General features: G+C 65.2%; 56 protein-coding genes (1 of these 56 running past the window's edge). 34 read left to right on the forward strand and 22 right to left on the reverse strand.

The genetic code is table 11. The features are described 5' to 3' along the window. A partial coding sequence (locus VGV07_RS19295; RefSeq protein ID WP_326870471.1) for an ABC transporter substrate-binding protein occupies positions 1-303 on the reverse strand: 303 nt, incomplete at its 3' end. A gap of 284 nt (positions 304-587) precedes the next feature. On the opposite strand from VGV07_RS19295, the gene VGV07_RS19300 reads away from it, so the two are divergent. The 11 genes from VGV07_RS19300 (at position 588) to VGV07_RS19350 (ending at position 13,761) form a co-directional block, all read left to right on the forward strand. Continuing rightward, positions 588-977 carry a RidA family protein gene (locus VGV07_RS19300; RefSeq protein WP_326870355.1) on the forward strand — a complete coding sequence of 130 codons (390 nt, stop codon included), beginning with the start codon at positions 588-590 and terminating at the stop codon, positions 975-977. 123 nt (positions 978-1,100) lie between these two features. Then, positions 1,101-1,895 (forward strand): creatininase family protein, encoded by a 795-nt coding sequence (locus VGV07_RS19305; RefSeq protein ID WP_326870356.1) that lies wholly within the window; start codon positions 1,101-1,103, stop codon positions 1,893-1,895. Positions 1,896-2,121: 226 nt separating this feature from the next. After that, positions 2,122-3,675: an aromatic amino acid lyase gene (locus tag VGV07_RS19310; RefSeq protein ID WP_326870357.1), complete on the forward strand. Its 1,554-nt coding sequence runs from the start codon at positions 2,122-2,124 to the stop codon at positions 3,673-3,675. 93 nt (positions 3,676-3,768) lie between these two features. Next, on the forward strand, positions 3,769-4,677 hold the full coding sequence (gene osmF / locus VGV07_RS19315) for a glycine betaine ABC transporter substrate-binding protein OsmF (protein WP_326870358.1): 909 nt from the start codon (positions 3,769-3,771) through the stop codon (positions 4,675-4,677). A 237-nt stretch (positions 4,678-4,914) separates the two neighbouring features. After that, positions 4,915-6,102: an ABC transporter permease gene (locus tag VGV07_RS19320; RefSeq protein WP_326870359.1), complete on the forward strand. Its 1,188-nt coding sequence runs from the start codon at positions 4,915-4,917 to the stop codon at positions 6,100-6,102. Then, the gene (locus VGV07_RS19325) at positions 6,095-7,033 is read left to right on the forward strand and encodes an ABC transporter ATP-binding protein (RefSeq protein WP_326870360.1); all 939 of its coding nucleotides are present in this window, start codon (positions 6,095-6,097) and stop codon (positions 7,031-7,033) included. The genes VGV07_RS19320 and VGV07_RS19325 overlap by 8 nt, the downstream gene beginning before the upstream one ends. Continuing rightward, the gene (locus VGV07_RS19330) at positions 7,030-7,779 is read left to right on the forward strand and encodes an ABC transporter permease (RefSeq protein ID WP_326870361.1); all 750 of its coding nucleotides are present in this window, start codon (positions 7,030-7,032) and stop codon (positions 7,777-7,779) included. The genes VGV07_RS19325 and VGV07_RS19330 overlap by 4 nt, the downstream gene beginning before the upstream one ends. 117 nt (positions 7,780-7,896) lie before the next feature. Further along, a complete protein-coding gene (locus VGV07_RS19335; RefSeq protein WP_326870362.1) occupies positions 7,897-9,240 on the forward strand; it encodes a dihydroorotase in 1,344 nt (447 codons plus the stop codon). A 157-nt stretch (positions 9,241-9,397) separates the two neighbouring features. After that, entirely contained in the window at positions 9,398-10,636 is a 1,239-nt protein-coding gene (locus tag VGV07_RS19340) for a Zn-dependent hydrolase (RefSeq protein WP_326870363.1), read from the forward strand. A gap of 156 nt (positions 10,637-10,792) precedes the next feature. Further along, the gene (locus tag VGV07_RS19345; protein ID WP_326870364.1) at positions 10,793-11,920 is read left to right on the forward strand and encodes a DUF917 domain-containing protein; all 1,128 of its coding nucleotides are present in this window, start codon (positions 10,793-10,795) and stop codon (positions 11,918-11,920) included. 176 nt (positions 11,921-12,096) lie between these two features. Continuing rightward, the gene (locus VGV07_RS19350; RefSeq protein ID WP_326870365.1) at positions 12,097-13,761 is read left to right on the forward strand and encodes a urocanate hydratase; all 1,665 of its coding nucleotides are present in this window, start codon (positions 12,097-12,099) and stop codon (positions 13,759-13,761) included. Positions 13,762-13,978: 217 nt separating this feature from the next. On the opposite strand, the gene VGV07_RS19355 is transcribed toward VGV07_RS19350, so the two are convergent. The 6 genes from VGV07_RS19355 to VGV07_RS19380 form a co-directional block, all read right to left on the reverse strand. Continuing rightward, entirely contained in the window at positions 13,979-15,823 is a 1,845-nt protein-coding gene (locus VGV07_RS19355; RefSeq protein ID WP_326870366.1) for an extracellular solute-binding protein, read from the reverse strand. A gap of 217 nt (positions 15,824-16,040) precedes the next feature. Further along, a complete protein-coding gene (locus VGV07_RS19360) occupies positions 16,041-17,666 on the reverse strand; it encodes an ABC transporter ATP-binding protein (protein WP_326870367.1) in 1,626 nt (541 codons plus the stop codon). Continuing rightward, positions 17,663-18,841 (reverse strand): ABC transporter permease, encoded by a 1,179-nt coding sequence (locus tag VGV07_RS19365; protein WP_326870368.1) that lies wholly within the window; start codon positions 18,839-18,841, stop codon positions 17,663-17,665. Before VGV07_RS19365 ends, VGV07_RS19360 begins: the two co-directional genes overlap by 4 nt. Beyond that, entirely contained in the window at positions 18,841-19,953 is a 1,113-nt protein-coding gene (locus VGV07_RS19370) for a microcin C ABC transporter permease YejB (protein WP_326870369.1), read from the reverse strand. The genes VGV07_RS19365 and VGV07_RS19370 overlap by 1 nt, the downstream gene beginning before the upstream one ends. A gap of 85 nt (positions 19,954-20,038) precedes the next feature. Further along, a complete protein-coding gene (locus VGV07_RS19375; RefSeq protein ID WP_326870370.1) occupies positions 20,039-20,893 on the reverse strand; it encodes a sugar phosphate isomerase/epimerase in 855 nt (284 codons plus the stop codon). Then, positions 20,893-21,750, reverse strand: a complete 858-nt coding sequence (locus tag VGV07_RS19380) for an NAD(P)-dependent oxidoreductase (RefSeq protein WP_326870371.1) — start codon at positions 21,748-21,750, stop codon at positions 20,893-20,895. Before VGV07_RS19380 ends, VGV07_RS19375 begins: the two co-directional genes overlap by 1 nt. A 215-nt stretch (positions 21,751-21,965) precedes the next feature. Between VGV07_RS19380 and VGV07_RS19385 the strand changes: the two genes are divergently transcribed. From VGV07_RS19385 to VGV07_RS19405, 5 genes are all read left to right on the forward strand, one after another. Further along, positions 21,966-22,406 (forward strand): hypothetical protein, encoded by a 441-nt coding sequence (locus VGV07_RS19385; protein ID WP_326870372.1) that lies wholly within the window; start codon positions 21,966-21,968, stop codon positions 22,404-22,406. A 97-nt stretch (positions 22,407-22,503) separates the two neighbouring features. Next, positions 22,504-22,857 (forward strand): hypothetical protein, encoded by a 354-nt coding sequence (locus tag VGV07_RS19390; protein WP_326870373.1) that lies wholly within the window; start codon positions 22,504-22,506, stop codon positions 22,855-22,857. A 182-nt stretch (positions 22,858-23,039) separates the two neighbouring features. Continuing rightward, positions 23,040-23,381, forward strand: coding sequence for an SH3 domain-containing protein (locus tag VGV07_RS19395; RefSeq protein ID WP_069912392.1), 342 nt, complete (start codon positions 23,040-23,042; stop codon positions 23,379-23,381). 166 nt (positions 23,382-23,547) lie between these two features. Then, complete coding sequence (locus tag VGV07_RS19400; RefSeq protein ID WP_326870374.1) at positions 23,548-24,543, forward strand: asparaginase; 996 nt, start codon at positions 23,548-23,550, stop codon at positions 24,541-24,543. Between the two features lie 56 nt (positions 24,544-24,599). Beyond that, positions 24,600-25,388: a hypothetical protein gene (locus VGV07_RS19405; protein WP_326870375.1), complete on the forward strand. Its 789-nt coding sequence runs from the start codon at positions 24,600-24,602 to the stop codon at positions 25,386-25,388. Here the strand turns inward: VGV07_RS19405 and VGV07_RS19410 are convergent. After that, complete coding sequence (locus VGV07_RS19410) at positions 25,385-26,716, reverse strand: TIGR03808 family TAT-translocated repetitive protein (protein WP_326870376.1); 1,332 nt, start codon at positions 26,714-26,716, stop codon at positions 25,385-25,387. The two genes, VGV07_RS19405 and VGV07_RS19410, sit on opposite strands and share 4 nt — an antisense overlap. A gap of 320 nt (positions 26,717-27,036) precedes the next feature. Between VGV07_RS19410 and VGV07_RS19415 the strand changes: the two genes are divergently transcribed. Continuing rightward, positions 27,037-28,554, forward strand: a complete 1,518-nt coding sequence (locus VGV07_RS19415) for a helicase HerA-like domain-containing protein (protein WP_326870377.1) — start codon at positions 27,037-27,039, stop codon at positions 28,552-28,554. Next, entirely contained in the window at positions 28,544-29,110 is a 567-nt protein-coding gene (locus tag VGV07_RS19420; protein WP_326870378.1) for a hypothetical protein, read from the forward strand. The genes VGV07_RS19415 and VGV07_RS19420 overlap by 11 nt, the downstream gene beginning before the upstream one ends. A gap of 95 nt (positions 29,111-29,205) precedes the next feature. Here the strand turns inward: VGV07_RS19420 and VGV07_RS19425 are convergent, their stop codons facing one another. Continuing rightward, positions 29,206-29,586, reverse strand: a complete 381-nt coding sequence (locus tag VGV07_RS19425) for a winged helix-turn-helix transcriptional regulator (protein ID WP_326870379.1) — start codon at positions 29,584-29,586, stop codon at positions 29,206-29,208. Positions 29,587-29,668: 82 nt separating this feature from the next. Between VGV07_RS19425 and VGV07_RS19430 the strand changes: the two genes are divergently transcribed. Next, on the forward strand, positions 29,669-30,655 hold the full coding sequence (locus VGV07_RS19430) for an NADPH:quinone reductase (protein WP_326870380.1): 987 nt from the start codon (positions 29,669-29,671) through the stop codon (positions 30,653-30,655). Positions 30,656-30,715: 60 nt separating this feature from the next. On the opposite strand, the gene VGV07_RS19435 is transcribed toward VGV07_RS19430, so the two are convergent. The 4 genes from VGV07_RS19435 to msrB form a co-directional block, all read right to left on the reverse strand. After that, entirely contained in the window at positions 30,716-31,222 is a 507-nt protein-coding gene (locus tag VGV07_RS19435) for a hypothetical protein (protein WP_326870381.1), read from the reverse strand. Positions 31,223-31,381: 159 nt separating this feature from the next. Next, positions 31,382-31,990, reverse strand: coding sequence for a superoxide dismutase (locus VGV07_RS19440; RefSeq protein ID WP_326870382.1), 609 nt, complete (start codon positions 31,988-31,990; stop codon positions 31,382-31,384). A gap of 103 nt (positions 31,991-32,093) precedes the next feature. Beyond that, a complete protein-coding gene (locus tag VGV07_RS19445; RefSeq protein WP_326870383.1) occupies positions 32,094-34,166 on the reverse strand; it encodes a S9 family peptidase in 2,073 nt (690 codons plus the stop codon). Between the two features lie 230 nt (positions 34,167-34,396). Further along, the gene (gene msrB, locus VGV07_RS19450) at positions 34,397-34,798 is read right to left on the reverse strand and encodes a peptide-methionine (R)-S-oxide reductase MsrB (protein WP_326870384.1); all 402 of its coding nucleotides are present in this window, start codon (positions 34,796-34,798) and stop codon (positions 34,397-34,399) included. 191 nt (positions 34,799-34,989) lie between these two features. Between msrB and mbhE the strand changes: the two genes are divergently transcribed. The 8 genes from mbhE to VGV07_RS19490 all read left to right on the forward strand — a co-directional run bounded on the left by mbhE (position 34,990) and on the right by VGV07_RS19490 (position 41,383). Continuing rightward, positions 34,990-37,347 (forward strand): hydrogen gas-evolving membrane-bound hydrogenase subunit E, encoded by a 2,358-nt coding sequence (mbhE, locus tag VGV07_RS19455; protein WP_326870385.1) that lies wholly within the window; start codon positions 34,990-34,992, stop codon positions 37,345-37,347. Continuing rightward, entirely contained in the window at positions 37,344-37,766 is a 423-nt protein-coding gene (locus tag VGV07_RS19460; RefSeq protein ID WP_326870386.1) for an MnhB domain-containing protein, read from the forward strand. The genes mbhE and VGV07_RS19460 overlap by 4 nt, the downstream gene beginning before the upstream one ends. Beyond that, positions 37,766-38,143: a Na+/H+ antiporter subunit C gene (locus tag VGV07_RS19465; RefSeq protein ID WP_326870387.1), complete on the forward strand. Its 378-nt coding sequence runs from the start codon at positions 37,766-37,768 to the stop codon at positions 38,141-38,143. The genes VGV07_RS19460 and VGV07_RS19465 overlap by 1 nt, the downstream gene beginning before the upstream one ends. Beyond that, entirely contained in the window at positions 38,143-39,720 is a 1,578-nt protein-coding gene (locus tag VGV07_RS19470; protein WP_326870388.1) for a proton-conducting transporter membrane subunit, read from the forward strand. Before VGV07_RS19465 ends, VGV07_RS19470 begins: the two co-directional genes overlap by 1 nt. Next, the gene (locus VGV07_RS19475) at positions 39,717-40,196 is read left to right on the forward strand and encodes a Na+/H+ antiporter subunit E (RefSeq protein ID WP_326870389.1); all 480 of its coding nucleotides are present in this window, start codon (positions 39,717-39,719) and stop codon (positions 40,194-40,196) included. The genes VGV07_RS19470 and VGV07_RS19475 overlap by 4 nt, the downstream gene beginning before the upstream one ends. Then, positions 40,193-40,483, forward strand: coding sequence for a cation:proton antiporter (locus VGV07_RS19480; protein WP_326870390.1), 291 nt, complete (start codon positions 40,193-40,195; stop codon positions 40,481-40,483). Before VGV07_RS19475 ends, VGV07_RS19480 begins: the two co-directional genes overlap by 4 nt. Then, positions 40,480-40,806: a monovalent cation/H(+) antiporter subunit G gene (gene mnhG, locus VGV07_RS19485; protein ID WP_326870391.1), complete on the forward strand. Its 327-nt coding sequence runs from the start codon at positions 40,480-40,482 to the stop codon at positions 40,804-40,806. The genes VGV07_RS19480 and mnhG overlap by 4 nt, the downstream gene beginning before the upstream one ends. Before the next feature lie 154 nt (positions 40,807-40,960). Next, positions 40,961-41,383, forward strand: coding sequence for a MucR family transcriptional regulator (locus VGV07_RS19490; protein ID WP_326870392.1), 423 nt, complete (start codon positions 40,961-40,963; stop codon positions 41,381-41,383). Between the two features lie 100 nt (positions 41,384-41,483). On the opposite strand, the gene VGV07_RS19495 is transcribed toward VGV07_RS19490, so the two are convergent. Both VGV07_RS19495 and VGV07_RS19500 read right to left on the reverse strand, forming a co-directional pair. Then, positions 41,484-41,978: a hypothetical protein gene (locus VGV07_RS19495; protein ID WP_326870393.1), complete on the reverse strand. Its 495-nt coding sequence runs from the start codon at positions 41,976-41,978 to the stop codon at positions 41,484-41,486. 95 nt (positions 41,979-42,073) lie between these two features. Then, positions 42,074-42,730 carry a glutathione S-transferase family protein gene (locus VGV07_RS19500; RefSeq protein ID WP_326870394.1) on the reverse strand — a complete coding sequence of 219 codons (657 nt, stop codon included), beginning with the start codon at positions 42,728-42,730 and terminating at the stop codon, positions 42,074-42,076. Positions 42,731-43,009: 279 nt separating this feature from the next. Between VGV07_RS19500 and VGV07_RS19505 the strand changes: the two genes are divergently transcribed. Beyond that, positions 43,010-43,528 (forward strand): GNAT family N-acetyltransferase, encoded by a 519-nt coding sequence (locus VGV07_RS19505; RefSeq protein WP_326870395.1) that lies wholly within the window; start codon positions 43,010-43,012, stop codon positions 43,526-43,528. 166 nt (positions 43,529-43,694) lie between these two features. Here VGV07_RS19505 and VGV07_RS19510 read toward each other — a convergent pair whose 3' ends face one another. Together VGV07_RS19510 and VGV07_RS19515 are read right to left on the reverse strand one after the other, a co-directional pair. Then, positions 43,695-44,114: a SufE family protein gene (locus VGV07_RS19510; protein ID WP_326870396.1), complete on the reverse strand. Its 420-nt coding sequence runs from the start codon at positions 44,112-44,114 to the stop codon at positions 43,695-43,697. Positions 44,115-44,290: 176 nt separating this feature from the next. After that, the gene (locus VGV07_RS19515; protein WP_326870397.1) at positions 44,291-44,569 is read right to left on the reverse strand and encodes a hypothetical protein; all 279 of its coding nucleotides are present in this window, start codon (positions 44,567-44,569) and stop codon (positions 44,291-44,293) included. Between the two features lie 418 nt (positions 44,570-44,987). Here VGV07_RS19515 and VGV07_RS19520 point away from each other — a divergent pair, with 418 nt between their 5' ends. From VGV07_RS19520 to VGV07_RS19535, 4 genes are read left to right on the forward strand one after another with little or no spacing between them, the layout of a single operon-like run. Continuing rightward, a complete protein-coding gene (locus tag VGV07_RS19520; protein WP_326870398.1) occupies positions 44,988-46,784 on the forward strand; it encodes a PAS domain-containing sensor histidine kinase in 1,797 nt (598 codons plus the stop codon). After that, positions 46,781-48,160 (forward strand): peptidoglycan-binding domain-containing protein, encoded by a 1,380-nt coding sequence (locus VGV07_RS19525; protein WP_326870399.1) that lies wholly within the window; start codon positions 46,781-46,783, stop codon positions 48,158-48,160. The genes VGV07_RS19520 and VGV07_RS19525 overlap by 4 nt, the downstream gene beginning before the upstream one ends. A 44-nt stretch (positions 48,161-48,204) precedes the next feature. Then, complete coding sequence (locus VGV07_RS19530) at positions 48,205-48,786, forward strand: shikimate kinase (RefSeq protein ID WP_326870400.1); 582 nt, start codon at positions 48,205-48,207, stop codon at positions 48,784-48,786. A 32-nt stretch (positions 48,787-48,818) separates the two neighbouring features. Continuing rightward, positions 48,819-49,151: a DUF1491 family protein gene (locus VGV07_RS19535; protein ID WP_326870401.1), complete on the forward strand. Its 333-nt coding sequence runs from the start codon at positions 48,819-48,821 to the stop codon at positions 49,149-49,151. 151 nt (positions 49,152-49,302) lie between these two features. On the opposite strand, the gene VGV07_RS19540 is transcribed toward VGV07_RS19535, so the two are convergent. Then, positions 49,303-50,445: a DUF2336 domain-containing protein gene (locus VGV07_RS19540; protein ID WP_326870402.1), complete on the reverse strand. Its 1,143-nt coding sequence runs from the start codon at positions 50,443-50,445 to the stop codon at positions 49,303-49,305. Positions 50,446-50,805: 360 nt separating this feature from the next. Here VGV07_RS19540 and VGV07_RS19545 point away from each other — a divergent pair, with 360 nt between their 5' ends. After that, positions 50,806-51,603, forward strand: a complete 798-nt coding sequence (locus tag VGV07_RS19545) for a hypothetical protein (protein ID WP_326870403.1) — start codon at positions 50,806-50,808, stop codon at positions 51,601-51,603. Between the two features lies 1 nt (position 51,604). Here the strand turns inward: VGV07_RS19545 and VGV07_RS19550 are convergent, their stop codons facing one another. The 3 genes from VGV07_RS19550 to VGV07_RS19560 are packed head-to-tail and all read right to left on the reverse strand — an operon-like array spanning position 51,605 to position 54,897. Further along, positions 51,605-52,156, reverse strand: coding sequence for a hypothetical protein (locus VGV07_RS19550; RefSeq protein ID WP_326870404.1), 552 nt, complete (start codon positions 52,154-52,156; stop codon positions 51,605-51,607). Continuing rightward, positions 52,153-52,731: a DUF1214 domain-containing protein gene (locus VGV07_RS19555; RefSeq protein ID WP_326870405.1), complete on the reverse strand. Its 579-nt coding sequence runs from the start codon at positions 52,729-52,731 to the stop codon at positions 52,153-52,155. The genes VGV07_RS19550 and VGV07_RS19555 overlap by 4 nt, the downstream gene beginning before the upstream one ends. A gap of 3 nt (positions 52,732-52,734) precedes the next feature. Next, positions 52,735-54,897, reverse strand: coding sequence for a PBP1A family penicillin-binding protein (locus tag VGV07_RS19560; RefSeq protein ID WP_326870406.1), 2,163 nt, complete (start codon positions 54,895-54,897; stop codon positions 52,735-52,737). 166 nt (positions 54,898-55,063) lie between these two features. Between VGV07_RS19560 and VGV07_RS19565 the strand changes: the two genes are divergently transcribed. Beyond that, the gene (locus tag VGV07_RS19565; protein ID WP_326870407.1) at positions 55,064-55,519 is read left to right on the forward strand and encodes a YcgN family cysteine cluster protein; all 456 of its coding nucleotides are present in this window, start codon (positions 55,064-55,066) and stop codon (positions 55,517-55,519) included. On the opposite strand, the gene VGV07_RS19570 is transcribed toward VGV07_RS19565, so the two are convergent. Further along, a protein-coding gene (locus tag VGV07_RS19570) for a GNAT family N-acetyltransferase (RefSeq protein ID WP_326870408.1) crosses the window boundary here: on the reverse strand, positions 55,516-55,664 show its 3' portion. It continues 352 nt past the right edge of the window; 149 of the gene's 501 nt are visible here — the last part of the coding sequence; its start codon lies off the right edge, out of view; the stop codon is at positions 55,516-55,518. The two genes, VGV07_RS19565 and VGV07_RS19570, sit on opposite strands and share 4 nt — an antisense overlap.

A 55,664-nucleotide genomic window follows, 5' to 3' on the forward strand; every position in this document is an offset into this window, starting at 1 on the left:
CGCATCCGGATGGGCCAGCAGCACCTGCGGGTCCTTCTGGAAGATCGAGGCGATGGTGATGGTCGGAATGCCTTCCTTGACCGCGTCGATCGCGGTGGTCGGGCCACCCATGTAGAAGTTGATCTGCCCGCCGATCAGCAGCGAGCGGTTGGCGCCCTGCGGACCGCCCTGGCGGATGGTGACGTCGAGATTGTACTTGGCATAGGTGCCATCGGCGACGGCCTGGTAGTAGCCGCCGTGCTCCGCCTGGGCGAGCCAGTTGGTGCCGAAGCTCACCTTGTCCTGCGCCATGGCGCCGCCCATGCCCAATGCTAGCGTTACCACGCCAGCCGAAATGAGCTTGGTGAAATCGATCATCGTTAGTCTCCCTGTTGAGGTATCCGTCGGGGCTTGTCCCCCGCCCCGCCGTTAGGCAAACTTCGGTGCCCGCGGGCACACAGAGCATTCATTCCGCGCCGGATTGCAAAAGAAAAGCCCAAAAATTGCGCCATCCAGTGAAGTGCCGCTGGAATAGGCAATGCGGTTCAGAATGGGGCTTACATTCGCAGACGTTTGACGCTTAGCTGAGCATACACATCGGGGGACCTGTGCATAAGCCGCTTTCGCCTTCATCCATTCATCCCGCGTTCTCGCAGTACAGCCTCGGTATCGAGGTCAGCTCGCGCTCACGCTACGTGTTCTGTTCCGGCCAGGTCGGCATCAAGGCCGACGGAACCATTCCTCCCGATTGTGCCGGACAGACCCGCATCTGCTTCGACAACATCGCTGCCGTGCTGGCCGAGGCCGGCATGGGATTTGGCGACGTGGTGAAGCTCAACGCCTTCGTTACCGGCCGCGAGCACCTCGCCGAGTACATGAAAGTGCGCAACGAGCTGTTCCCGGAGCCGTTTCCGGCCTCGACCCTGATGGTCGTCAGCGGCTTCGCCCGGCCCGAATTCGTCGTCGAGATCGAAGCGATCGCCGCGATCCCCAGCTGACCCTCGAGCATTTTCGTCGTTTCTCTGAAACGGCAACAATGCTCCAAGGTTTTGATTTGTCGCACTCTTCGAACCGGAAAAAGTCTGCAACTTTTCCTGAAAGTGCTCTGCGAAAGACCCGTGATGACCTACCGCAAGATCTGGTGGAACGACTTCTCCGCCTTCGAATTCCATGGCCTCGATCCGAACAAGACCATCGCCGTGTTCCCTACCGCCGCCATCGAGCAGCACGGGCCGCATCTGCCGGTCGGCACCGACACCATCATCAACCAGGGTCACCTGGACCTCCTGGTCGAACGCGTGCCTGATGATCTCGATATTCGCATCCTGCCGGTACAGGCGATCGGCAAGTCCAACGAGCATATCTGGCAGACCGGCACCCTGAGCCATACCGCCACCAACCTGATCGATGCCTGGACCCAGATCGGGCTCGAGATCGCCCGGGCAGGGGTCAAGAAGGTGGTGTTCGTCAACTCGCATGGCGGGAACGTCTCGATCCTCGACATCGTGGCACGCGAACTCAGGGTCCGTGCCGGTATGCTGGCGGTGAAAACCGGCTGGAGCCAGTACTGGCCCAAGGACATCTACTCCGACATCGAGAGCCGCCACGGCATCCACGGCGGCGACAGCGAGACCTCGGTGGTGATGCATTTGCGGCCCGAGCTGGTGAACCGCGACAGGCTGCAGGATTACCCGTCAGTCGCAGCGCGCGATGAGCAGGCCTATAAGTACATGCGGCCCACGGGTGCTACGAGCTACGCCTGGATCGCCAGCGACATCAACCCGCTCGGCACCGCCGGCGACGCGCATCTCGCAACGGCCGACAAGGGGCGGATCACCGTGGAAACCGCGGTCGGCAGCTTCATCGAGCTGCTGCGCGAGGTGGAACGCTATCCGCTGCCGGGGACGCGCGGGTAGTATCGCCAACTGGCGCCGGTTCAAGCCGACCCCCACGCCTGTCCCTTCCCCCTAAGAATGGGGAGGGAGACGATAGTCTCGATATCAGTGTGAGGGTCTCCCTCCCCATGTTTAGGGGGAGGGGACAGGGGTGGGGGTCGGCCGGCACCGGTTCCTCCAACTCGCAACGACCTCGCACCAGCGTCGCCCCATTGCGCACCCGCCCCGCACCCGCTAATCCCAGCGGATGCAGCAGTTTCACTCTCCCAACGGCACGCTCAGCCTCGACGGCAAGCCGATGAGTTTTTCGAGCCTGGCGCGGGTCGGGGCGCGGGCGGTTTCGCTCGAGGCCGATGCGGCCGCCATGGCGCGGGTCGATGCGTCACGCCAGGTGGTCGAGGACAAGATTGCGCGCGGCGAGTCGGTATACGGCGCCAATACCGGGGTCGGCGCGATGAAGGATGTCGAGTGGTCGCCCGAGGACCTCGAGACGTTCAATCTCGGGCTGGTGCGGGCGCATCATTTCGGCACCGGCGCGCCGTTTCCCAGTTCGGTTGTGCGAAGCGCCATAGCGATCCGGGTCAACACTGCCCTGACCGGACGGGTCGGCTGTTCGCGCGGTCTGGTCGATGCCTACCTGGCGCTGCTCGACAAGGACGTCGTGCCCGTGGTGCGGCGTACCGGTTCGATCGGCACTGCCGATATCGGGCTGATGGGCCAGATCGGCGCCGTGCTGACCGGCGTCGGCGAGGCGGTGTATCAGAACCGGCGCATGTCGGCCGAAGCGGCGCTGGCTGAGGCTGGACTCCAGCCCTGCCGCATGGCGCCGCGCGACAGTCTCGCGTCGATCAGCGTCAACGCCGTCGGCTTCGCCGCTGCGGCAGAAGCGGTGCGTTCGGCCGCCTCGGCGATGCGCATGCTGCTCGCCACCAGCCTCACCACCGCTGGCGCGCTTGGCGCCTCGCGCGACCCCTGGAAGGCCGTGGCGCATGTGGGGACCGAGCGCGAGGCCGAGATCGGCGCCTGGCTTTACCACAACGCCATGGGCTGGGATTGGCCTAACGCCACCCATGTGCAGGACCCGCTGTCGCTGCGCATGATGGCGCAGGTGTTCGGCTCAGGCTTCGATACGCTGCTGGTCGCCGGTCGCACGGTCCTCGCCGCCACCGGCCGCACCGACGACAACCCGGTGGTTGTGGACGAGCAGGTGCTGACCTCGGGCGGCTCGCTGCCGCTCGACGTGACCATCTACCTGCAGACCGCGCAGCTGGCGCTGGCGCACGCGGCGCGCAACTCGTTCAACCGCTGCGTGCTGCTGAGTAACGGCGCGCGCCGCGACCTGCCGATCAACCTGGTGCCGCGCGGCGCCATCGCCACCGGCTTCGGCCCGATCATCAAGCTCGCTGGCGAACTCTTCGCCCGGGCCTTGTCGATGTCGGTGCCGGTCTCGGCGCAGTCGCTGGTGGTGGCGGCAGGGCTCGAAGACGAGGTGTCGTTCCTGCCGCTGGTGGTCGAGCGCTTCGAGCGGCAGGTGCGAGCGCTCAGGCGCCTCGCGGCGCTCGAGGGTCTGCTCTCGGCGCAGGCGATGGATATCCACGGAGACCGCCCGAGCGGTGTGCCGGCGATGATCTACGAGAAGGTCAGGAAGCACGCGGCCTTCTATCAGGTGGATCGGCCGCTCTCGGCCGAAGTCGAGATCATCGAAAGCGATCTCGGCTCCGAACAGAGCATGGCGGAACTGATTTCCCACGCGCCCATTCCCCAACTGGACGAGTTTTTCGCACTGGGCCCGGTCGCGTAGCACGCCGGAGTATGACTTTTCCTTGGCGCCCGTATAGGTTTGGCCCCAATTCTGGCCCAGGGACTGCACGGCCGGAACAATAAGGAGACCATCATGCTTTCGAAGAAACTGCTCGGCGCCGCTGTCGCGCTGGCCTTCACGGTAACTGCTGCCAACGCCCAGGTCGTCGTGTCGTCGAAGATCGATACCGAAGGTGGCTTGCTCGGCAACATTATCAGCCAGGTGCTGCAGGCTAATGGCGTCGCCGTGACCGAGAAGATCCAGCTCGGCGGCACGCCCGTCGTACGCCAGGCGATCACCGCCGGCGAGATCGACATCTACCCAGAATATACCGGCAACGCCGCGTTCTTCTTCGAGAAGGCCGACGACCCGCTGTGGAACGACGCCGCCAAAGCCTACGCCGAGGCCAAGAAGCTCGACTACGACGCCAACAAGATCGTCTGGCTGTCGCCCGCGCCCGCCAACAACACTTGGGCCGTGGCCGTCCGCAAGGACGTTGCCGATGCCAACAAGCTGACTACCTTCAGTGAGCTCGGCGCCTATATCGCCGGTGACGGCAACATCAAGCTCGCGGCTTCGGCCGAGTTCGTTTCCTCGCCGGCCGCCTTGCCGAAGTTCCAGGAAGTCTACGGCTTCACCCTGAAGCCCGACCAGTTGGTGACCCTCTCGGGCGGTGACACCGCGGCGACCATCGCAGCCGCCGCGCAACAGACCAACGGCGTCAACGCCGCGATGGTCTACGGCACCGACGGCGGCATTGCTCCCTCGGGCCTGGTGGTGATGACCGACGACAAGGGCGTGCAGCCGGTTTACGAGCCGGCCCCGATCATCCGCGAGGCGGTGCTGCAGGCCAACCCGCAGATCGAAGAGCTGCTGAAGCCGGTGTTCGCCAAGCTCGACCTGGCGACCCTGCAGACGCTCAACGGCCGCATTCAGGTCGGTGGCGAAGCTGCCAAGGACGTCGCCATCGACTGGCTGAAGACCAACGGCTTCCTGAAGTAAGCTGCCGCACGGTCAATGCATTTTGGGGGTGGGCAGGACGACTGCCCACCCCTAGTGTTTTGTGATGGCTTGGCTTCGCATCGTGGCACACCTTAAGGCCCCCTCACCCGGCGCTGACGCGCCGACCTCTCCCCCAAAGGGTGAGGTGGTGCTGGGGCGTGGTCGTGCCACGGCTCACCTCTCCCTTTGGGGGAGAGGTCGGATTGAGCCAGCAATCCGGGTGAGGGGGCCTTTGCCATGAGCACGGCTCTGTCGATTCCGGCCGCGAAGTCCTTTGCCGTCGACAAGCTCGGCGTCCTCATCGCTGCCCTCGCCGCAATCGCCGCTTTCCTCCCCTTCGCCGCCTTCCGCGCCAACCGCATCGTGCTGGGCGAAGCCAGGGGCCTCTTCGCCGCGCTCCCCGGTTGGGAAGCTGCGGCCCTGGCGCTCGTGCTGGCCGCGGGCATCGGCATCGCGCTGCTCCGGACGCCGACCCTATGGCGGCTGGCCACCAGCCTCGTCGTCCTGGCGCTGCTGTTCGTCGCCATCGGCCATGCCGGAACCTTCCTGACGCCGCCGGGCGACAAGATCGCCCGCGTTTCGCCTGGGGCCGGCTTCTGGCTCTTGATCTTCGCCTTCGCGCTGCTCGCCGCCGATGCTGTCGCGCGACTGAAACTGAAGCCCTGGACCCGCATCGGCGTGCTGGCGGCGGTAGCGCTGTTCTTTGTCGTGTTGCTCGGTTCGGGCACGCTCAACGATCTCTCGATCCTCCGCGAATATGCCAACCGTGGCGACACCTTCTGGCGGGAAGCCGAGACGCATCTGGCCCTGGCGCTGGGCTCGCTGGCCCTCGCGACGGTCGCCGGCATCCCCATCGGCATCCTCTGCCAGCGCAGCGATGCCTGGCGGGCGCCGGTGCTGAATGTGCTGAACGCCATCCAGACCATCCCGTCGATCGCGCTGTTCGGCCTGTTGATCGCGCCTCTCGCCTGGGTCGCGGCGAACATCCCTGGCGCTTCGGCACTCGGCATTTCGGGCATCGGCGCTGCGCCGGCCATGGTGGCGCTGTTCGCCTATTCGCTGCTGCCGGTGGTGGCCAATACCGTGGTTGGTATCGACGGTGTACCGCCGGCTGCCAATGATGCGGCCAAGGGCATGGGCATGACCGACTGGCAGCGGTTGACCACCGTCGAGTTCCCGCTGGCCTTCCCGGTGATCCTCACCGGCATCCGCATCGTGCTCGTCCAGAATATCGGCCTCGCCACCATCGCTGCGCTGATCGGCGGCGGTGGCTTCGGCGTCTTCGTCTTCCAGGGCGTCGGCCAGACCGCCATGGATCTGGTGCTGCTCGGCGCCGTGCCCACCGTGGCGCTCGCCTTCGCCGCTGCGGTCGTGCTCGATGCAATTGTCGAAATGGTCTCACCCAAGGATACTCGCCGTGATTGAGATCGAAGCCCTCACGAAGGACTATCTCGAGCTGACCGTGGTCGACCGCGTGAGCCTAACCGTCGCCGACGGCGAGATTGCGGTGATCGTCGGCACTTCCGGGTCCGGCAAGACCACGCTCCTGAGGATGATCAACCGGCTGATCGAGCCCACTTCAGGCACGGTGAAGATCGATGGCCAGGACACCCGCGCGGTACCGGCCTTCGAGCTCAGGCGCCGCATCGGTTACGCCATCCAGGGGCACGGGCTGTTCCCGCACCGCACGGTCGGGCAGAACATCGCCACCGTCCCGACGCTGCTGGGCTGGGATAAAGCAAAGATCGCGGCGCGGGTCGATGAACTGCTGGAGCTGTTCCAGCTGCCGGCGGCCGAGTTCCGCGACCGCATGCCGAGCGAGCTGTCGGGTGGCCAGCAGCAGCGCGTCGGCGTGGCGCGGGCGCTGGCGGCCGAACCGAAACTGCTGCTGATGGACGAGCCCTTCGGCGCGCTCGACCCGATCATCCGCGCCAAGGCGCAATCCGACCTCCTCGCCATCCAGAAGCGCTTCGGCACCACCATTGTCCTCGTGACGCACGACATGGAGGAGGCGATCCATCTCGGCACCAGAATCGCCGTGATGGACAAGGGCAAGCTCCTGCAATATGCGCCGCCCGACGAGATCATCGCCCGGCCCGCGACGCCCTTCGTCGCCGAGCTGATCGGCACCGGCGAACGGCCGTTCCGCCTGCTGTCGCTGGGCAAGGTGCGCGATCTCGTCGAGCCCGGCCCGGCGCAGGGCGAGCCGATCTCCGCCGATGCATCGCTGCGCGACGCCTATGCCGAGTGCTTGTGGACCGGCCGCGAGATGCTGCCGGTGGTCGACGCCGATGGCACCAGCATCGGCCGCATCCGCCGCGACGACATCGCTCATCGGGCCGAGCGACCGCAATGAAGCCCGGGCTGATCATCCGGCTGGTGGTTCTGGCGCTGCTGGTGGCGTTTATCATCACGCCAACGAGCTTTGCTTGGGTGTTCCAGCCGCTGACCAGGAACAGCCAGCCGGCGATCTACACCCAGAACTCGCTGCTCAACCTGACCGTAAGCCACTTGTCCATCGTCGCCATCGCCACCATCGCTTCGACGCTGCTGGCCGTGGGGCTGGCCATCCTCGTCACCCGGCCGTTCGGCGCCGAGTTCCTGCCGCTCAGCCGTTCGCTCGCCAATATCGGGCAGACCTTTCCGCCGGTGGCAGTGCTGGCGCTGGCGGTGCCGGTGCTGGGCTTCGGTACCGCGCCGACCTTGGTGGCGCTGTTCCTCTATGGGCTGCTGCCGATCTTCGAGAACGCGCTGACCGGGCTGACCACCTTGCCGCCGGCGGTGACGGAGGCGGCCCGCGGCGTCGGCATGACCGACCGGCAGCGCCTGCTCGGAGTGGAATTGCCGCTGGCGACGCCCGTGATTCTTGCCGGCATCCGGCTCTCGGTCGTGATCTCGGTGGCGACCGCCACCATCGGCTCGACTGTCGCAGCCTCGACGCTGGGCGAGGTGATCATCGCGGGGTTGTTGAGCAACAACATCGCCTTCATCGCCCAGGGCGGCCTGGTGGTCGGCGTGATGGCGGTTCTGATCTATGATGCGCTTTCGGCGCTCGAGCGGACACTGATGCAGAGGACGGGACAACGGAGGTTGAGATCGTGAGCAAAGAACTCTCCCCAACCACGATGTCATCCCTGCGAAAGCAGGGACCCAACTCACAGCCTGCGCCACCGGATAAATGCGTCCCGGCTTTCGGCATACTCTCAAGCGAGCACTAACATGTCCGATTTCGATCTCGTCCTCGCCGGCACGGTGGTGCTGCCATCCATGGTGATCGAGGATGGCTATGTGGCGGTGCGCGACGGCAAGGTGGTGCATGTCGGCGAGGGCACACCGCCGCATGCGCATGAGCGGCATTTGCTCGGCAAGGCGCTGATCCTTCCCGGCGCCATCGACGCGCAGACGCATTCGCTGAGCCAGCGCAACCAGGAGGATTTCATCTGGTCGACCCGCTCGGCGGCGGCGGGAGGCGTCACCACCATCGTCGACATGCCCTATGATGAGGGAAATCTCGTCTGTTCGGCCGAGGCGGTGCGGATCAAGGTGGCGCATGCCACCCCGCAGGCCCGGGTGGATTTCGCGCTCTATGGCACGATCAACCCGGAGGACGGCGCGAGCCGCATCGCCGAGCAGGCGGCGGCCGGCGTCGCGGCGTTCAAGTTCTCGACCTTCGGCACCGACCCGGTGCGGTTCCCCCGCATCTCGCCACCGCTGCTCGCCGAAGCCTTCGCCGAAGTGGCGAAGACCGGCCTGACCGCCGGCGTCCACAACGAGGACGACGAGAGCGTCCGAGCCGCCATGGCCAGGGTGAGGGCCTCGGGGATCACCGACTGGCGGGCGCACGGCATGAGCCGGCCGCCGCTGACCGAGCTTTTGGCGACGCTGCAGATCTACGAAACCGGCGCCCAGACCGGCTGCGACGCGCACGTGGTGCATTGCTCGCTGAGCCGCGGTTACGACATCGCCGCCGACTATCGGGCACACGGCTTTGGCGCCACCATCGAGTGCTGCATTCACTACCTGACCCTCGACGAGGAGAACGACGTCCGCCGCCTGGGCGGCAAGGCCAAGATCAACCCACCGATCCGGCCGCGCGCCGAAGTCGAAGCGCTGTGGCGGCAGGTGGCGGCGGGCAATGTGACGCTGGTCTCGACCGACCATGTGAGCTGGTCCGAGGACCGGAAGACCAATTCGGACATGCTGGCCAACTCGTCCGGCGTGCCCGGGCTCGAGGTCATGGTGCCGCTGTTCGTCAAAGGCGCGTTGGAGCGCGGGGTGCCGCTGACCTGGGCAGCAAAACTGATGGCGGCGAACCCGGCAAAGCATTTCCGGCTGGGCCAGAAGGGCGCGCTGGAGGCGGGGAAAGACGCCGACATCACCGTGCTGGTGGAGCGTCCGGTTGTGTATGACGCCGCCCGTTCCGGACACAATGTGGTGGGGTGGTCGCCCTACAACGGCATCGAACTGCCGTGGACGGTAGCCGGCACCTGGCTGCGTGGACGGCAGGTGTTCGATGGAACGACTGTGGCCGAGCCTGGGGCAGGGCGGTGGGTGCGGCCGTGACGATCGCGCGCGTGGCCCCACCCTCATCCGGGCTTCGCCCACCTTCTCCCATCAAGGGAGAAGGCCTGACTGAGATGCTAGTGGAGGACCCTTCTCCCCTCGTGGGAGAAGGTGCCCGAAGGGCGGATGAGGGGGTGCCCCACGCACCGATTTGCCAATGACCCGCAACCTCCCCACCCAGGAAGCCCGTATCGCCGAGGATATCGCCACCCTCGCCGAGATCACCGAACCCGGTCGGCCCTACACCCGTCGCGCCTTCACCCCGATGTTCCTGCGCGGTCGCGAGTGGCTGGTCCGCCGCTTCGAGGCGGCCGGACTCGAGACGCGCATCGACGCCTCCGGCAACCTGATCGGCCGACGCCGCGGAAGCAGCGGCAAAGGCACCATCATGCTCGGCTCGCACTCCGACACGGTGCCAGATGGTGGCCGCTTCGACGGCATCGCCGGGGTCTCGGCAGCGCTTGAAGTGGCGCGGGCATTGTACGATCAGGGCGTGGTGCTGCAGCACGACCTCGAGATCGTCGATTTCCTTGCCGAGGAAGTATCGATCTTCGGCGTCTCCTGCGTCGGTAGCCGTGGCATGGCCGGGGTCAGGCCGGACAACTGGCTCGACCGCGAGGTCGATCGGTTCACCTTGCGTGAGGGCATCGCCGAGGTTGGCGGCAATCCGCAGAAAATCGAGAAGCGCGAAGACATCGCGGCTTTTCTCGAACTGCATATCGAGCAGGGGCCGGTGCTGGAGGATGGCCATCTCGATATCGGCGTGGTGGCGGCAATCGCGGGGATCACCCGGATCGAACTGGTGGTGAACGGCCGCGCCGACCATGCCGGCACCACCCCGATGGGGTCGCGCCAGGATGCGCTGACCACCGCGGCACGGCTGGTGCTCGGGATCGAGGAACTGGGCACGCTGCTCAGCCGAGGCAAGTTCCATTTTGCCGCCACGGTGGGCGAGTTCTCGATCGAACCGGGAGCGGCGAATGTCGTGCCATCGCGGGCCCGGCTGCTGATCGATGCGCGGGCGGAGCGGCGCGAGGACATGGAGCGGTTCATCGTCGAGCTTACCGGGCTCGTCAACGCCACATCAGTGGCGACCGGGGTGGCGATAGAGCCGCCATTGACCATTTCCGACAATTTGCCAACGCCTTGCGATCCGTTCGTGCTTGATACGCTGGACGCGGCAGCCGTGGCCGTGGGCGCGCGCCATCGCCGCATGGCATCGGGCGCCGGGCATGACACGGCCTGGATGGCGCGGGTGACGAGGGCGGCGATGATCTTCATCCCCTGCCTCGGTGGCCGCAGCCATACGCCGGAAGAACATGCCGAAACGGCCGACGTGGCGCTGGGCGCCGCCGTGCTGCTGGAGGCGGTGAAGCGGTTGGACAGGGAATTGTAGTCAAGGCCCCCTCACCCGGCCCTGCGGGCCGACCTCTCCCCCGAGGGAGAGGTGGTGTGGTGGCGGGATGGTGCCACCGATCACCTCTCCCTTTGGGGGAGAGGTCGCCGCGAAGCGGCGGGTGAGGGGGCCTTTTGGGCGTGATGGAGTAGCAAGTTGGGTCGCGTACTGACCGAGAAGGATGTGGAAGCCGCGGTAAAGGGTGGCTCAGTCTATGCAGCCGGCGGTGGCGGCTGGGCCGATCATGGCCGCATGCTGGGCTATGCCGCGGTGAGCGTCGGCAAGCCCGAGCTCGTCGATATCGAGGAGCTGGACCCGCGCGACTGGGTGGCGACCGCCGCCGCGATCGGCGCACCGGCTTCGACGACGCCGTGGGAGATGCGCGGCGTCGACTACGTCAAGGCGGTGAAGCTGCTCGAGAAGGCGCTGGGCGACAAGGTGCGTGGCCTGATGATCGGACAAAACGGCAAGAGCTCGACCCTCAATGCCTGGCTGCCGAGCGCCATCCTCGGCACCAAGGTGGTGGACGCCGTGGGCGATATCCGCGCCCACCCGACCGGAGACATGGGCTCGATCGGTATGGCCGGCAGCCCCAGAAAGATGATCCAGACCGCCGTGGGCGGCAATCGCGCCGAGAACCGCTACATCGAGCTGGTGGTGAAGGGCGCGACGGCCAAGATCTCGCCGATCCTGCGTACCGCGGCCGACATGTCCGGCGGCTTCATCGCCTCGTGCCGCAATCCGCTGCGCGCCAAATATGTGCAGCGCAACGCCGCGCTCGGCGGCATCTCGCTGGCCCTGAGCCTCGGCGAAGCGATCATCGCGGCCGAGAAGCAAGGCGGCTCGGCGGTTATCGATGCCATCGTCAAGGCGACCGGCGGCACCATCCTCGTGAAGGGCGCGGTGACGAAGAAAGACCTGGTTTACACCAGGGAGGCCTTCGATATCGGTCGTTTCGTGCTTGGCGAGGGCGACAAGGCCGTCACCATCCACACCATGAACGAATATATGGCCATCGACGATGCCGGCGGCAATCGGCTGGCGACTTTCCCCGACGTGATCGCGACGCTCGATGCGGCCGGCCAGCCGCTGAGCGCCGGGCAATTGCGCGAAGGCATGTTCATCTTCGTCTTGCACGTGCCCAAGAAGGTAATCCCGCTTTCCTCCTCGGTGATCGACCCGGCGGTCTATCCGCCGGTCGAGAAGGCGATGGGGATCGAGCTGGCCAAATATGCGCTCGATGGCGTGAAGCGGAAGAAAAAGGCTCGGAAGGGCTGGGCTTAATCACTTTCTGAGCGCGTTGCCCCACCCTCATCCGGGCGTTGCCCACCTTCTCCCATCAAGGGAGAAGGCCCGACTGAGGTGCTGGTGGCGGACCCTTCTCCCCTTGTGGGAGAAGGTGCCCGAAGGGCGGATGAGGGGTGGCCCCCCAAGCGGTAGCCGCGGTAAGCTCGCCCACCATGCCAAAACCCAATCCCCGCCACCCGAATTTCCCTATCCCCTCTGGTCCGCTCCTGCGCGCTAAAGGCTGGCGGCAGGAGGCGCTGTTGCGGCTGCTCGAGAACGTGCTGGCCGTCGGCGAAGATCCCGAAAAGCTGATCGTCTACGCGGCGCTCGGCAAGGCGGCGCGCAACTGGGCGGCGCATCGGCAGATCGTCGAAACGCTGAGCACCATGGATGAGGATCAGACACTGATCATCCAGTCGGGCAAACCCATCGGGCTGCTGAAGACCCATGCGCAGGCGCCGCTGGTGATCATGGCCAACTGCAATATCGTTGGGCAGTGGGCCAGGGCCGAAGTGTTCTACGAGCTCGAGAAGAAGGGGCTGATCGCCTGGGGCGGGCTCACTGCCGGAGCCTGGCAATATATCGGCAGCCAGGGCGTGATCCAGGGCACCTACGAGATCTTCATGCGCATCGCCGAAAAGCGCTTCGGTGGCTCGCTCGCCGGGCGCTTCATCCTCACCGCCGGAATGGGTGGGATGGGCGCGGCGCAACCGCTCGCCGGGCGGATGGCGGGCGCCGCGATCCTCGATGTCGACGTCGATCCGGTCCGCGCCCAGCGACGCAAGGAGATCGGCTATCTCGAGGAGATCGCACCGGATCTCGACACCGCGCTCGAGATGATCGGGGGGGCGGTGCGCGACAAGCGGGCGCTGTCAGTCGGCCTCGTCGCCAATGCCGCTGAAATCTACCCCGAAATCCTCCGGCGCGGCATCGTCCCCGATATCGTTACCGACCAGACCAGTGCCCATGATCTCGTCTATGGCTACGTGCCCAAGGGGATGAGCCTCGAAGAGGTGAAGCGGCTGCGAGTGGATGGGCAGGGGCAGTTGATGGCGGCGAGCCGTGCCTCGATCGCCGATCATGTGCGGGCCATGCTGGGGTTCCAGGCGGCCGGCTCGGAAGTGTTCGACAATGGCAACCTGATCCGCACCCAGGCCAAGCAGGCCGGGGTCGAGAACGCCTTCGATATCCCGATCTTCACCGAGGCCTATCTCCGGCCCCTGTTCGCACGCGCCATCGGGCCGTTCCGCTGGATGGCGCTATCCGGCGAAGCCTCCGACATCGCGCGGATTGACGATCTGGTGCTGGAGATGTTCCCGGACAACCAGATCGTCACCAACTGGATCCGCCTGGCCCGGCAATACGTGCCGTTCGAGGGCCTGCCGGCCCGCATCGCCTGGCTGGGTCACGGTGAGCGCACCGCGCTGGCGCTGGCAGTGAACGCACTGGTGCGCATGGGCGAACTCCAGGGGCCCGTGGCCTTCTCCAGGGATCACCTCGATGCCGGCGCCATGGCGCACCCCAACATCATGACCGAGAACATGAAGGACGGCTCCGACGCCATCGCCGACTGGCCGCTGCTCGATGCCATGCTGCTCACCGCCTCGATGGCTGACCTCGTGGTGATCCACTCGGGCGGCGGCGGCTATGCCGGCTACATGACCTCGGCCGGCGTCACGCTGGTTGCGGATGGGACCGAGGCGGGGGACGAACGGCTGTCGCATGCGCTCACCAATGACACCTCGCTCGGCGTGATGCGCTATGCCGATGCCGGGTATGAAGAAGCGGTGGATGAGGCGGAGAAGCAGGGGATTGGGTGGTTTGATCTGCGGGGGTGAAACCGTGGCTCCGCGCACCCCCTCCGAGCTACGCTAACTCGCTTCTCTCCCAAGCTCCGCTTGCCTCCCCCGTCGAGGGGGAGGTGGCACCGAGTTTGGTTCTGGCCTCTGCGCAAACCTATCAGTCGTCTCCCTCTCCCTTGCGGGGAGGGATCAAGGGTGGGGGGTGAGGAGCCGGTGGACTCGCAGTTCGGCGCTGCCGCCGCGGTCGAGATGCCTAGTTCTTCGCCGCCCCGGTCTTGGCCGCCTTGCCCTCGTCGTACCACCACACCGTCGGGAAGCCGATCGAGAATTCCGGCAGGGTTTCGGGGTGGCTGAAGCGGTCCCAGCGGGCGATGCGGGACTTGCGCAGCGTGTAGGTCGGCGTCACGTAGTGATGCGCCAGCAATACGCGGTCGAGCGCCCGGGTGGCAGCGATCAGCGTTTCGCGGTCGTCGGCGAAGACGATCTTGTCGATCAGCGCATCGACACCCTTGTCGGAAATCCCGCCATAGTTGCGGCTGTCATTCTGCGCCGCTGACGCCGAGCCCCAGAAATCGCGCTGTTCGTTACCGGGTGAAAGCGACTGCACCCAACCGGTATAGATCATGTCGTAGTCGCGGTTCTGGGCCCGCTCGATATACTGCGGTGAATCCACCGAACGGATGGTGGCATTGATGCCGAGCCGCTTGAGGTTGGTCTGGAACGCCGTGGCGATCGGCTCGATGGTTGGGCCGTTGAGCAGGATTTCGAAGCTCACCGGCGTACCGTTCGGATCGACCAACTGGTTGCCGTTGAGAGTGTAGCCCGCCTTGGTCAGGATCTCGTTGGCGGTACGAAGGCTCTGCCGCAGCTTGGCGGTGTCGCCGTTGACCGGGTTCTTGTATTCGGTGGTGAATACAGAGGCCGGCACCAGGTCCTTCAGCGAGTTGAGGATCTCGAGTTCCTCGCCCTGCGGCAGGCCTGAAGAGGCGAACTCGGTGCCATAGAAGAACGAGTTGATGCGGTCGTACTGGCCGAAGAAGCGCAGCTTGTCGAGTTCCTCGAAGTCGAAGGCATAGAGCATCGCCTCGCGCAGCGCTTCGTTCTGGAACAGTGGTTTCCTGAGGTTCGGAACGAAGCCGACCAGGATGCCCGAGCCGCGATAGGCGTTCTCGAACAGCTCCTTGATCACCTTGCCCTCGGTGACCGCCGGGAAATTGTAGTCGTTCTGCCAGCGCAGGGCGAGGTTCTCGTCCCACCAGTCGAAGGCGTCGCCCTTGAAGCCTTCGAACTCGGCGGTGGTGTCGCGGAAATACTCGTACTTGATCGCGGCGAAATTGTTCTGGCCGATGTTGAACGGTTCCTTCAGGCCCCAGTAGTTCGGGTCGCGCTCATAGGTGATCGACGTGCCGGCCGAAAAACTCGCCAGCTTATAGGGGCCCGAGCCCATCGGCGGCTCGAGGGTGGAGCGGCCGATGTCCCGTGGCTTGCCATCGGGGCCGGTGCCCTCCCACCAGTGCTGCGGCAACACGATCAACTGACCCATGATATGCGGCAGCTCACGGTTGCCGGTCTGGTCGAAGGTGAAGGTCACTTCGCCGGGCGCGGTGACGTCGGCCTTCTTGACGTTGGCATAGTAGTTTGCCTGGCTCGGGTTCAGTGCGATGACCTTGTCGAAAGTCCAGACCACGTCCTCGGCGGTCACTGGCTTACCATCCGCCCACTTGGCACGCGGGTTCATCCGGAAGGTGACCGAGGAGAAGTCGTCGGGGTAGCTGAACGCCTCGGCGAGGTTGCCGTACTGAGTGGAGTTCTCGTCGAGCGACGGCGTGGTCAGCGTCTCGAAGACGAGGCCAATGCCGTCGGCCGGTTCGCCCTGTGGCAGGATCGGGTTGAAGGTGTCGAAGCCGCCCATCGAGCTCAGCCGCACCACGCCGCCCACCGGCGCATCCGGGTTCACGTAGTCGAACTTCTGGAAGCCCGCGGGATATTTCGGCTCACCGATCAACGATCCGCCATGGTGCCAGACTTTCTCCTGGGCGATTGCGGGGCTGATTGAGACGAGGGCAGCAAGGGCGAGGGCGACGAGCTTCATGCGCATGAGGGCCTCCATTCGGGGGAGAACGTGTTGTCGGAGCTTAGGGGGGAAAGCGGCCGGATGCGAGGCACTAAAGCCGGTGCGGGGCGACCCCCACCCCTGTCCCCTCCCCCTAAGAATGGGGAGGGAGACGCTCCCACCAGCTTCAGCGTTCTGGTCTCCCTCCCCCTCGCGGGGAGGGGACAGGGGTGGGGGGAGGCTCGCTCCGGCTGTGCGATGATCACTGCGCCACCTCGGCCGACGGCACAGCTTCCACCGCAAACGCTGCGGCCATCAGCGCCTTGGTGTACTCCGATTGCGGTGCGGCGAAGACTTCCGCCGCCGGCCCGTATTCGACCACCTTGCCGTTACGCATCACCATCAGCTGGTTGGCGAGCGCCCGGACGACGCGCAGGTCGTGCGAGATGAACAGGTAAGTGAGGCCGTGCCGACGCTGCAGCTCGCGCAACAGGTCGACCACCTGCGCCTGCACGCTCATGTCGAGCGCCGAGGTGGGCTCGTCGAGCACCACGAATTTCGGTTCGAGCACCATGGCCCGGGCAATGGCGATGCGCTGGCGCTGCCCGCCGGAGAACTCATGCGGGTAGCGGAAGCGCGCTTCCGGATCGAGCCCGACCTCGGTCAGCGCGCGTACGACTTTCGCATCTCGTTCAACCGAGGTGAGCCGCGGCGCATGTACGGCAAGGCCTTCAGCAATGATCTCGGCGATCGACATGCGTGGGCTGAGCGAGCCGAACGGATCCTGGAAGACGATCTGCAGATCCTTGCGCAGCGGCCGCATGGCGCCCCACGAGAGCTGCTCGATGTCGCGCCCGAGATAGACGATGCGACCCTCCGAACCGATGAGGCGGAGCAGGGCGCGCCCGAGCGTGGTCTTGCCCGACCCGCTTTCGCCGACGACCCCGAGGGTCTCGCCACGGCGGATCGAGATATCGACATCGTCGACCGCCTTGATATGCCCGACGGTGCGCCGCAGGAAGCCACGCTTGATCGGGAACCAGACCCGGAGTTTTTCGGCGGCAACGATCGGTTCGGCGTCCGAGCTGGCCGGCGGCTCGCCCTTCGGCTCGGCGGCGAGGAGTTTCTTGGTGTAGGCGTGCTGCGGGTTGGCGAACAGCGCGTCGGTCGGGCCGGATTCGACGATCCTGCCCTCGGTCATCACATGGGTGATCTCGGCCATCTTCCGCACGATGTGCAGGTCGTGCGTGATGAACAGGATCGCCATGCCACGCTTCTGCTGCAGCGACATCAGCAGCTCGAGAATCTGCGCCTGGATGGTGACGTCGAGCGCCGTAGTGGGCTCATCCGCGATCAGCAGTTGTGGCTCGTTGGCGAGCGCCATGGCGATCATCACACGTTGGCGCTGGCCGCCGGAGAGCTGGTGCGGAAAATCGTCGAGCCGCGACACGGGGTCGGGAATGCCGACCTCGGTCAGCAGCTCGATGGTCCGAGCGCGGGCGGCTGCTCTCCGCATGCCGCGATGCAGGATCAGCGCTTCGCTCACCTGCCGCTCGACGGTGTGGAGCGGGTTGAGCGAACTCATCGGCTCCTGGAAGATCATCGAGATGGCATTGCCGCGCACCCCGCGGATAGCGCGGTCGTCACTGTGCAGCAGATCCTGCCCATTGAATAGGATGCGCCCCCTGGGGTGCGATGCGGCAGGGTAGGGGAGGAGCCTCAACACCGAGAGCGCGGTGACCGACTTGCCCGAACCCGACTCGCCCACCAGTGCCACCGTTTGGCCGGGCTGGATATCGAAGGTGACGCCGCGCACGGCGGGAACCTGGCCATGCTCGGTCGCAAATTCGATATGCAGGTCCTCGACCTCCAGCAGCGCGCCGCTCATGACCGCGTCCCCGCGAAGGTCTTGCGCGGGTCGAACGCGTCGCGCACGCCTTCGCCGATGAAGACGAGCAGCGTGAGGATCAGCGACACGGTGAAGAAGCCGGTGATGCCGAGCCACCAGGCCGAAAGGTTGTCCTTACCTTGCGCGAGGAGTTCACCGAGTGAGGGCGAGCCGACCGGCAGGCCGAAACCGAGGAAGTCCAGCGCCGTCAGCGTCGTCACCGAGCCGGCGAGGATGAACGGCATGAAGGTGAGTGTCGCCACCATGGCGTTGGGCAACAGGTGCCCGACCATGATCTTGAAGTTGGAGACGCCCAGCGCTCGGGCGGCGGCGACATACTCGAAGTTGCGGGCGCGCAGGAACTCGGCCCGCACGATGCCGACGAGAGCCGTCCACGAGAACAACAGCAGGATGCCGAGCAGCACCCAGAAGCTGGGCGCGATGATGCTGGAGATGATCAGCAGCAGATAGAGCGATGGCACCGAGCTCCAGATTTCGATGACGCGCTGTGCGATGAGGTCGACCCAGCCGCCGAGGTAACCCTGCAGCGCGCCGGCGCCGATGCCGATGATCGAAGAGAGGACAGTGAGGATGAGGCCGAACAGCACCGAGATGCGAAAGCCGTAGATCAGCCGCGCCAGCACGTCGCGACCCTGGTCGTCGGTGCCGAGCCAGTGGAAATTGCCGATATTGCAGGATGGGTCGTCGACGCCTGAGGGGTAGCCGGCGCACCGCTCCTCTGCCGTCTGCAGCCACGAGGGCTTCGATGGCGCAGCGCCGCTGAGCGATTCATCGACGGTGCCATAGGAGTAGCGGATCGGTGGCCAGAGCATCCAGCCATTGGCGTTGATCTCGTCGGCGATGAACGGGTCGCGATACACCGTTTCGGCGAGAAAGCCTCCGAACTTGCTCTCGGGATAGCTGACCACCACCGGGAACAGCGTCTCGCCCTTGTAGCCCACCACCAGCGGCCGATCATTGGCGATCAGCTCGGCGAACATGGTGAGGATGAACAGCACGAGGAAGATCCACAGGGACCACACGCCGCGCCGGTTGGCGTTGAACACCTTGAGCCGGCGCTGGTTGATCGGCGAGAGCAACGGCGCCGAGCGGGCCTGGTCGGCCGGAGCGAAGGTGAGGAACGGGGAGCGGAAGCCCGTGAGGGTCGCGTGCATCAGACTTCCCGGCTTTCGAAATCGATGCGCGGATCGATCCACATGTACATCAGGTCGGAAACCAGCCCGATGACGAGGCCGAGCAGCGAGAACACGTAGAGCGTCGCGAACACCACCGAATAGTCGCGGTTCAGCACCGACTGGAAACCGAGCAGCCCGAGGCCATCGAGCGAAAAGATGGTTTCGATCAGCAGCGAGCCGCCGAAGAACGCCGAAATGAATGCTGCCGGGAAGCTGGCGATGACCAGCAGCATGGCGTTGCGAAACACGTGGCGATACAGCACCTGGCGATCGTTGAGCCCCTTGGCGCGGGCGGTGGTGACGTACTGTTTGCGGATTTCCTCGAGGAACGAGTTCTTGGTGAGCAGCGTCACCGTGGCAAAGCCACCGACCGCCATGGCAATGATCGGCAAGGTGATGTGCCAGAGGTAATCGAGCACCTGGCTGTACCAGGGCAGGCTCGCAAAATTCTCCGACACCAGTCCGCGCAGCGGGAAGATGTTCCAGAAGCTGCCGCCGGCAAACAGCACGATCAGCAGCACGGCGATGAGGAAGCCGGGAAGCGCATAGCCGACGATGACGATAGACGAGGTCCAGACGTCGAAGCGCGACCCGTCGCGCAGCGCCTTGGCGATGCCGAGCGGGATCGACACGCCATAGCCGAGCAGCGTCATCCACAGTCCCAGGGTGATCGAGACCGGCAGCTTCTCCTTGATCAGGTCGACCACAGAGATGTCGCGGAAGTAACTGTTGCCGAAATCGAAGCGCAGGTAGTTCCACATCATTGTGAAGAAGCGCTCGATCGGCGGCTTGTCGAAGCCGAACTGCTTCTCGATGCGCGCGAGGATTTCGGGACGAAGCCCGCGAGCACCGCGATAGGTAGCGTTGACGTCGGCGCTGTCCTTGGCCTGGCCGGTTTGCTGGCCGGCGAAATCGCCTTGCTGGCTGCCGGTGATGCGCTCGGTCGAACTGATGCTCTGGCCGGATATCTGCGCGATGACCTGCTCAACCGGTCCGCCCGGCGCAAACTGCACGATGATGAAGGAGACGATCATGATCCCGAGCAGCGTCGGGATCATCAGCAGCAGGCGTCTCAGGATGTAGGCGCCCAATGGCGGCTCCAGTCGTCCGGGGTCAGTTCAGGCTAGCAACGCAGCACTGTGGGCCGGAATGCGGCAAATCACCAAGGAGTGAATGTCACGGGCGCACCGCGAAATCGACGCCGATGACGTCGCCCACGGCAAAGATGCGGTCTCGGGCTACCGCATATTCCTCGCCCTTCAGATGTTCGAGCATCAGCGGCACCTCGCGCGGCAGCCGGTTGAGTTCGCTCAGATAGGTGCGGTAGTCGAGCACGCCTGCGCCGATCTGCACCTCATCGAAATGCAGCGCAGCCTGGTGATGCAGCTTGATATCCTTGGCGTGGCACGACACCACCCACTGACCGAGTTTGCTGAAGCACTCGCGGATCAGCGCGCCGTTATCGAAATACACCCTGGGCGTCATGATGATGTTCACCGGGTCGAAATGCGCCCCGAACATCTTCCGGTCGATGGCCCGGATCAGCTCGACATAGCTGTCAACGCTGTCGGGCAGCGAGTACTGCATCATCTCGAGCGCAAACTTGGCCCGGGTCGGCTTCACCGTGTCGAGCAGGTAGCGCACTGTGTCAACGCAGGCATCGAAGGCCTCGGGCCCCATGTTCTCGGCGGCCGGCGCGTAATCGGTGCCGGCACGGAACGAGCCGATATAGCTGACGGCGCAGCCGGCGCCGACCGCCTCGGCGATGGCGAGACGCTCGACCGCATAGGCGAGGTTGGTCTCGCGCACCGCCTCGTCGGGCGACACCAGGTTGCGCCAGATGCCGATCTCGGCCAGCACCACGTTCTCGACGGCAAACGCCTGTTCGATGGCGACCAGGCGATCGCGATCATCGAGCCTCACCTCCGGCACATAGGCGGCGCCATAGCCGTACTCGCGATGCGCCCGGGCAAAGGCAAAGGGATCGTCGCTGTCGATCGGCAAGCCGTGACCACCGAGCCTGATAGCCATCAGACGTGGTTCCGCCAGCTGTGCTGCGGGTTGTAGTCGAGCAGGCGCCGGGCCTTGTCGATCGACAGCAGCGTGCCGTTCTGGCTGAGCTCGCGCTTGTGCGGCACCTTGGGGAACACCTCGGCCATCAGCGACATGTTGGAGCGGCTCATCACCGTATCCTGGTTGGCGATGATGAACGCCTCGAACCCCGTGAACTCCGCCTCGATGCCGCGGCGCACGGCCTGCGCCCCGTCCCGCGCGTCGATATAGCCCCAGAGGTTCCATTTTCTGAGCTTGGGGTCGGCATCGAAAGCCGGAAAGGCTTTGTAGTCCTCGACGTCCATGACGTTCGAAAAGCGTAAGCCGACGATCTTCAGCTCCGGATCCCAGCGGCAGAACTGCGCTGCCATGGTTTCATCGAGCAGCTTGCCGAGCGAATAGGCGGTTTCGGGGCGCGGGAAATACTCTTCGTCGACCGGCACATAGGGCGGCGGCGTTTCGAAGGGCAGGCCGAGCACCGTTTCGCTCGAGGCGAAGACGACGTTCTTCACCCCCGCGAGGCGGCAGGCCTCGAACACGTTGTAGCTGGTGGGCACGTTGTTGGCGACGGTGCGGCTGTTGGCGAAGAGACCTGGCGCCGGAATGGCGGCGAGGTGCACCACGGCATCGAACGGGCCACGGCGTTCGTCGACGCCGCCGAGGATCGCCTGCGCCACCTGGCCGAAATCGGTGAGGTCGATGCGCACGGTCGGGCAGATCGGGTCCTTCGGCAGTGTCTGGTCGACGTTGAGGACGGAATAGCCGTTGGTCACCAGGTCCTTCAGCACGGCCCGCCCAAGCTTGCCGCTGCCGCCCGTTACCAGAACCTTGGCCATTTTCCTCATCCTCCTCAACTGATTTGCGCCGAGCCTAGCATGGGTTGCACCCATTCTGTCACGAGCCTGAACGGGACTGTCAGTGCCGGTTCAAGCCCGATGGCGCAGCGTCGTCTCCAGCGTCAGGAGGCGGATCGCCCTATCGCGATCCTCCCAATGGAAAAGGACTACGACGAGCGGACCAAACCTCCGCCGCCTCACATCAGGAGACTGAAATGACCAAGCTCGCTCTCGCCGCGACATTCGCGGTTGCCATGCTGACTTCGTTCTCTGCTATTCCTGCCAACGCCCAGAGCCCCAACAATCCTACTCGGAGCACCGTTCCGACCTGTACAGCTCAGTGCGGCGACCAGGGCGGCGGTGGGACCCCCTCCGATCCGGACTGCGGTGGCCAGATCGGTGCCTTGAAGCGCGTACTGCCCGCCCAGGTGCTGGGCGTCGACGACGACTATCGCGTCTGGGTCACGGAATTCTGCCTCTCGAGTTCCCTGATGCGTTCCGATGGCAACGCCGCGTACCTGCGCACTGCAATCGCCGACAACGACGTTCTGACCGAGGTGCTGACCCGCCATGGCTACGAGGCCGAGGATGTGTTTGCGGTCAAGATGATGGGCGACGACACCATCAACCTGTTCGTCCACGATTTCGGGCGCTGATCGGTCGCTCGATGCACGACTGACGCCGGATCGGCTGACTTGCCGACCGGCGTTGTTTTTTTGTACGGCTGATTAGGTCACCTTGTAGGAGAGTGAAATGTCGAAAGTCCTGCTGGCTGCCCTGATCGCCATTGGCCTGAGCGCCGCGACGCCTCCTGCCGTCTTCGCAGGCGATGACGACGACGTCTGCCAGGATCACCTGGGCGGGCTGAAGCGGATCGATCCGGCGCAACTCGCCTCGGTCGTCGATCCGCAGCGGGTCTGGGTGACGGAATACTGCGTCAACCACTCGGTGCTGCCCTCCGAGGGCAATGCAGCCGGTCGGCGCGCGGCGATCGCCAACAATGATGCGATGTCCACTGCGCTTCGCCGGAACGGCTATTCCCCGGGTGACGTTTTCGCGATCAAGATGATGGGTGCCGACACGGTGACGCTCTACGTACACCGCTAGGCGTCGCATGGATGGCTCGGAAAAGGGCGGGAACCCGGGCGGTTCCCGCCCTTTCCTTATTGCTGCCGTGACATTGCCCTGCCGATGAATGCTGTCTGAACGGCAGGCTCAGTAGGGGTTCAATCGGGCACCGGCATATTGGGGACAACAGAACGAAACCCGGCCCCCGAAAGGATGCCAAGATGAACAGATCCCATGAGAAGCTGCTGGTTGCGACCCTCGCCGGTCTGATCATCGCCAGCGCTGCCGTTTTCGCCGTTCAGCCCGCCATGGCCGCCGGCTATGATGTGGAGAGCCCCGCTCACATCGTCGGTGTGAAGAAGTGGGACACGCTCAACGTCCGCAAGTGGCCCGCCTCCTATTCGCAGAAGATCGGCGAGTTCGAGCCCAAGAGCTCGGTCTGGGTCGAACGCTGCATCATCGCCCCGCAGGGCGGCTCGGACTGGTGTCTCGTCGAACAGCAGGACACCAAGGGCTGGGTGAACGCCAAGTTCCTGAAGCTGGCCTACGACTGGGACATCTGATCCCCCGAATTCCTGCGGCGTTGCTCCAAACGACGCCGTCAGGCTTCTGTGACGACCCGACTAACCCCATGCATACGTGCCTTGCCTGACCTCCGAAACATTGACTTCACGGCCCGGACGCGTTCCCTAGGAACCTCCGGGCCTTTTTCTTTTGAAGAGCTAAGTTTTGGACGCCAACCCTATCCTCATCGAGCAGACACGCGGCACCTTCGTGGAGAACCGCCATCGCGGTGCCTTTGTTGTTGCCGACGCCGAGGGCAACGTCATCGCGGCGGCCGGCGATATCTCGAGGCCGGTGTTCCCGCGCTCGGCCATCAAGTCGATGCAGGCGTTGGCCATGGTGACCTCGGGCGCCATCGATCGCTTCGAGTTGACTGACGAGGAACTGGCGCTGGCCTGCGCCTCGCACCATGGCGAGGATGTGCATGTCGGGGGCGTGATGCAGTTTCTCGGCCATATCGGGCTCTCGGCAGGGGACCTCGAATGCGGGGCGCACCAACCCACCAACGGCAAGGCGCGCGAAGCTCTGCGGTCCCATGGGCTGGAGCCGAGCCAGTTGCATAACAATTGCTCCGGCAAGCACTCGGGCATGCTGAGCGTTGCCAGAGCGCTGGGCGTCGACACGCATGATTACGTGACCCGTGGTCACCCCGTGCAGGTGGCGGTGCGCCAGGCCATCGAGACGGTGATCGGCGAGCCGCTGAGCGAGGACCGCTGTGGCACCGATGGCTGCTCGATCCCTACCTGGGCCGCGCCGTTGTCGGCCTTCGCGCGCGGCTTCGCGAAAATGGCCACCGGCGTCGGTCTGCCGCAGGATCTCGGGCGCGCCGCGACACGCATCTTCGATGCTGCGACGACGCATCCGCTGCTGGTCGCCGGGACCGGCCACCTCGACACGCTGGTCATGCAGGCATTCGGCGGGCGCGTCATGCAGAAAGGCGGCGCCGAGGGTGTGCAGTGCGGCGCCATCCGCGACAAGGGGTGGGGCTACGCGCTGAAGATCGACGACGGCAATATGCTCGCGAGCCAGACGCTGGTCGCCAACCTGCTGCTACGCTTCGCCGACCCCGATGCGGGACAGCGCGCCGTGCTGGAAAAGTTCACCCGGCAGTTGGTGCGCAACGTGCGTGGTTTTGAAGTCGGCGAGATGCGTGCCGCCTGACCCAAGGTCCCGCCGTCCGGCGGCGTCCTATACTCAGAATAACCTCGGAGAGCCGCATGCGCCGTGCCGTCGTGACCATCGTTGCCTCGACCCTGCTCGGCGGAGCGGCTCTGGCCGGCCCCGCCTACACTCCGCCCAAGGTATCGTCGGCGAGGACCGTCGAGGCTCCAGCAGACCTGCGCGCCGCAGCGACCGAACTGCTGAAGGCGGTGGCGGCGAAGGATATCGAGGGCATTGGCAAGTGGCTGGCTCCGAAGGTGTCGATCGTCACCGGTACGCTCGATCTCTCCATTCCGCGCGGCAGCAAGCTCGAGGGACCATGGGAGAACGCCAAGTCGCAGGTCGCCGATCTCGGCAATAGCACCGGCGGCGACTGGGACCTGCCGCCGAACGTCGAGATCGGGGCGTTCCTCACCAGGATGGAGTTGGATTTCATTGGCCAGTCCCTGACCGACGGGCAGCCCTGGGGCATGGATGCGGCGGTGGATGGGGCGATCTGCACTTACGGTTTGGGGAAGGTCGACACGACCGCGGTAAAGCGCGCCGCCAGGGCGCTGGGTACGAGTGGTGACAGCTTCGTCGGCGTGAAGCGCGAGATCGAACTGTTCGACACCATGCAGGGCGGCAAGTCCGTCGGCAAGCTCATGCCGGGCAAGCTCTACGCCATCGACTACGACGCCGAGACCCTGACGGAATGGACAGCCTTCCACCTGCCAGCAGGTGGTGTCGGCTTTGGCAAGGTCAGCGGCGACGACTTCGACCGTCCCTACGCCTCCGGCCTCTGCTTCAGGCAGCAGGCGTCCGGCCAATGGACCGTTGTGGCGCAGGCTTCGACCGGGCTTTAGCTTGTCACCGAATTGTCTGCGACCGTCACGTGCGGGTATTTCGCAGCGTCCTTCACCAGGTCTTCGACCACCACCGTATCCCACTCCATGCCGACGATGGCATGTTCGAGCGGGGCGTTGACGATATTACCGGTGATGGTGACCGGGCCGGGGGCGGGGTTCTGCACCACGCTGACGCCGATGCCGATCGTCGTGGCATAAAGCACGTTGTCGGCAATGATGACGTCGCGCAGGAACGCACCGCGGCCCGCAAGGATGCCGATACCAGGGACGTTGTCGATGCTGTTGCCCGAGATGCTGGTTTCCGCCTCGGCATAAATGCCGAAGGGCCGGGTATCGGGGTTGACCTCGGAGCGCAAACGGATGTTGCGCACGATGTTTCCCGAGCAGACAGCGACCCGCCCGCCAGAATCGAGATTGGTGATCGAGATGCCGGCAGCAGCGCCATCGACGATGTTGTTGGAAATCACCGAGCCGGAGAAGGCGAACTCGGAAAAGATCGCGACCTCCCCCGAATTCCGGCAGACATTGCCGGTGACTGCGACATTGCTGGTCGAGTTGAGCCGCACCGCGGTGAACATGCAGTCGGCGATCTGGTTGTTGGCAACAATCACGTCGTTGCAGCGGAAGACATTGATGCCGTTGCCGTTCTGCCCGTTGCCGCCATTGGTGGCGCCGATGCCGGTGATGGTATTGCCGGTGACGATCGAGCCATCGTGGCGCGGCTTGCTGCCCCAGATCAGGAAACCGCCATTGCCGCACTTGCTAACCCGGTTGGAGGCGATGTTGAGGCCGCGACCATCGACCGAAAAGATAGCCGCAAGGGCGTGCCCGGTGAAATCGCAATCCTCGATATCGGCCCTGGCGTCCCGCACTGCGAGGCCGTTGGCGGCGCCGCCGATGAAGCTGCAGTTGCTGAGGGTGACGTGGTCACTCGCTTCGATCTCCACCAGCCCGCGATCGGCGCCGGTCGGCCCGCCATTGCCGCGGGTGAAGGTGAGGCCGGAGAAGCTGACATGAGCGCTGCCGGCGACGCGGAGCACCGGCGCATCGCCAGCCGCGGCAAGGATGGTGCCGCCGGGAATGCCTGAGATCACCACGTTGCTCGGCACCTGCAGGTTCTGCACGTAGTAGCTGCCCGAGCCGAGGAACAGCGGCCGGCCTTCTTCACCGGCGCGCAGCAATGCCTCCTGCAGCGGGCCGCTCTGATCCTCCAGGCTGCCAGGCACCAGGTTCAGCGTGGTCGAATCGAGCGATTGCGCCCGCACCCCGCCGGCAAGCGGCAGGGCGATGAGGCCCGCGAGAATGTGCCGACGGTTCATACGCATTGGGGGAGTGTAAGGGTGTGTGGGGGCATTTGGGAATTGCCGATTCCGATGCCTTCCCCAAGCTATATGGGATTGAACCCAACCGTACCGACACCCAACGGAACTCGCTCCCACCCACCAGCGTCATTTCCGCGAAGGCGGGAACCTGGCGGGATGCTGCGACACCCGCGAGATGCTGGGGCATCCCACCCCTCGCGGGGGATGAGGTCGGTGAGGGGGCAACTGGCGTCAAGCTGGCTCATCTGCCCGCTTTCATTTGGCAGCCAAACCCCCCGCCGCTATAGAGTCCCTAACCCGGCTATCGAATCCTGTGAGGCGTCATGCTCCTTCCCGACAAGATCTATCTCGGCCAAAGCACTCGGCCGGAGTACCTGGCGCTGAAGTATGGCAACCGCCACGGGCTGGTGACCGGTGCCACCGGCACCGGCAAGACGGTGACGCTGCAGTCGATCGCCGAGGGGTTCTCGGCCGCCGGCGTTCCGGTATTCGCAGCCGACATCAAGGGCGATCTCTCCGGCATTGCCAACATGGGCAAGATGCTCGATTGGCAGGTGAAGCGGGCCGAGGAGATCGGCTTCACCGACTATGCTGCGAGTAAGTTCCCGGTGCTCTTCTGGGACCTGTTCGGGCGACAGGGGCACCCGGTGCGGACCACCATCTCCGAGATGGGCCCGCTGCTCTTGAGCCGCATCCTCGACCTCAACGACACTCAGGAAGGCGTGCTCAACATCGCCTTCAAATATGCCGACGATAACGGCCTGCTGCTGCTCGACCTGAAGGACCTGCGCGCCCTGCTGGTGGAAATCGCCAACAACGCCAAGGACATCTCGGTGCAGTACGGCAATGTGGCCTCGGCCACGGTGGGCGCCGTACAGCGCTCGCTGCTGGTGCTGGAACAGCAGGGGGGCGACCAGTTCTTCGGCGAGCGGGCGCTCGATATTCGCGACCTGATGCGCACCACCACCGACGGCAAGGGGTATGTCTCGATCCTTGCCGCCGACGAACTGATGCGCGCGCCGCGGCTTTACGCGACATTCCTGCTCTGGCTGCTGTCGGAACTGTTCGAGGTGCTGCCGGAGGTTGGCGACCCGGATAGACCCAAGCTGGTGTTCTTCTTCGACGAGGCGCACCTTTTGTTCGACGATGCCCCCAAGGCGCTGGTCGACAAGGTGGAGCAGGTGGTCAAGCTGGTGCGCTCCAAAGGCGTCGGCGTCTATTTCGTGACGCAGAACCCGGCTGATATCCCGGATGCCGTGCTGGCCCAGTTGTCGAACCGCGTGCAACACGCGCTCCGGGCCTACACCCCCAAGGAACAGAAGGCCGTGCGAATGGCTGCGGAGTCGTTCCGCCCCAACCCGGATTTCTCGACCGCCGAGGTGATCACCCAGTTGGGCACCGGCGAGGCGCTGGTTTCGGTGCTGGAAGACAAGGGCGTGCCCTCGATCGTTGGACGCACCCTGATCCGGCCGCCATCCGGGCAGGTCGGCCCGTTGCTGCCGGAGGAACGGCGCACGGTGATCGCCAATTCGCCCGTCGCGGGGGTCTACGACACCGTGGTCGATCGCGAGTCGGCGTTCGAGGTGTTGACCAAAAAGACCCAGGAACGTCAGGCCAGCGAGGCGGAGGCGAGACAGGCCGAGTTGGACGCCAAGACTGCAGCTGCCGAAGCCAAGGCCGCCGCGGCGCAGGAACGCGCCGATCGCGCTGCGCAGCCACGCCGCTCGACTCGGCAGACGCCGACGGAGGCTGCGATCACCTCGTTTACCCGCACCATGGCGAACGGGCTCGGCAAGGCGCTGTTGCGCGGCATCCTCGGTGGCCTCACCCGTGGCCGCTAACGTCGCCCAGAATCGCCCGGTGCTGGCGGTCTTCGCGTCGGACAAGGGGCCGGGCGACGCCGAGCGAAGCTCGATCATGTCGCAGGCCGGTACGCTCCTTGCCCGGCATGGGGCGCGCATCATCTGCCTTGCCGACGAGACGCTCGACAATATCCCGTTGATCACCAGCGCCCGCGCCGCCGGCGGGGACGTGCTGATCGTCGCCGACGCAGCGTTCCGGGCGCCGGCGGCCCTGGCCGAAGTTCCGGTCGAACGGATCGACGACCCAGAGGCGCGGGTGAAACGCGTCGGCGAACTGGCACAGGGCTTCGTCGGGCTGCCGGGCTCGCTGGCTTCTGCCGCAGCGCTCTATCGCACCTGGGTGCGAGCCGGCGCCGGTGCCGGCGGCAAGCCGGTGGTGTTGCTGAACCACCACCGGGCCTTCGAGGCCATGCGCGGCATGGCCACCGACATCCTCAGCCACTCGGTAAGCCATGCCGAACGCGTGGTGGTGTTCACCGACAATATCGACGATCTCTGGAACAAGGTGGCCTGGGCGCTGAACGTAACGGCCTAGGGCAGGCACGCTCTCCAGACCACACGTGATGTCATCCCAGTGCCGGAGGGGGGCAGCCAGTTCAGCAAGCTAGGCGGACTGCCGCGTGAGCGCGCCTAGGGGCAAATATGGAGGTGCTCGCGCTCCTCGTCCGAGCTGAAGCCCATCCCCCAGTTTCGCATGCTGAGAAGCACTGGCTCGAGCGAACGGCCAAGTTCGGTCAGTTCATATTCGACGCGCGGCGGCACTTCCGGATAAACGATGCGATTGATCACCCCGTCACGCTCCAGTTCGCGCAATTGCAGCGTCACCATGCGCGCCGTCGCATTGGGCACCATCCGGCACAGCGCGTTGAAGCGCAATTTGCCGGCGAGCAGATGAAACAGGATCACCGGCTTCCACAGGCCCCCGATCACCGAAAGCGTCACTTCCACCGCGCAACCGGTGCGGTCAGCCCTGCGGCGCGGACGGGTCAAAATGGGGGTGCTATCATTCATGATAGTACATGTTGCCTTTGTACGTACTGTTCTCGGATGCATTGGAGACCTAGTTAGGCTGGGAAACAAGAGGAACCTGCGAATGAAAGCTGCCTGGTTTTCCACCAAGGGCCCCGCCCGCGACGTATTGCAGGTCGGCGAGTTGCCGACGCCACAACCCGCACCCGGCGAAGTGCTGATCCGCGTCCGCGCCTCGGGGGTCAATCCGTCCGACACCAAGGGGCGCAGCGGCAACGGCGCCCCGGCCTTCCCGCAGGTCGTGCCCAACCAGGATGGCGCCGGCGAGATTGTCGCCGTGGGTTCTCCCGAACTCGACGATCGAATCGGTGAGCGCGTCTGGTTCTACGAATCCCAGCTTGGCCGCTGGAACGGTTCAGCCGCCGAATACACCACGCTCCCGGCCTCGAAGGCTGTCCACCTGCCCGATGGCGTCAGCTTCGAGGAAGGCGCCTGCCTCGGCATTCCCGCCATGACCGCATATCGCTGCGTCTTCGTCGATGGCCCGGTCACGGGCAAAACCGTCTTCGTCTCCGGCGGCGCCGGCGCGGTCGGCCGCTACGCCATCCAGTTCGCCAAGCTCGGTGGGGCCCGCGTCATTGCCTCGGTCGGCAATGACGCGGCTGCCGCGTCAGCCACTGCGGCCGGTGCCGATCTGGTCCTCAACCGCCATACGGATGATCTGCCCGCCCGGGTTGCTGCCTTCACGGGCGACAGCAAGGGCAGGGGTGTCGACCGCTTCGTCGAAGTCGCTTTTGGCGCCAATCTCGACCTGATCGGCAAGACCCTGGCACCCAACGGCGTCGTCGCCACTTATGCCAGCGATGCCGTGCCTCAGCCCACGCTGCCGTTCTGGCCGATGATCTTTCTCGATGCCACCATCCGCTTCGTGCTGGTCTATGTGATGACGCCCGAGGCCCATCGCGAAGCCGCCGCCGGCATCAACGCCGCGCTCGAGGCCAATCAGCTCACCCATCAGATCGGCCGCGTGCTGGCCCTCGACGACATCGTCGCCGCCCACGAAGCCGTCGAACGCGGCGAACTCGGCAAAACGATCATCAGGCTCGGCTGAGGCAACGGCCTGAGCGGTCCGCTTGGGAGGAGGGCGAGTGAGGCGCGCGAAGCCCGGCTGTCAATGCGTTGGCAGCGGGCGCTCCCGCGTCCATAGCGGAATAACGTTGCCGTACTTTGAGAAATCCGGCCGGCGGGATGTCGTTGCGCGGACCGCCCGGTAGCCGGCCAGGCTGGCGGCACGGCGGGCGATGCGCGATTGCACCCGTTCGAGCAGGTACTTCGGTGACATCGGTTTGACGATCACTTCGTCGATGCCCGAGGCGATACAGAGGTCCTTGGTCTCCGGCGATACGACGCTGGCGAGCGCGATCACCTGGTAATCGTGATGCGGGATGCTCTGGTCGGCGCGCAGGTCACGGCTGACCCGATCGGCACGGGCCGACGCGCTGTCGAAATCGGTGACCACCACATCGACCGGCGCGAGCCGCATATAGGTGACAAGCGCCAACTCGGATTCGAACGGGCGGACCCGGAAGCTCGGCACCGAAGCCAGCACCATCGAGAGGATGGAACTCAGCGCCGGGTTGGCAACGAGGACAGCTATGGTGCGGACTGGTTCGGCCAATCTCTTGCGACGCTCCCAATGGTTAAACAATTGTTACCATCGCGTTGCGGTGGGCGGAAGCTGCGGCAAGGGCGGATATGGCGATTTTCCGCCGGGATACGGCAAGGCAAACAAAAGGGCCCGCCGAAGCGGGCCCTGAAGGCGATCTTGGAATGAGGCTTAGCGGGCTTCTTCGAACAGGAACTCGACGTGTTCCCAGTTCACCAGGTTGTCGAACCAGGCTTCGAGGTACTTCGGGCGCGCGTTGCGATAGTCGATGTAATAGGAGTGCTCCCACACGTCGACGCCGAGCAGCGGCTTGGCATTGCCATGTACCAGCGGCGACTCGCCATTGGCGGTCTTGGTGACCTGGAGCTTGCCATCCTTCAGCGACAGCCAGGCCCAGCCCGAACCGAACTGCGTGGTGCCGGCATTGATGAAATCGGCGCGGAACTTGTCGAAGCCGCCCAGGTCGGCATCGATCGCCTTGAGCAGGGCCGCGGGGACCTTGCCGGCGCCGCCGCCACCATTGGGCTTCATCCAGTTCCAGAAATGCACATGGTTGTAGTGCTGGCCCAGGTTGTTGAACAGGCCCGGATCCTTGCCGAACACTTCCTTGACCTGGTCTTCCAGCGCCAGCACTTCAAGACCCTTGCCCTCTGCCAGCTTGGTGGCGTTGGTCACATAGGCCTGGTGGTGCTTGTCGTGGTGGAACTCGAGCGTCTCTTTGCTCATGTAGGGGCCGAGCGCGTCATAGGCGTAGGGCAGGGGGGGAAGTTCGTATGCCATTCTGGATGCCTCCTTGGGGGACAGTCTCTATGAGTGTTGGCCGCTGGGCTGGCTCCGATATAGGCCCTTTGGCATTGCTCAACAATTCCCGCTTTGGGTGGAATTATGCCAATCCTACGCAACTGAGCGCAAAGGCATAGCTCAGCCCGGTTTCCTTGAGCTGGTCGAAGCGGCCCGAGGCGCCGCCATGCCCGGCGCCCATATGGGTCTTGAGGTAGAGCGGCTTGCTGTCGGTCTTGGTGGCACGGAGCTTGGCCACCCACTTGGCCGGTTCCCAATAGGTGACGCGGGGATCGGTGAGCCCGGCGAGTGCGAAGATCGGCGGATAGTCGATGGCGGCAACCTGTTCGTAAGGCGCGTAACCCGCGATGCGGTCATAGGCTGCCTTGTCGGTGATCGGGTTGCCCCATTCGGGCCATTCCGGCGGGGTGAGCGGCAGGGTTTCGTCGAGCATGGTGTTGAGCACGTCGACGAACGGCACCTCGGCGATCACCCCGGCCCACAGGTCCGGGCGCATGTTGGTGACGGCGCCCATCAACAGGCCGCCGGCCGAGCCGCCCTCGGCGACGATCCGCTGCTTCGAAGTGTAGCCGAGCTCGATCAGCGTTTCGGCGGCGGCGATGAAATCGGTGAAGGTGTTGGTCTTGTGCTCGCGGCGGCCGTTCTTGTACCAGGCATAGCCCTTGTCCATGCCACCGCGGATATGCGCCGTGGCGTGGACGAAGCCGCGATCGACCAGGCTGAGCTTCGACACCGAGAACCCGGCCGGCAAGGCCATGCCGTAAGCGCCGTAGCCGTAGAGCAGGGCAGGCGCCTGGCCGTCGAGCTTGAGGCCCTTGCGATAGAGCAGCGTCACCGGCACCCGTTCGCCATCCTTGGCGGTGGCGAAGATGCGCTTGGTCTCGTAGTCGTCAGGGTTGTGGCCGGAGGGCACAACCTGCTCCTTGAGCAGGGTGCGCTCGCGCGTCACGAGGTCGAGGTCGTAGGTGCGCGACGGGGTGGTGGGCGACGAGTAGGTGAAGCGGATGGTGGTGGTGTCGAACTCGAAACCGGCCGACATGCCAAGCGCATAGGCCTCCTCGTCGAACTTCACCGTCCACTCCTCGCCGTCGTCGAGGTTGCGCACGACGATCCGCGGCAGCCCCTCGGAGCGCTCGAGCCGGACGAGGTGATGGCTGAGCAGGATGATGTCGAGGATCAAGACGCCTGGGCGGTGCGGCACGAGGTCGATCCAGTTCTCGGCCGCCGGATTGTCGGCGGCGACGGTGACGATCTTGAAGTCCTCGGCGCCGTCGGCATTGGTGAGGATGTAGAACACCCCGTTGCGGTCCTCGACGTCGTATTCGCGATCGACGAGGCGCGGCGAAACCAGCTTCGGCGCACCGCCGGTGCGGGTATCGATCAGCCAGAATTCCGAGGTCTGGTGGTCGTGCGCATCGATGACGATGTAGTTGCGGCTGAGCGTCTCGTCGACGCCGACGAAGAAGCCCGGATCCTTCTCCTCGTAGACGATCTCGTCATCGGCCTGCGGCGTGCCGAGGACGTGGCGGCGAACGCGGAACGGGCGATGATTATCGTCATATTCCGAATAGTAGATCGCGCTGGAATCGGCCGACCAGACGCCGCCCCCCGCCACATCCTCGATCACTTCGCCGGTATCCTTGCCGGTGGCGAGGTCGCGGATATGCAGCGTGTAGAATTCCGAACCCTGCCGGTCGGCGCTCCAGGCGAGCAGCCGGTGCGACGGATCGTGATCGCCGCCGCCGAAGCCGAAATACTCCTCGCCGGCTTCGATATTGCAGTCGAGCAGCACCTGTTCCTCGCCGCCATCACGGGGCGTGCGCACCAGGATCGGATATTGCTTTCCCTCTTCCATGCGCGAGTTGTAGGCCCAGGGGCCATCGGCGGAGGGGATGCCGCTTTCGTCTTCCTTGATGCGACCGCGGATCTCCCGGTAGATCTTGTCGGTCAGCGCCTCGTGCGCCGTCTCGAACGCCTCGGCGAAGTAGGCGTTCTCAGCCTCTACGTAGCCGCGGATATCGGCGGGGAGCGTGGATGGATCCTGCATCACCTCCTGCCAGTTATCGGCCCGTAGCCAGTGGTACGGATCCTGCCGCGTGATGCCGTGATGGGTCGTGGCATGCTGGCGGCGTTCGGCGACGGGTGGAGTGGGCATGGGGGGTACTCGAGGGAGGAGAGAGATCGGCTATATACCGGCGGTTGACGCTCTGTCCCTCTCCCCTTGAGGGAGAGGGTGGCTCGGCGCAGCCGAGACGGGTGAGGGGCAGTCGCTTCTCGCTGACGCTCGAAGCGCGCATCGCGGAGCGATGCGATACCCCTCATCCGCCCTTCGGGCACCTTCTCCCTCAAGGGGAGAAGGCGGACGCTGCGAGGCTGGTGGCAAAACTACGCCTTCGGCTCGAACTGCAAGCTGGTGCCGTTCATGCAGAAGCGCTCGCCCGTGGGGTTGGGGCCGTCTGGAAAGATGTGGCCGAGATGGGCGCCGCAATTGGCGCAGTGGGCTTCAACGCGGACCATGCCGTGCGAGCGGTCGACCGTTTGCGCCACCGAGCCCTCGATCGCCTTGAAGAAGCTCGGCCAACCCGAGCCGGACTCGTACTTGGTGTCGGCGGTAAACAGGTCAGCGCCGCACGAAGCGCAGTGATAGACGCCGTCGCGCTTCTCGGTGTTGTAAATGTGGGACCAGGGCCGCTCGGTGCCGTGCTCGCGCGCGATGCGGTAGAGCTCGGGGGTGAGCGTGGCACGCCACTCTTCGTCGGACTTCTGAACCTTGAAGGTCTCGCTCATCGGGAATCTCCGTTGTGCGCCAGATATGGCGATTGTGGCGCTGGATCGCAAATCCCTCAGCCCTCACAAAGCTGTGGTGCAGTCCCGCGGCCACGCCGGTTTACCTTGCCGGGGCGGGGGGAGCGGCTAAGGTGATCGGGTAGCGAATCCCACAAGGGGGGCGGACCCGGGTGGAGGCCACACCGGCAATAGTGATTGCACTGGTCGTGCTGCTGCCCTTCGTGGCGGCGGCGCTGGCGCCTCTTGTGCACCGTCTCGTCGGCGATTTCGCAGGCTGGGTGGTGGCGCTCGTGCCGGTCGCGGGGTTCGTCGCGTTGTGGGGGCTGCTCGAGCGCGTATCCGGCGGCGAGAGCATCACCGTCGCCTGGCCTTGGGCACCGTCATGGGGACTCGAGCTCAGCTTCCTGATCGATGGGCTGAGCCTCACCTTTGCGCTGACTATTGCCGGCATCGGCGCGTTCATCCTGCTCTACTCCGGTGCCTATCTGAAGGGCCACAAGCAGGGGCGTTTCCTCGGCTTCCTCCTGGCCTTCATGGGGGCAATGCAGGGGCTGGTGCTGGCCGACAACCTGGTCGCGCTCTACCTGTTCTGGGAGCTGACCTCGGTCGCCTCGTTCCTTTTGATCGGCTTCGACCACACCCGGCAGGCAGCGCGGCGGGCCGCGATCCAGGCCTTGGTGGTAACCGGGCTCGGCGGGCTGTCGCTGCTGGCAGCGGGGGTGGCGATCTACACCATCTCCGGCAACTGGGAGCTGAGCGCTGCAGGCGAACTCACCGGAAACCTTGCCTATCCGCTGCTGGTCGGGCTAGTGCTGCTCGCGGCCTTCACCAAATCCGCGCAACTGCCGTTCCACTTCTGGTTGCCCAACGCGATGGAAGCGCCGACCCCGGTCTCGGCCTACCTCCATTCGGCGACTATGGTGCAGGGCGGCGTCTATCTCGTGGCGCGGATGACCCCGCATCTCGGGGGCGAACCGATCTGGAATCTGACGCTGATGGCATTCGGTGGCGCAACCCTGCTTTGGGGCGCAGTCGCGGCGTTGCGGCAGACCGATCTGAAGCAGATGCTGGCGCAGACGACATTGGCCTCGCTCGGGCTGTTGATGCTGTTGCTGGGAGCCGGCACCGAGCTGGCGGTGACCGCGGCGGTGCTCTATTTCATCGCCCACGCGCTCTACAAGGCCGGGCTGTTCCTCGTCGTCGGCGCCATCGACCATGGCACCGGCACGCGCGACATTACCATGCTCGGCGGCCTGCGCGACCCGATGACCGTGAGCTTTATCGGCACCATCATGGCATCGGCCGCAATGTTCGGGCTGCCGCCGCTCATCGGTTTCTTCGCCAAGGAAGAGATGTATGCGGCGCTGGCGGTCGGGCAGTTCGAGTCGCTCGTGGCGCTCGCGGCACTGGTCGCCGGCAATGCGCTGCTCGGCGCCATCGGGCTGGCGCTGTTGATCAAGCCGTTCATGGGGCAACTGCTGCCCACGCCGATCGAGGCGCACGAGGCGCCGTCGGCGATGCTGGCGGGACCGGTGGTGCTCGGCGTGCTCGGCATCTTCCTCGGCTTCATTCCCACCCTGGCAGGCGAGCTGGCGGTGGCGCCGGCGACGTCGGCGATCCTCGGCGTACCGGTCGAGACGCACCTGAAATTCGGCGTCGATCTGCTCGGACCGGCATTCTGGCTGTCGGTTGTCACCTGGGTGCTGGCGATCGGGCTGTTCCTGCGCCTCGACCTGGCGCGGTCTCTGCTGCGGCGGGCCGCGACGGCGATCGGCTGGAGCTTCGATATTGGCTTCGACTGGCTGTATTTCGGCCTCGTGGGTATAGCGGGCGCGGTGACGCGACTGCTGCACCACGGGCGGCTGGAGCTCTATCTGTTCCTGGTCTTCGCGCTGCTGGTCGTGGCGACGATCGGGCCGCTCTGGCTGCTGGACGGGCTGCCGCGCGGGCCCCAGGTGCTCGACCTCAGGTTTTACGAATGGGGGCTGGTCGGGCTCGCCGTACTTGGCGTCGTCACCGTGCTCTATGCGCGGAGCCGGCTGTTCGCCATCCTGGCGCTCGGCGTGCAGGGCCTGGCGGTGGCGCTGCTCTACCTGGTGTTCGGCGCGCCGGACCTGAGCTTCACCCAGTTCATGGTCGAGATCCTCAGTGTAGTGATCCTGGCGCTGGTGATGACCCGGCTCGACCTCGATACTGCCGACCGGCGCCCACTCGAGGATTGGGCCCGCGACGGCGGCGTAGCCCTGCTCGGCGGCCTCGCGGTGACCATGCTGCTTTGGGCGGTGATCGAGGGGCCCTTCGACCTCAGGCTCTCGAACTTCTTCAACGCACACAGCGGGCCGATCGCCCATGGCCACAATGTCGTCAACGTCATCCTCGTCGACTTCCGCGGGCTGGACACGCTGGGCGAGATTTCCGTGGTGATGACAGCAGGCATTGCCATCCTGGCGCTGATCCGCGGCGCCAGGCGGAACAAGCCTGTGGGGGTCGCGCCGGTCGAGCCCAAGTCGCAACCGAAGCGCCGCGCGGCGCGCAAGGCGGCGGCATGAACTCGCTGATCTTCCGCACCATCGCGCCGCTGCTGGTTGCCGTGATGCTGGTGTTCTCGGTGTTCGTGCTGCTGCGCGGCCACAACGAGCCGGGTGGCGGCTTCATCGGCGGGCTGATCGCGGCGTCGGCGCTGGCGATCTACGGTATGGCGATCGGGAGCGACGCGGCCCGCGCCGCGCTCAAAGTTCATCCGCTCGCCTATGCCGGGTTCGGCGTAGCGCTCGCGGCGCTCGCCGGAGTGCTGTCGATCCTGTTCGACGTGCCCTTCCTCACCGGGTTGTGGACCATCTTCGAGTTCGACGAGGTGGAAATTGCGATCTCTACTCCGATGGTGTTCGACATCGGGGTCTATTTCGCCGTTTTCGGGACCATCGCCGCGGTGGCGCTGGCGCTCGAGGACGAGGAGGGGGGCGCCTGATGGACCACGTTATTGCGGCGCTCTCCGGCGTCTTTCTCGCGGCCGCGATCTACCTGCTGCTGTCGCGCGCCCTGATCCGCATGCTGCTGGGGCTGGTGCTGCTGGGCAATGCGGTGAACCTGCTGATCCTCGTCGCGGGACGGCTGGGGCGGATCGTACCGCCGATCGCGCTTGGCGACGCCAAGGCGCCGCTCGCCGGCGCGGCAAACCCGCTGCCGCAGGCACTGATCCTCACCGCCATCGTCATCGGTTTTGCGATGTTCGCCTTCCTCCTGGTGTTGGCCTACCGCGCCTACCAGTCGCTCGAAGCCGACGATACCGACCGCATGCGACTTGCCGAGCCGCGCGGCGGCCCCAAACCGCCGATGAGTTACTGATGGCTGGAGCGATGCAGGATTTCGCCACCCATCCGACCGACTGGCTGGTGATCCTGCCAGTGGTGCTGGCGTTGCTCGGCGGCGCCGTGCTGCTGATGCTGCGCGACGCACGCGAAGCGCAGTTCTGGCTGGCGCTCGGCACCGTCGCGGTGATCTTCGTCTCGGACATCGCCCTGGCGTTGCGGGTTAGCGAAACGGGACCGGTGGCGATGACCATGGGGCGCTGGCTGCCGCCCTTTGGCATCAGTTTCGTCGCTGACCTGACCAGTGCGGTGTTCGCCATGGCGGCGGCAGGTGTGACGATGTTGGTGCTGGTCTACCTCAGGATGGATATGCCGGATCGGTCACGGCAGGACGGGGTCTATCCACTGATCCTCCTGCTGCTTGCAGGGGTCAGCGGCTCGTTCCTCACCGGCGACCTGTTCAACCTCTATGTCTGGTTCGAGGTGATGCTGATCTCGAGCTTCGGCTTGATGGTGCTGGGCGGGCGCAACATCCAGCTCGATGGCACGGTGAAGTACGGTTTCCTCAATTTCCTCGCCACCACCTTCTTCCTCATGGCGCTCGGGCTGCTCTACGGCTTGCTCGGCACCCTCAACATGGCTGACATCGTCGGCCGCGCCGCAGCCGCCAACCCGGCTGCGCTGGCGTCGATCGCCGCGTTGCTGCTTTTGGCGTTCGGCATGAAGGCCGCGGCCTTTCCGGTGAATGCCTGGTTGCCGGCGAGCTACCACGCGCCGCCGGCGGCGATTTCGGCACTGATGGCGGGGCTCCTCACCAAGGTCGGAGTCTACGCCCTGCTGCGGGCCCTGGTCATGCTGCTGCCGGCGAGCCGCGAGGTGCTCGAACCTGCGCTGGCGCTGGTGGCGGTCGGCACGCTGCTGCTCGGGCCGCTCGGCGCCATCGCCGAGACCAACCTGCGGCGGGCATTGGGCTTTCTGGTCATCGGCGGCATCGGCGCAACCATTGCCGGCGCGGCGCTCGGCAATGATGCGGGGCTGGCCGGCTCGGCGACCTACGTGCTGCATGCCATGCTGACGATCACGGGGCTCTATCTTGTCGCTGGTTTGCTCGAAGCGATGACCGGCGAGACCGATACGCGCCGCATGGGCGGCATCTACGCCGTGGCCTCGCTGCCCTCGCTGCTGTTCTTCGTTCTGATGCTGGCCGTCGCTGGTGTGCCGCCCTTCCTCGGCTTCTGGCCCAAACTGCTGCTGGTGCAGGGCGGCATCGAGGGCTGGAGTCTAGGCGGCGATGGCTGGGGTCTGGTGCTGTGGCTTGCGGTGCTCGGCAATGCGCTCCTGACGTTGATCGCCGTGAGCCGGCTCTGGGCCCATGTCTTCTGGCGCGCCGGCCATGAGGGCGCCGCGACCGAAGCGCCCAACCCCAACCTGAAGCCGCTCAGCCCAAAGGTCCGTTGGCTTGGACTGGGGTCGGCGAGCGTGCTGACGCTTGTCGTGCTGCTGCTCGGGCTGTGGCCGGAGCCGCTGCTCGGCTTCGGAAAAGAGGCCGCCGCCGGATTGCTGCGGCCGGTCAACTATGTTGTCGCGACCGGCCTCGAGGGAGCCGCGCCATGAGTCTGGTTCTACTCACCATCGTGTTGGCGCTCGGCTGGGCTACGGCAACGGGCAGTTTCACGCTGCCCAACCTGATGCTCGGCGCGCTGGTCAGCGCCGCCTGCCTGTTCGTCGTGCGCAGCTACGTGTCGCGGCCGAACCTCTTGCCGCGGGCGCTCCGTATTGTGGCGCTGGGCTGGCTGTTCATCTCCGAACTGGTGGCAAGTGCACTGCGCGTGGCGCGGCTGGTGCTGCGGCCCGACCTCAACGCTCATATCCGTCCGGCGATCATCGCATTTCCGCTGAGCCTCAGCCGTGACGCCGAGATTACCCTCCTGGCCAACCTGATCACGCTGACGCCGGGCACACTCAGCGTCGATGTCTCCGAGGATCGGCGCTTCCTTTACATCCACGCCATCCACGTCACCGATCGTGCGGCCTTCATCAAGGAGATCGCCAGCGGCTTCGAGGCCAAGGTCGCGGGGGTATTCCGATGAGCGGCGGCGCAGTCCTGCAACTCGCTACCCAGGTCGCTCTCGGCCTGTTGCTGGTTGCGATGCTGCTGGCGGTGATTCGTCTGATCCGCGGCCCCAATCTCGGAGACCGGATTCTGGCGCTCGACATGATCACCGTGCTCGCCACCGGCTTCATCGCCGGAGTGGCGGTGCTGACAGGTTTCTCGCTCTACGTCGATATTGCCATCGCGCTGGCGCTGGTGGGATTCCTCGCTACGGTCGCTTTGGCGCGCTACCTGATGAGCCGGGCGCGGGAGGCCAAACGATGATTGTCGAATTGGCGCAGTATCTGGCCGCCTTCCTGGTGCTCGCCGGGGCAGGTTTCAGCCTGATCGCGGCGATCGGCGTGCTGCGGCTGCCCGATCTCTATACCCGACTGCATGCCGCGTCGAAGGCCGGCGCCATCGGTGCTGGGCTGATTTTCCTTGCCCTTGCAGTGGTTTCGCTCGATGGCGCAGTTATCCTGCGTGCATTACTGGGCATTGTGTTCCTACTGTTGTCGACACCGATCAGCGCGCATTTGCTGGCCCGTGCGGCATATCGCTGCGGGGAGGCGCCTACCGCCGCGACGACTGTGGACGATTTGAAGTGAAACACTTTGGCAACTGCACATTATTGCCGCAAACCAAAGGTTATACACATAGACGACAGTTGCTATTGCATTCGCAGTGCAGCGGTTCTATTGAACCAGTCCAGGGCAAGGCTGCCACCTCTTCGCCCTGACATACCGCAGAAAAGGACCCGAAATGACCGATATGATCAGCGGCATTGCCGCGGCTGACAACGATCTCATCGATCTGAGCGCTGACATCGTCTCCGCTTATGTTAGCCACAATGCCCTCAGCGTAACCGACCTGCCCAAGCTGATTGCTGACGTGCATGCTGCCCTCCGGAATCTCCAGTCTCCCGTCGCGGCTGAACCGGCCGAGGAATTGAAGCCGGCCGTCCCGGTGCGCAAGTCCGTCGCCCCGGACTTCATCATCTGCCTCGAAGACGGCAAGAAGTTCAAGTCGCTGAAGCGGCACCTGCGTACCCACTACAATCTCTCGCCGGAAGAGTACCGCGAGAAGTGGGGCCTGCCGGCCGACTACCCGATGGTTGCTCCGAACTACTCCGCGACTCGTTCGCGCCTCGCCAAGGACAATGGCCTGGGCCGCAAGGCCGCCTGATTGGCGCCACCCCGACGTGACGACCCGTGGCCGCTCCGCAAGGGGCGGCCACGCTGTCTTCCGGACCTGCTTGCACCGGATGCCGGCGGGCTGGTGCTGCTCAGCCGCAGCGGTCGAGGACGCGCTTGATGGCAGCCGACGAGCCCTTGGCGCCAAACGTGTTGCTGTCGAACACCTCGAGCCCGCCCTGCGACTTGCTGCGGACGTAGGCGACCCGGATCGTCGCCTTGGCCCCCTGGGCGATGCGCGCCCACTGCCGCGCCACGGGACCACGGACGATCATCGAGCTGCCGTCGCTGTGGATGAGCGGAATCTCCTGCGCAAAGCTGCTGCCGCCGGCTGCCGAAACGCCGACGCCCTCGACCGGATCCGGGGTGATGGCGAGGTTCATCGAACTGGCGCCAGCCACCTGCCGGTGTGGCGAACGCACCCAGAAGCCCATGGCCAGGTCGCCACCGCGACAGGCGAACTGGAACTGCGCCGCGCCATTGTCGAGATAGGCGATGGGCACGCTCCCATCCTCGTAGGTCCATTCTGCTGCGCCGGCGGCACTGGCCATGGCAAATCCGAGAAGTGCCGAAATCACCTTGAGCATGCATATCCCCGTCAAACACGGCGGACCGTAAGCGCAGAGCGATGTCGCCCGCAAGCAACGTCGCGATCAAGGTGTGGAGAGCGATGCCGGCTCCGTCATGCCGCCGCCATCTGGCTGTCGGTGAACACGGCGTATTGCGCCGAGTAGGCGCGCTTGAAGGCAGGTCGTGCCTTGCCGCGTTCGACATAGGCGACGAGGTTCGGGTGCTCGGCCAGCAGGTCGGAGCCTTCGAGCCGGCGCAGCACGCCCACCATCACCAGGTCGCCGGCACTGAACGCGCCATCCAGCCAGTCAGCCGCGCCGAGACGCTGCGACAGGTCGGTGAGCCGGCCGCGAATGCGGGCGTCTACCGTCACCAGATGCTCCTCGTACCAGGGCTTGTCGCCCTCGAGATACTCCGCCGCTTCGCGGTCGACGATCGGTGGCTCGACGGTGGCCAGCGCTGCAAACATCCAGGTGACGGCGCGGGCCCGCGCTGCCGCATCGTCCGGCAGCAACCCCGGGTGCCGCTCGGCGATGTGGAAGACGATGGCGCCCGACTCGAACAGTGCGAACTCGCCATCCTCGTAGGTCGGAATCTGCCCGAACGGCTGCAGCGCCCGGTGCGCCGGCTCCTTCATCTGGGCGAACGAGACGAGGCGCACCTCGTAGGGCAGGCCGACCTCTTCGAGGGCCCAGCGCACGCGCATGTCGCGTGCCTGGCCCTGGCCGCCATCGGGGGAGGTTGCAAAAGCCGTAATGGTCGGGGTCATCTGTAAGCTCCGGTGTTTGTCGGCTGGCCAATCCAGCCTTCATTGTTAGTCGAACCCCCGGAGCGGGATTCGACATCGCCGGCAGACTTTTTCTGCGAAGGTCAGCGGCTCGACCAGTTATGCCGCATAGGCAATCCAACCTCTGAAGCTGAGGCCGGCGAAGAACAGACTTATGCCGTCCAAGCCGGCGTCGCGCAGCATCTGCTCATCCTCCTCGGGGAGAGGTGATCAGCTGTTGCGGACACCGGCGCCGTGGCTTGTTATGCCTGACGGTAATGGATGAAATCGACGATGAGCCTGTCCACTGCACAGCCGATACGACTCGCCCGCGAGGAAGACCTCGCGGCGTTGCCCTCCATCGAGCTATCGGCAGGGAGGCTCTTTGTCGAACATGGTTTTGGTGACGAAGTGCACGCGTCTCCGTCTGCCACGTGGCGGCCTAGCCTGGATGCGGGCCTCCTGTGGGTCGCGGATGATGGCTGTGGTGCTCCGATTGCGTTCCTGGCGGCGCGACAGTTCGAGGACGCTCTCTATATCGCCGAGGTCGATGTCGCCTTCGAATTCCAGCGGCGACGCCTCGGCAGTGCGCTTGTGGAGCAGGCGGTTCAGGCTGCCAAATCGACTGGACTGGCCTTTGTCGGGCTGACCACTGCGGTGACGCCACCGTGGAATGCGCCGGCATATCAACGCATGGGCTTCGACATATGCGAACAGCCGCCACGTTGGTTAGCGGGGATCCTGGAAACCGAACTCCGAAACGGCCAGCCGGATCGCTGCGCTATGCTGCTCGTCCTATAAGCTTCGACGGGCCGAGTATAGCCATCCCAGACTGCTTCCCTCCGTGTCGTCATGCGGAGGGTCCGATCGTCGGCCGGAATCAAGCGTCAGAATCTCACCACTAGGGGAAAAAGAGCCCGGCCCCGCCTGGCCGCAGCGGGCGGAACGAGAACTCCGGCACCACCGCTCAGGCCGTCGCCAACGAACGGGCTTCGCTGCGCATGCGGTTGACCATGGCGACGAGGCCGTTGGAGCGCTGCGTGGTGAGGTGTTCGCGCAGGCCCAGTTCGTCGAAGATGGCGATGGCGTCGGTTTCGGCGATCTCGCGCGCCGGGCGGCCGGAATAGAGCGCGATCAATACCGCGACGAGGCCGCGTACGATCATCGCGTCGGATTCGCCTCGGTATTCGAGGTGGGCGCCGTTGTGGTTGGAGACCAGCCAGACCTGCGAGGTGCAGCCATGCACCTTGTTCTCGGCGTTCTTCTCGCTTTCGGCGAGTGGTGGCAGGGCCTGCCCGAGCTCGATGATGTAGCGGTAGCGATCTTCCCAGTCGTCAAGGAAGCTGAGGTTTTCGGCGATCTCGGTGAAGGCGGCACTATGAGTCATTTCTGATAGATAGGCGAGCGAGTAGCGAATAGCGAGTGGCGAATGGGCTGGGGCGCTACGCGCTTTTGGCTACGGGCTACTCGCCAAACAAGTGAGCCGCAGTGCGGGGCAGCGCACTGCGGCTCGGCCAGGGATCGCTGCTGGAGTAGCGTCGGGGAAGTGACGCAACCCCTGGCTCAACCCATCCGATCCGGTCGCGGTCGGGGGAGCGGGACCGGGATGTTCGACGTCATTTGCATGGGGATGTCGATGGACGGGAGCTTGTTGCCGGCGAGCACTGTGAGCGCGGCTTTGCCGCCGGCGCATTCGATGGTGCTGCAGTTGCTGGCGAGAACTTGTGAAACGATGGCCTGCTGGCCGGCCTTGAGCGCTTCGGCTGAGGCATCGCTGGCGGTCTTGCCCAGGTCGAAGTCTTTCGGCGCGATGATGATGAACATCACCGTCAGCCAGAACATGGACCTCAACACGAACATCGCCGCCTCTTCCCGTACCGGCAGTCCACCTGCCATGTGTTGTACGAGAGGCTAGGCGCGCCGGCTTAAGTCGGGTTTCGGGATTTCGATAAAATTGTCTGCAAATGCCACAGATCCGTCGCTGGCCCGGTCCGGACGGTCCCCCGAATCTCGCGCGACATCGCCAGTCAAGCAACAACGGCCGGCCCGTCGGAAGCCCGCTTTCAGCGCAACGAACTGTTTACGCTAACCCCAGAAAGCCCCTGCGCAACGAGATGGATCGGGTGCGCAACCGCCACCCGGGCCCTTCCCCTTAAACCCGCATTAGGCGTTCGGGTGGAAGCTCCAGGCAACAAGAAAATGGGCGGCGGGGCGGTTGGTTAGAGTTATGCGTAGCCTCTGGACATGGTTGAGCGATGCGATGCGTCGCGCCTGGCGCACCGAGCCGGTGCGGGGTGCTGGCGGGCGTCCTGAAGCCTTGCGCCGGCAGGCCATTGCCACCAATGCCAGGCTCGTCCTGGTGGCGAGTTTGGTCGGCATGCCGGCAGCGCTCTATGCGCTGACCCAATCCCTGCTGCTGCCGTTCGTGCTCGCCACCATCGGCATCGCCGCGGGCGTGCTGTCCATCGCGCTCTGCCAGCGCGGCCAGTATGAGCGCGCCGCGGCGGGTCAGGTCTATGCGACGCTCCTCGGCGGTGCGCTGCTGACCGTTGCCGATCCGGCGATCGTCGATTTCGGTCTTGCGGTGGCCGTGCTCGGGCCGGTTCATGCCTCGCTGCTGACCCGTACGCCGGTGAAGAAGCGGGCCTGGGCGATCCTGGTCACGGTGGTGGCACTCGGCGTGCTGGCGAGCTTCGGCATTTTCGCCTGGCCGCAGCCCTTCCACATGAGCACCACGCTGGTCAGCGGGCTGGTGTTTGTCTTCGCCGCTGGGATCGTCGCCTATTCGGCCAACCGGCTGAACAGCGTGTTTGAGGTCTACGAGAAAGCCCAGATCAATGCCTACCGGCACCTGATCGAGCATGTGCAGGACGCAGTGATGCGATTTGCCGGCGACGGGACCGTCCTGTTCACCTCGCGCTCCGCCGAGAAGCTGTTCGGTTGCCGCCGCTTCGAACTCAGCGGCAATGGCTTGGTCGAGCGTATCCATGTGATGGATCGGCCGACCTATCTGACCGCCTTTGCCGAAGCCAACCAGGATGGCCGGACGCGCCGTGTCGAGATACGCATGCGCCGCGACGAGCCCGGCCCGTCGGCCGCTGCGCCGCGCTATGTCTGGGTCGAAGCGTCGCTCTCGCCGGTGGTCGATGTCGATGCGCCCGGCGCCCGCAACGAAGTGGTGGTGCTGCTGCGCGATGTCACCGAGCGGCATGATTATCTGAACGAACTGCAGCGGGCCCGGAAGCTGGCCGAAGAAGCATCGAGCGCCAAGTCGCGCTTCCTCGCCACCATCGGGCACGAGCTTCGTACGCCACTCAATGCCATTGTCGGTTTCTCCGAGATGATGACCTCGGGCGTCGTCGGCGAGCTCAGCCCGCAGCACAGGGAATACGCTACCCTCATCCAGCAGAGCGGCCACCACCTGATCGACGTGGTCAAGATGCTGCTCGACATGAGCCGGCTGGAAGCAGGCAAGTTCGAACTGACCACCGAGACTATCGCCCCCGAATCGCTGGTCGAGCCGTGCCTCAAAATGGTCGACGCCATGGCGCGCGATAAATCGGTACGGCTGATGACCGACATTCCGCGCAGCCTGCCGATGCTGATCGCCGACGAGCGCGCCTGCCGCCAGATCCTGATCAACCTGCTGTCGAACGCGGTGAAGTTCTCCAACGAGCACTCGTTGGTGACGCTCGCCATGAAGCGGCAGGGCCGGCACCTCGCCATCTCGGTTGCCGACCACGGCATCGGCATGGGCGAAGAATCGGTGAGCCGAATCGGCGAGCCGTTCTTCCAGGCACAGGATGGCCTCGCGCGCCGCTACGAGGGCACGGGCCTGGGTCTTTCGATCGTCAAGGGACTGGTCGAGCTGCATGACGGAACCCTGCATGCCAGCTCGTCGCCCGGAGAGGGGACAGTGATGACTGTTCTGCTGCCGATAAACGGTCCGGAAACCAAGGTGGAGGAAACTACTGCCGTTACCCCGCTTCACCGGGACCCGGTCCAGCAGCAAATGCCCACCACATGGCACGACGACGAAAGAAAAAGAGCCCTATGACGGCAGCAACTCTTGCGCACCTGCCCCTGCAGGTCGGCAGTGTCGCTTTGGCCCACGCGGGTCGCGCGGCGCTCTGGGTCATTGCGCGCTACATGCGCTCGCCCCTCACCAATTCCGCGATCGCCGCCCTGGTGGTTACGTCGGCCATGGCCGGTTCGAACGCGCTCTATGGCCAGCGCCACGAGCACCCCTCGCCGCTGTTCGATGCGGGGATCGAATCGGCGGCGCGGATCGCCGATGTCGAACTGGTGATTCCCAAAACCCGGCCCAAGAGCTTCGTTTTGAGCGCGCCCGCCAAGGTGCAGCGCCAGGTGGCGGCGGCTGCCGCCCCCGTAGATACGCAGAGCGGGCCGATCGGCAACAAGGAAGTGTTCGAGTTGCAGCGCAAGCTCGAGCGGCTGCAGCTCTTCACCGGGACGATCGACGGCTATTACGGCCCGCAGACCGCCCGGGCGCTGAAGAAGTTCGAGGAGTTGCGCGGGCTGAAGCCGACCGGCGAGTTGACCCGCGACATCATCGAAATGGTGCTTGCCGCGCCGCTGTCGACGCCCGCGCCGCAGCCAGTCGCGCCGGCGCCCGCGGTCGAGCAAAAGCCAGCGGCGGCGGTGACCTTACCCAAGGTCGAGGTCGCGCCAGTCGCAGCCGAGTTGCCCAAGGCAGAGCAGCTCAAGGCCGAGCGACAGAGGACCGACGCGGTGAAGCCGCAATCGTTGGCGGTGATGGAGCAGCCCAAGCCGCTGGTCGCCGATATCGAGACCGGCTCGATCGCCCCGGCAAAGCAGGCAACCGGCAACACGGTGCTGGGCCGGCCGGTGCCGAAATCGCCGGAAGCGGCGCTCGAGATGGCGGCGGAAACCGCCGGCGACGCGATCAGCACCATCGTCAACGGCGTGCAGTCGATGACCATGACCACGGCGCCCAAGGCGCTGCCCAAAAAGCCGGTAGTGCAGCAGCTCGCCGCCGAATCGAACGCGCTGAGCACTGCCGAGGCTGCGCCGCCGGTGGCACTGGTGCCCAAGGCGGCCGTTGAGCGGACCGAGCTCGCTGCTTTGCCCGACAAGCCGCAGGTCGGCGTGCCGTTGAAGATCGAGGAGCCGGCGCCGCCGGCGCCGGGCGAGGCGATCGCGGTGCTCGATACCGAAGCGACGCCGGAACAGCTGATGGCGCCGTTCTCGGTCACCGATCCGGTGATCGTCGCCAAAGTGCAGCGCGGGTTGGGGAGCCTGGGGTTCCTGCATGGCCCAGCCGATGGCGTGGCCGGCGAGGCGACCGCCAAGGCGATCCGCAACTTCGAGGTCTACTTCAACTACAAGGTGACCGGGCGGATCTCCCCCGAACTGCTCGACCTCCTGGTCGACAACGGCGCCGCGATCTAGCGACCCCCATTGCGCCAACCGGCCGCTCGCGGTCGGATGGCGCAATGGACATGGCGATTCACCTCGAAATGCGGCGAGCCTGGCGTCCGGGCGAGCGGATCATGCTGCTCGGGCCCGGCGGCGTCGGCAAGTCGACGCTGGGCCGAGCCCTCGCTGCCGCCCTCGACTGGCCGCTGATCGATCTCGATCTCGAGTTCTGCGAACGGATCGGGGTGATCGGCCCGTTCATCGCCGCGCACGGCTATGACCGCTATCGGGCCGACAATCTCGCACTGGCCGAGCAACTGCTCGACGACGCCCCGGCGCCGGGCATCTTCGTTACTGCGTCGGGCTTCCTCGCTGCGGCCCCCGGCAGCGACGACCGCCATTGGGCTGAGCGGCTGGTTGCAGCAAACTACGGCGTCACCCTGCTGCCTTCACTGGAGATCGAGCACGCCACATCCATCGTGGTGGCGCGGCAACTGATGCGCGGCTTTGGTCTCGAGCGGCAGAGCGAGGAGCGGAAGTTCCGCGAGCGCTTCGCGATCTACCGGGAGAGCGGCGAGATGCTGGTCTGCTCGGTGGCGCCGGCTCAGACCATTGCGGCAGGAATGGTCGCTGGCCTCGGCCTGGTGTCTGCGGCCTAGCCAGACGCCGGGTTTTCCGGCACAGCTGACCAATGTTCCGTACCGACCTCTGGGTTTCGGCCTTCGTGCGCCGACATAACGATATCGGCCACCTCTGCGTGGTGTCGCGCCGCGGTGACCCGATCGCCGGGCAAATCTTCGTCGAGGTCGATCACCTCAACGGCGAAGTGTCGCTCTATACGCCGGCGCCGGCGACCAGCCTCGGTGACAACCCCGAGGCCCGGGTGTTCCAGCTGCGCTTCGACCATGTCGAGCCGGACAAGGTGCGTGAGCGGATTGCCAGGGAACACGATTTCGACCCGGACCTGTGGGTGGTGTCGCTGGAATTGCGCAAGGGCGAGCTCGGGCTGGACGTGGTGGGTTAGAGGCACCATTCTCGCTGTACCATCCCCAGGCACGATGTCATCCCCGCGAAAGCGGGGATCTCCGTTTGGGGAGCCATCGCAAACGCGGTTCCCGCTTTCGCGGGAAAGACCCGGTGCGTGTGGCCGATTACAGCAATTCCTTTGGCAGAATCTAGCTCGCCCGTGCTCCGATCCGCGCCAGCGCCTCGATCGCCTGGTCCACCACCGGGTTGCGTTCGCGGGTCTGCGGCGGCGGGATGCGGCGGCGTTCGATTTCGAACGGCTTGTATTCCGGCTTGGTCATGTCGAGCAGGTTCACCTCGCCGCGCCAGGCGCTCATCAGGAACGCCGTGGCATCCACGCTGACCGTCTCGAACAGCTTTGAGAACTGCGCCAGCGCCTTGGAGCGATCCTCGTCGTGCGAGGTGGCGTGGATCAGCACCTTGAGCCCATCCTGCGCATCGCACCCGAAGGCGCGCAGCACGACGAACAACGCGGCACCCGAAGTGTCGTGGGCAATCTGCCCGCAGCGCACCTCGTCGAGCCCGGTGATCTGGTGCAGCAACTTGGTGACTTCAGGCCGGCGGTTCTCGGCGAACAGCTTCATCAGCGCCCGGGTGAGTTCGCCCGTGGCGACCGACAATTGCTCGAGCGTGCGCTTGATCGGCGCGGCCGGCGTCTGCCGCTGGGCGAAGGCGTTGATCACCTTCACCCTGTCGGTCTCGCCCAGGTCGAAAAAGGCCGGAGCCAGCAGCGCCGCGTCGAAATCCTCGCGTGCCGCCAGCGACCAGGCGACCTGGTGATCCATCTGTGCCGAGCGGGCGAGGGCGCTGAGGTAGGGGCCACGCGGCACGATCGCCGTATTGGTGGCGATGGCGCGGTAAACTTTGCGGCTGTTCATCTGGAACAGGCGGCCGAGCACATTGTTGGAGAGGTCGGCCCGGCGGGCGAGAGCGGCGCCCAGCGTGACGTCGTTCGACGAGATCACCTTGAGCATGGTGCCTTCGGAGAGCCTGGGCGCCGAAACCAGGAAATCCGGCAGGTCGTCGCCGAGGTGGCGCACCACCAGTTCCTCGAGCTCGGGCGACAGATCCTCGGAGCGTCCCAGCGTCGCCGCTGCCTTGGCGCGAGCGGCCGGTGCGGCCGACGGGAACAGACGTTGGGCGAGCGCCGCAAACTGTTCCATTTCGGCACTTGTCGGCCGCCCGCGACGCGCAAAGGCATCGCATGCCGCGCACAGCAGCGTGTTCGTTCGATCGACGCCGCCAGTCTCGATGAGGAGCTGGAACGTCTCGTAAGGCTGGAAACCGATCATAATTTGCCCTGCAAGGCCCAGGATTCGGGCCTCAACCACAGGGCTGACTATTTCAGGAAAATCGTTAGCGAACTGTTAACCTTGACGAAGTCTTAATGGCTTTCATCGGGTTCCTGCGTCGCTCCCGATTTGCCGATGGAATGGGTCCGCGGCAAACATCGCCCGCCCGCCCGGAGGCAAGGTTGGGAAAGCTGGTTCAACTACCAAAACGTGGACGCACGAGAACGCGCGCCCAATCGGCGGGCACGGGCGAAGTCCTGTTGTTCACCGGGGTCCGCTACGAGCGGGGAGGGGGCTCCTCGCCGATGCCGGACAAACCGGTGGGAACGGCCTCGGGCGGCAAGCGCCGCCGTGGCTGACATGGGTTGGGTTCGTGCGCTTGGCCTGGCGCTGCTTGTGTGCGTCGCGCCAGCGAACGCGCATGAGCTCGGCGATTTCGGCCGGGTGAAGCCTGGCGTGCTCAACGATAAGCTCATCCCCGAAACCGACCGGCTGATGCGGCGGTTGGGCAACCAGCCGGTGTCGGATTTCAACATCACCGACGAGGAGCGCGAGATGCATGACCGGGTGTACCGGTTCCTCATCGCGCGCCACGCCAGGGACTGGGCCTTCGACTATGAGCAGGTGATCTTCGTCGCCGGGGTGTTCAGCTCACGGCCGGACAAGTTCGACCTCTACTATCGCTGGCTGACCCGCGAGGCATACGCCTCGTCGCGTGTGCGCTTCAACACCATTGCCGATGATGTCGGGGCGGACCTCCTGACGCTCCCGACCACCTTCAAGGCGATCTGCGCGGTGATCGAGATCGACCGGCAGCGCGCCGTTGCCGCCACCGAGCTCAACGATATCGAGCCGGCGATGCTCAAGCAGATGCGGCTGCGCAAGGCTGAGAACGATCTCTATGTCGGGCGCTTCGTTGCAGCGCTCGGTTACCGTTACGGCTCCTATGGCTACGCGCTCGACCACTTCCTGGTGGAGACGCCGCACGGCGAGGCGGTCGAAGTCGATGAGCGCCTGAGCCGCCTCGCGATCTGGGTCGACCGGGCAGAAGCCCTGGATTTCTGTGGCGATGGTTGGAGCGACGACGGCAATGGCGGCGGCGCCATCCCAGGCCGGGTGCTGATGGACGCGCCCAGCGAGGGCGAATATCGGAAGTAGCTCAGGTGGCGATGGTGCCGCACTTGAGGCCAGCAAGCGCCTTTTCGTAGCGGGCGCGCATTTCCGGATGCGGTGGGGCGAGGCGCACCACGACGAACAGGTCGTCTTCCTTGGCTTCGACGATCAGCAGGCCCTCGGCGATATCGAGCTTCTGCTCAGCGAGCAGGCGCGTCTGGCCCGGGTTGAAGATGCCGAGATCGAGCGCCGTGCCGATGCCGTCGCGGTTGGTGGTCGAATAGACCACCGTGCCGGCGCGATTGTAGACCGCTACCGACCAGAACGCCTGCGGCAGGGTGCCCGTAACCGAGGCGGGACCAGTGCGCAGGTCGATGCGGCACACTGCATAGGCGAGTTCGGGGTCGAGCCGTAGCGGGTTGGGCTGGGCGGACGTTGTGGCCGCCAATACCGTCGGGCCCGGACCCGTGCCGCCGGCAGCCGCCACATGATCCCAGGCGGACGTCGCCGACAGGGCCGGCAGGCTGAGGATCACCGCGATGTGAATGATACCGCCCAGCACCACGCCGGCGAGCAGCCAGAGCAGGGTGCGGATCATGCGCAGGCCTCGCGGATGATCGAGGGGAGCGCGGCGACAACGGCGCCGACGCCCGACAGGCTAGACGTATCGTAGAGCGTCAGTACCAAATCGAACGCGCCGTCTCCGGTGATCTCGAGCCAGTTCTGCGGCGCAAGGGTCTTCGACACATAAAGCTCGACCGAGCCGTCGCCGGCCCGGCTGAGCCGGGCGCTGTGAAAGTCGGTAGGGCCGCCTTCGCGGGTGATCGGACGGGCGTCGTCCGGGGCCACCGGCACCAGCGTCCAGAAACGCGCCGCCGGCGTGCTGCCATCGATGCGATAACGGCAGGCCCGGTCGAGGCGCCGGTTGTCGCTGTCGGTCGTGGCAATGAACTGGATGCCCTCGCTGGCGCCAAGCTCGAGCGCCCCCGACCGCGCGATGAAGGCGCGGGTATAGGGATCGGGCGCCGGCATGCCGACATCACGCCAGGCCGACCACGGGCCGATCTCGATGGCGCCGAACAGCCTTCCGTCGCTCAGCGCATACCAGCTGAGGCCGAAGCCGACCACCAGTGCAACCACCAGCATCGTGCCGAGATGAACAAGGAAACGCAACGGTTACAGCGCCTTGGCCGGAGCAGGGGAGACAACGCTAAGCGCCGCCTGGTTGCTGCCGCCACTTAGCGCTTTGCGTAGCTGGTCGGCAACCTCCAGCAGCTTGTCGGCGGCGCCGGGCTTCAAACCGGGCGGGCGCTCGGCAACCGGGGCCACCGGCTGGCCTTCCTCGGCATTGGCGATGACGAACGGCGCCGGGGCGAAATCGACGCCTTCCACCGGCTTGATCTCGATGTTGGTGTGGGCATAGGCCATGAACTTCTGCCAGGCGACGGTGGGCAGCGTGCCGCCGGTGAGTTCCCTCGTCTTTTCGTAATTGTCGTTGCCGAACCAGACGGCCGCGACGTAGTTGCCGGTGAAGCCGCAGAACCAGGCGTCGCGATAGGACGATGTGGTGCCGGTCTTGCCGACCGCGGGGACGCCCTCGATCTGCGCGCGCCGCCCGGTGCCGGCTTCGACCACGCCGCGCAACATGCGGTTCATGTACTTGACCGTCTGGTCGGAAACGACGCGTTCGCGTGGCGCATCGGGGTCGGCGTCGAAGATCGGGTCTCCGGTCAGGGTGGTGACGCGGGTGATGCCGAAAGCCGGCGTCTTGTAGCCGTGGTTGGCGAACACCGCATAGGATGAGGCCATGTCGATGACGCTCACTTCGGCGGCGCCCAGCGCCAGCGAGCGCGTCACCGGGAAATCGTTGGTCAGCCCGATCTTGTGGGCGAAATCGGCAATCGGCTGGCGGCCGGTCTTGATGGAGAGGTTCACCGGCACGGTGTTGATCGATTGCTGGAAGGCCGAGATCAGGCTGATGCGGCCCACCGAGTTGCGCGAATAGTTCTGCGGGCACCAGTTGCCGATGCACTGGGTCGCGCCGCTGACCACGGTATCGGGGTCATAGTCGGGGATCAGCTCGAACGCGGTGGCATAGTCGAACAGCTTGAACGCCGAGCCGGGCTGACGGTTGGGGACGATGGCGCGGTTGAACTGGCTCTTGCCGTAATCCATGCCGCCGACCATGGCGCGGATGGCGCCATTGGGCTCGAGCACCACCATGGCAGCCTGGCTGACATTGTACTGCTCGCCCTGTTCGCGCACCACCGAAGTCACCGCATCCTCGGCGTAGGATTGCAGCACCGGGTCGATCGTCGTGCGGACGACGAAGCTGTTGGAGCGGCTGTCGGAAGCCTCGATCAGCTTCTTGGCTTCTTCGAAGGCGTAGTCGAGGAAGTAGTTGGGCGAATTGGCTTCGGCCGAGCGATCGATCGGCACTGCCGGGTTGCGGCGCGCCGCGGTGACCTGGCCTTCGGTAAGGAACCCGGCATCGACGAGGTTGGAGAGCACCAGGTTGGCGCGGCCACGCGCCGCCGCGAGGTCGACATGCGGGGCGTATTTGGTCGGCGCCTTGAACAGGCCGGCCAGCATCGCGGACTCGGCGAGGTTCACGTCGGTGACCTTCTTGCCGAAATAGAACTCCGACGCTGCGGCCACGCCGAAGGCGCCGCCACCCATATAGGCGCGATCGAAATAGAGCTTGAGGATTTCGTCCTTGGTGTAGTGCCACTCGAGCCATACCGACAGGAACGCTTCCTTGATCTTGCGTTCGAGCGTGCGCTCGGACGAAAGGAACAGGTTCTTGGCCAGCTGCTGGGTGATCGAAGAACCGCCCTGGGTCGAATTCTCGCCCTGCGCGTTGGAGACGAGGGCGCGGAGCGTGCCGACCACGTCGATGCCCCAGTGCTCGTAAAAGCGCCGGTCCTCGGTGGCGAGCGTCGCCTTCACGAGGTTATCGGGCAGCTTGTCGAGTGGGTAGGAATCATCGGAGCGGATGCCGCGCCGGCCCACCTCATTGCCGTAGCGATCGAGGAAGGTGACTGCATAATCCTCGGCCTTGTTGAACCGGCCGGTGGCAGTGGCATCGAACGCCGACAGCGCAAAGGCGGTGGTGATCACCATGCCGATGGCAAGGAAGCTGAAGCCATCCGACAGGATCTCGACGAAGAAGCGCTTGAAGCCCGAGACGCGGAAGCGTGAGAAGAAATCCTCGACACGGGTGTAGCCGCGCCCCAGCGACTGGCCGAAATCATAGAGCGCCGAGTCGAGCCAGGCGTCGGCCGCCAGCATGCGGGTTTTCTTGCGCCGCTTCTCTTTGTGGTAGAACGGATCCTGCACCGAACACTCCGCGGCGTGCCTAGGCGCCCCAATGGTCTTGAATCTCCCCAATTTGGGGCGCATTGGCAAGGCGGTCGCTCGAATATGATCAGCGCATGGTTTGTGCAAGCGCAGTTGGGATCGACAGGGGAGAGTCCACGGCTTTCCGCACACCACAGGAACCTGAATGGCCTTCTGGGAAGAAAAGACGCTCGAGGAAATGACCGACGTGGAGTGGGAATCGCTCTGCGACGGCTGCGGGCGCTGCTGCCTGATGAAGCTCGAGGACGAAGATACGGGCGATATCTACGTCTCGGATGTCCGCTGTCAGCTGCTCGACGGCGAAAGCTGCAAGTGCTCGGACTATCCCAACCGGCTGAAGCTGGTGCCCGACTGCATCAAGCTGACGCCGGAGAACGTGCGCACCATCGAGTGGATCCCCAGAACCTGCGCCTATCGCCGCATTGCCGAAGGCAAGGGCCTTGCCTGGTGGCACCCGCTGGTTTCAGGCGACCCCGACACCGTCATGGCGGTCGGCGTTTCGGTGCGCGGCCGCACCGTGCCCGAGCAATCGGTGAAGCCAGGCGAATGGGAAGACCACGTCGCCGACTGGCCCAACTGGGAGCCGCCGGAGGAGATCTAGAGCTGCTTCGTCAGCCACAGCAGCAGGTCGTCATCGACAGCCAATGCAGCCCCCGGTACGACGTCTTCCTGCCGATAGGTGATGCCGTTGCCATCCGGTACGTAGCCCAGCCGGACATAGAGGCGCTGCGCCGGACCATAGTCGC

Source organism: Devosia sp., from assembly GCF_035944845.1.
Taxonomy (GTDB): Bacteria; Pseudomonadota; Alphaproteobacteria; order Rhizobiales; family Devosiaceae; genus Devosia_A.

Bases quoted from the DNA above. Each gene is read 5' to 3' on its own strand.
- VGV07_RS19395 (WP_069912392.1), top strand. From the start codon at position 23,040: ATGAACAGATCCCATGAGAAGCTGCTGGTTGCGACCCTCGCCGGTCTG.
- VGV07_RS19540 (WP_326870402.1), bottom strand. From the start codon at position 50,445: ATGATCGGTTTCCAGCCTTACGAGACGTTCCAGCTCCTCATCGAGACT.
- osmF (WP_326870358.1), top strand. From the start codon at position 3,769: ATGCTTTCGAAGAAACTGCTCGGCGCCGCTGTCGCGCTGGCCTTCACG.
- VGV07_RS19365 (WP_326870368.1), bottom strand. From the start codon at position 18,841: ATGCACGCGACCCTCACGGGCTTCCGCTCCCCGTTCCTCACCTTCGCT.
- VGV07_RS19360 (WP_326870367.1), bottom strand. From the start codon at position 17,666: ATGAGCGGCGCGCTGCTGGAGGTCGAGGACCTGCATATCGAATTTGCG.
- VGV07_RS19440 (WP_326870382.1), bottom strand. From the start codon at position 31,990: ATGGCATACGAACTTCCCCCCCTGCCCTACGCCTATGACGCGCTCGGC.
- VGV07_RS19310 (WP_326870357.1), top strand. From the start codon at position 2,122: ATGCAGCAGTTTCACTCTCCCAACGGCACGCTCAGCCTCGACGGCAAG.
- VGV07_RS19355 (WP_326870366.1), bottom strand. From the start codon at position 15,823: ATGCGCATGAAGCTCGTCGCCCTCGCCCTTGCTGCCCTCGTCTCAATC.
- VGV07_RS19390 (WP_326870373.1), top strand. From the start codon at position 22,504: ATGTCGAAAGTCCTGCTGGCTGCCCTGATCGCCATTGGCCTGAGCGCC.
- VGV07_RS19350 (WP_326870365.1), top strand. From the start codon at position 12,097: ATGCCAAAACCCAATCCCCGCCACCCGAATTTCCCTATCCCCTCTGGT.
- VGV07_RS19340 (WP_326870363.1), top strand. From the start codon at position 9,398: ATGACCCGCAACCTCCCCACCCAGGAAGCCCGTATCGCCGAGGATATC.
- VGV07_RS19495 (WP_326870393.1), bottom strand. From the start codon at position 41,978: ATGCTCAAGGTGATTTCGGCACTTCTCGGATTTGCCATGGCCAGTGCC.
- VGV07_RS19405 (WP_326870375.1), top strand. From the start codon at position 24,600: ATGCGCCGTGCCGTCGTGACCATCGTTGCCTCGACCCTGCTCGGCGGA.
- VGV07_RS19335 (WP_326870362.1), top strand. From the start codon at position 7,897: ATGTCCGATTTCGATCTCGTCCTCGCCGGCACGGTGGTGCTGCCATCC.
- VGV07_RS19385 (WP_326870372.1), top strand. From the start codon at position 21,966: ATGACCAAGCTCGCTCTCGCCGCGACATTCGCGGTTGCCATGCTGACT.
- VGV07_RS19410 (WP_326870376.1), bottom strand. From the start codon at position 26,716: ATGCGTATGAACCGTCGGCACATTCTCGCGGGCCTCATCGCCCTGCCG.
- VGV07_RS19565 (WP_326870407.1), top strand. From the start codon at position 55,064: ATGGCCTTCTGGGAAGAAAAGACGCTCGAGGAAATGACCGACGTGGAG.
- VGV07_RS19510 (WP_326870396.1), bottom strand. From the start codon at position 44,114: ATGACTCATAGTGCCGCCTTCACCGAGATCGCCGAAAACCTCAGCTTC.
- VGV07_RS19465 (WP_326870387.1), top strand. From the start codon at position 37,766: ATGGACCACGTTATTGCGGCGCTCTCCGGCGTCTTTCTCGCGGCCGCG.
- VGV07_RS19475 (WP_326870389.1), top strand. From the start codon at position 39,717: ATGAGTCTGGTTCTACTCACCATCGTGTTGGCGCTCGGCTGGGCTACG.
- mnhG (WP_326870391.1), top strand. From the start codon at position 40,480: ATGATTGTCGAATTGGCGCAGTATCTGGCCGCCTTCCTGGTGCTCGCC.
- VGV07_RS19425 (WP_326870379.1), bottom strand. From the start codon at position 29,586: ATGAATGATAGCACCCCCATTTTGACCCGTCCGCGCCGCAGGGCTGAC.
- VGV07_RS19470 (WP_326870388.1), top strand. From the start codon at position 38,143: ATGGCTGGAGCGATGCAGGATTTCGCCACCCATCCGACCGACTGGCTG.
- VGV07_RS19530 (WP_326870400.1), top strand. From the start codon at position 48,205: ATGGACATGGCGATTCACCTCGAAATGCGGCGAGCCTGGCGTCCGGGC.
- VGV07_RS19460 (WP_326870386.1), top strand. From the start codon at position 37,344: ATGAACTCGCTGATCTTCCGCACCATCGCGCCGCTGCTGGTTGCCGTG.
- VGV07_RS19480 (WP_326870390.1), top strand. From the start codon at position 40,193: ATGAGCGGCGGCGCAGTCCTGCAACTCGCTACCCAGGTCGCTCTCGGC.
- VGV07_RS19490 (WP_326870392.1), top strand. From the start codon at position 40,961: ATGACCGATATGATCAGCGGCATTGCCGCGGCTGACAACGATCTCATC.
- VGV07_RS19380 (WP_326870371.1), bottom strand. From the start codon at position 21,750: ATGGCCAAGGTTCTGGTAACGGGCGGCAGCGGCAAGCTTGGGCGGGCC.
- VGV07_RS19545 (WP_326870403.1), top strand. From the start codon at position 50,806: ATGGGTTGGGTTCGTGCGCTTGGCCTGGCGCTGCTTGTGTGCGTCGCG.
- VGV07_RS19430 (WP_326870380.1), top strand. From the start codon at position 29,669: ATGAAAGCTGCCTGGTTTTCCACCAAGGGCCCCGCCCGCGACGTATTG.
- VGV07_RS19330 (WP_326870361.1), top strand. From the start codon at position 7,030: ATGAAGCCCGGGCTGATCATCCGGCTGGTGGTTCTGGCGCTGCTGGTG.
- VGV07_RS19535 (WP_326870401.1), top strand. From the start codon at position 48,819: ATGTTCCGTACCGACCTCTGGGTTTCGGCCTTCGTGCGCCGACATAAC.
- VGV07_RS19550 (WP_326870404.1), bottom strand. From the start codon at position 52,156: ATGATCCGCACCCTGCTCTGGCTGCTCGCCGGCGTGGTGCTGGGCGGT.
- msrB (WP_326870384.1), bottom strand. From the start codon at position 34,798: ATGAGCGAGACCTTCAAGGTTCAGAAGTCCGACGAAGAGTGGCGTGCC.
- VGV07_RS19375 (WP_326870370.1), bottom strand. From the start codon at position 20,893: ATGGCTATCAGGCTCGGTGGTCACGGCTTGCCGATCGACAGCGACGAT.
- VGV07_RS19525 (WP_326870399.1), top strand. From the start codon at position 46,781: ATGACGGCAGCAACTCTTGCGCACCTGCCCCTGCAGGTCGGCAGTGTC.
- VGV07_RS19505 (WP_326870395.1), top strand. From the start codon at position 43,010: ATGAAATCGACGATGAGCCTGTCCACTGCACAGCCGATACGACTCGCC.
- VGV07_RS19305 (WP_326870356.1), top strand. From the start codon at position 1,101: ATGACCTACCGCAAGATCTGGTGGAACGACTTCTCCGCCTTCGAATTC.
- VGV07_RS19445 (WP_326870383.1), bottom strand. From the start codon at position 34,166: ATGCCCACTCCACCCGTCGCCGAACGCCGCCAGCATGCCACGACCCAT.
- VGV07_RS19520 (WP_326870398.1), top strand. From the start codon at position 44,988: ATGCGTCGCGCCTGGCGCACCGAGCCGGTGCGGGGTGCTGGCGGGCGT.
- VGV07_RS19515 (WP_326870397.1), bottom strand. From the start codon at position 44,569: ATGTTCTGGCTGACGGTGATGTTCATCATCATCGCGCCGAAAGACTTC.
- VGV07_RS19500 (WP_326870394.1), bottom strand. From the start codon at position 42,730: ATGACCCCGACCATTACGGCTTTTGCAACCTCCCCCGATGGCGGCCAG.
- VGV07_RS19320 (WP_326870359.1), top strand. From the start codon at position 4,915: ATGAGCACGGCTCTGTCGATTCCGGCCGCGAAGTCCTTTGCCGTCGAC.
- VGV07_RS19415 (WP_326870377.1), top strand. From the start codon at position 27,037: ATGCTCCTTCCCGACAAGATCTATCTCGGCCAAAGCACTCGGCCGGAG.